Origin of the sequence: Pedobacter sp. GR22-6 (assembly GCF_037402555.1) — a bacterium.
GTDB lineage: Bacteria > Bacteroidota > Bacteroidia > Sphingobacteriales > Sphingobacteriaceae > Pedobacter.
This window is the reverse complement of sequence record NZ_JBBEUC010000002.1, coordinates 1,095,174-1,152,844: the sequence shown is the minus strand read 5'-3', so window position 1 is coordinate 1,152,844 and position 57,671 is coordinate 1,095,174. Positions and strand designations below refer to the sequence as shown.

The following is a 57,671-nucleotide window of genomic DNA, read 5'->3' as shown; positions in this document are numbered from 1 at the left end:
GTCCAATTGCAGAAACAAAAGTACAAACCTGCTAAACGGAGATTTCCGGGGTGGCACAACCCAGACAAGCTGGGAGATCATACATGAAGGCGCATGCCTGGAAATGTTGGCGCGTTTGGCCTCTTTAGAACGCGATCATTTGTAAAAAGATGATAGTGTGTGGAAGGGAAATATCTAATTTAATCCCTTCCACCACTCTTTAAAAGTTTGAGTATCTTCTTTCAAATCAACTGGCTGACCAATGATTGGTGTTACCAAAGGTAAACCTGCTGCTTCGCTAAATTCATTAATCTTGATTAAGGGTTCATCCCAGGCATGCATTCCCAGGCTGAATTTTGAAGAATGTACTGGAAATAATCTTTTCGCTCTAAGATCCTGAGCAGCTCTTAACACTTCATCTGGCAGCATGTGAATAGCATGCCATGCCACATTATACTGCCCATTTTCTAAGATCGCCAGATCAAAAGGACCAAATTGCGTTCCAATCTCAGCAAAATGTGTATCATAGCCGCTATCACCACCGATATATATTTTCATACTTGGGGTCTGCAATACATAGGACATCCAAAGTGTATTATTCCTACTAAACCCACGTCCAGAAAAGTGTCTTGCCGGAGTGGTATGTATTGTAAAACCTTCATCCAGATGTAAAGTTTCATTCCAGTTTTTTTCCACTATATGGTCAACAGAATAACCCCAGGATTCGAAATGAGCCCCGACACCGAGTCCACATACCACCATTTTCACTTTAGTTTTCAATTCCAATATAGTCTCATAGTCCAAGTGGTCATAATGATCATGGCTTATTATCAGGTAGTCGATATCAGGAAGATCATCTGCATGATAAATATCTGAACCTTTGTAAGCTTTTACCGTACCTGGCAATGGTGAAGCGTTACCACTAAATACAGGATCAACTAAAAAACGTTTGCCATCTAGCTGCATGAAATAAGACGAATGCCCAAACCAGATCAGAACATTATCCTCCATGGGAATATGTTTTAAATCGACCTTTATACTTGGAATAACAGAAGTTGGATTCCTCCTTGGATTCTTCTTGAAAAGCTGATCATATAAAATCCCCCCGATTGTGTACCCCTTTGTTAAATCTGGCGTAAAATGGACATTTTGAAATTTTCCATCTTTATAATTAGCTGCTTTGAGAATTAACTCTAGCCGCTTCTCCGTAGGTGCCTTCCCAAATTTTGCCTGACGCATGTAGAAAAACGTAGCTGCTGCCAAAACCAAGACTACACTCAATAGTATCACCATTGTTCTTTTGATAATTTTTAAAAACCTTTTCATTCCCTATTTCTAGTAGATGTTGCAAAGCTAACATTGTTACACCTACATTGGATTTATTGAAAGGCTCATTCTGATTTGCTGAATGGTTCATTCATGTAAATTCAATTTATTTCTCAGCATTTGGATCTCCTGTTTTGTCTTTTCCTATCGTCTTCACTAGCTTCGTTGATTTGCTGAAAAACTTTATTGGACTCGTGATCATTTGGATTGAGATCCGGGTGATATTTTCGGACAAGGCTGCGATATCCTTTTTTATCTATATCCAATATCTGGTAGTAATCTATAAGGGCTATAATTGAAATATATTTGTTTTATAATTTTTCCCAAAAGGGAATCTATTTTAAACTTCGTCCTCTATTACAAGACGAGTCAGAACCCATGTCAAGAGCATAAAAAATGAAAGTATAAAACCTACTCCGGCCATTGCGAAAATGAGAGAAGAGAAATCTCCATAAATATGATTAAATTTTAAAAAATAAGATAATATAAAAAACATGACCTCCATAGCGATGGTTTGAATCGTCAGATTAGTCAGGATTGATTTTTTCATAAAAGTTAAGTCTAGGGACAGGCACCTGTATCGCAATGAATTTTTCGACCAGGCTCTACCTGCAAAATAATTATTAAATGGATATTTCCAAAATATATCTAATACTCCTAATCTGATGATTAAAAATTTAAAAAGGCTGGCCTAAATTAAACCTCTACGCAATAGTTTTTTAAGTATAATTAGCTACATTCGCGGCCTCAAATAAATTATTCATAAATTATATAACCATCAAGATGGAACAATTTTCAAAACTAAAAGAGGTGATTGCAGGAGTAGAAGCTGACGCCGACAAATTTTATAATGCTGGAAACAGTGCGGCAGGAACCCGTGTTCGTAAAGCAATGTTGGAACTTAAAAATATTGCTCAGGAAATTCGCAACGAAGTAACTGCTAAAAAAAACGAAGTTAAATAACTTTACACATGTTTTTGGGGAAAAGGGGGATTTGTCATCAAAGTCCTCCTTTTTTATTTACAGAAGTCGAGCATTCTATAACAAATATTGTGAAAGAATGAAAAATTTTGAATACTAATATAATTAGCATAATTTTGATTCCCGCGAATATTCAGCGGGATAATGGAAAATACGACATCTTTAAACACCTTTGGCGAAACACCCTGGCATCGAGACTGGAAAATGGCTTTTCCAAAGAATTATAGGGAGATTTGCTTTTGGGATAAACTTTCAGGACACCAACATAGGGCTGACATACATACTCCTTGTGGTACGACTCTTGAATTTCAGAACTCACCAATCAGTTTAGAAGAAATGGAGAGCAGAGAAGCCTACTACCCTAAATTGATCTGGATACTCAACGCCAAAAAATTTAAAGGTTTTAGAATTCTAAAGCACTTGCCCGATATAAATAGCCCGCGTCTTTTGGACTACGAATTCTGTCAAAGCGATCATCTAACTATGATCCGAAAAAAAGATTTATCGCAAGCTATCCCTAAACGACTAAATTTCCATCATCCTGAGCTTCGCAACATTCCGTTAACCACCTGTTATTATTCTTTTTGCTGGAAATACCCTCATCGGGTATGGTACCGGGCAAACTGTCCAATCATCCTTGATTTAGGCGGGCACTTTCTATATCAACTGAAACAAAGACATCAAATGTCCGGGAACTACGCCTATTTGTATTTAATTCCACGAAAGGATTTTATAAATGGTTTCTGTCCTTAACAGAATTTTAAAAAAAAGAAAACAATTAAATCAAGCCGAGGTTAGCATAATACCCAAAATACATCAAAAACGTATTGAACAGATTATATGATGCGAAAAATTCTAAAAATAGTCTTGGTACTCTCTGTTTTACTGACCATTATTTTTGCAGTCAAGCTAATTAAAGGGACAGATCGGGGAAATCCCATTCCCAACAAAAAAGGCAGTCCCCTCGAACAAAAACCATAAACTGACAATTGTATACAAAAAGTCAAAAGTTAGCTTTATTTTCAAACACTTAAAACGTCTTTTTATTTTTACAGCAATCTATTTTTTGCCGTGATGATAAAAAAAGCTATTCGAATCCCATCCATTGCATTGCTGTATCTAATTTCTCTACTCCCGTTATGGATGTTATATTTTATTTCTGATGTCATTTTTTTTATTTTGTATCGGATAATTAGTTATCGTAAACATGTCATCGATGAAAATTTAAAGCATTCATTTCCAGAAAAAACTGAAGCCGAACGCATCAGGATCAGAAAAGAATTTGTAAGATATCTTGCCGATCTCGTGATGGAAACGGTCAAACTGTTAACGATCTCTCCTAATGAAGTTAAAAAAAGGGTCGAAGTGGTCAACACCAACTTTATCGAACAGAGTTTTAAAAATGGACAAAGTGTTATCGGGATATTGGGGCATTATGGAAACTGGGAACTTAACGCATTAAGATTTAGCCAACTTTTTTCCGAAAAGAGGATCATCGTATATAAACCTTTAAATAATAAGTTCTTCGATAATTTAATGATCAGTATGCGCTCACGTTTTGGAGCAACTTTGGTGGGCATGAAACAGACGATGCGAAAGCTAACACAATATAGACACGAGCGCACTATGACCGTATTGGTTGGGGACCAAACACCTGCCAGGGCTGAAGTAACCTACTTCACTGATTTCCTAAATCAACCAACAGCAGTATTTCTTGGGGTGGAAAAACTGGCCAAGCTTACGAATAGTGTGGTTGTATTCTGTGATATCCGGAGAATCAAAAGAGGCTACTATAGATGTTCTTTCATTCCCCTATTTAATAATCCAAAATCTACGGATGAGTATGAGATTACCAATAAACACGTCAAATATCTTGAAGAAGTGATCAGACAGCAACCGCAATATTGGTTATGGTCGCACCGTAGGTGGAAATATAAGCCTGAAGAGCTATCTGATCTCTTTCCTTCATCTGGTTATAATGGCACTCTAAGCCAACTTAGTTAAAATATATATTTCGTACTCAAAAAATTAGAATCATTAGAGTTCACGATATCATTGAGTAATTTCTTGTTTTTATCCGTTAATTTCGTTGCAACAAGCGACCGGATCGAGAAAGACCTCAATGCATCCACCACGGAAAGTGTCCCTTCTGCACTGTCTTTACGCCCCGTGAAAGGAAAAACATCTGGTCCGCGCTGACATTGTGCATTTATGTTTACGCGGCTCACTTGATTCACAATGGGATCTATTAAAGAAGAAATAACCGCTGCACTGTTGCTGAAAATACTTACCTGCTGCCCGTGTGTAGATTCGATCAGATATTCAATTGGCTCTTCAAGATCATCAAAAGGAACTACTGGCACTACTGGGCCAAATTGTTCTTCCCGATACAATTTCATATTGCTGTTAACAGGATATACCACTGCAGGGTACACGAAGGACGCCAAAGTCTTTCCTCCATTTTTATTCATGACTTTAGCTCCGTTAGCTATTGCATCATCTATGCAATCTTTCAAATATTCTGGTTTATTCAGTTCTGGAAGTGGTGTAAGCGAAACCCCTTTCTCCCAAGGCATTCCGAATTTCAATCCCTCCAGAGCCAGTGAAAAACGTTTCAAAAATTCCTGAGCCAAACTTCTGTGTACATAGACGATTTTAATTGCAGTACAACGCTGCCCATTGAATGATAAGGATCCCAATAACGTTTCAGAAACGGCCAGATCTAAATCTGCATCTTTTGTAATGATCGCGGCGTTCTTTGCATCGAGTCCTAAAATCGCCCTTAGCCGATTAACTTTAGGATGCAATTTTTTTAGTTCGTTAGCTACTTTACTTGAACCAATCAGTGTCAGCACATTGATTTTACCCGAACGCATTAAACTGGGTACAATAGTATTCCCGCGGCCATATATCGTATTTACAACACCTTTTGGAAAACTGGATCTGAAGGCTTCCAACAAGGGATAATGCAGTAGCGTACCGTGTTTTGGTGGTTTAAACAACATCGTATTTCCCATGATCAATGCGGGAATCAGTGTAGTAAATGTCTCATTTAAAGGGTAATTAAAGGGTCCCATACAAAGTACCACACCAAGAGGAGAGCGCCGAACCTGAGCAATAATTCCCTGTTCGATTTCGAAACGGGAAGAATGCCTGTCCAGATCTTTCAATGCATCGATCGTTGCGTATATATACTCCACTGTACGCTCAAATTCTTTTACCGAATCTGAGAATGACTTACCAATCTCCCACATGATCAATTTCACCACAATATCCTTTTGCTCCAGCATCTTCTTTGTAAAATCTTCTACACAGTCAATGCGCTGAGCTACGCTCATGGTCGGCCATTCACCCCGGCCATTATCATATGCCTTCATGGCGGCATCGAGCGCTTCCATCGACTCTTTTTCTGTACATACGGGAAAACTACCAATGTACTTGCGTTTTAAGCCTTCTGGTGTTTTGACACAAACCGGAGAGTATACCTCATTAAAAGGCCCCACCCAAGGCTTCATTTCTCCATCTGAAAGGTATTCCTTTTGCTCAATTTCTTTTTCTAATAAAAATTCTGCAGGAATCAATTCCTCTTCAATGAAAATGTTTTCTAAGTTTAGCTGCATGTTTACAATAATTGCTTTTGCGTTTAATTTTTCTTGATGTCTTAAAGTTATAGAATATAAGTTTGAATATTTGACAGTTATCAGGCAAATATTTACGCCATCGTTATCGTAGATTTTTTGTAATGATCAGAAATGCCTATCTGACATAAGCGTAAGGGGATCCGAAATGTACTAAATGAGCTTCTTTTTACGTTCTTTCGGGGCAATTAGCCGTAAATTCGTAAAACTATTTACAGATATATCATTTAAGATGCATTTCTTTTTAAGAACGTTATTATTCTTGATCCCTTTTTTGCCGTTCTCTACAGGTGCAAGAGAATTGCCTATTGAGGTAAATTATACTTATGAAAATATCGGAAAAAAAATCACCTGGTTTGAAGATAAATCAGCATCCCTTAATCTCTCACAAATTAAGGGTTTAGAGGAGTCTGGCCAGTTCACAGCAGGAAAGCAGGAAATTCTGAATTTTGGGAATACGAAGTCTGCTTTCTGGATAAAACTAAGATACAGAACTAAAGATCATACTCCTATCTATCTTATTGTAGATGCGCCAAATATTGAGCACATAGACCTGTATACATTTGATGAAAATGGTAGAACCCGCCATACAAAATCAGGTTGCCTTTCCTATGAAATGACAGATGTCGTCATTGAAAACAACTTTAGCTTTAAACTTCCTCAAGGTACACTTGGCAAAGAGCAAATCTTGTTCTTGAGAGTCCAAACCAATAATATCCTAATGGTCCCTCTGAAAATCTCAGATGCAGGGTTGATCATGAAAGGAAGGGCTTTTAAAGACAGAATAGAATACATTTATGTTGGAGTTCTTATGGCACTGCTAATTTTTAATTTATTCTTGTTTGTTAGCTTGAAGGATATTACCTATCTCTATTACACCTTATATGTCCTCACACTCTCCTGCTATCTGCTCATTTACATCAGAGGTTATGGCTTTCTTTTCGGAGAAGATTGGAGAATTTTGTTCAATCACCACCCTCATGTCTTCCTGAGTTTATCTGTGCTTACTTCTCTACTCTTTTGCAAGAAATTCCTGAACTTAAGTCAGACAGTCCCTTCGATGCTAAAATTTTATTATTTCCTTGCCTTTTGCGGGATTGTGCTATTTTTCTCCAGCATCCTGGGATATAAAAGTTTATCAGCTTCAATAGCACAGGTACTCACAATTTCTCTCTCTCTTATCGTATGGATTTCAGGCATCATTGCCTACCGAAGAGGTCATAAACCTGCCAAATACTATATCGTTGCCTGGTTTTTCATATGGGTAACGGTCGGCATTGTTACCTTAAGCCTCTCCGGACTCATAAACGCTACAGAATTCACCATACAGTTAGTGCCTATCGGATCCACCATTGAACTATTACTGCTTTCTTTTGCACTGGGAAATAGATATAAAATTATTATCCAGACAGAACAGGAACTCCGGGATGAAAACCTGATGCTGGTTAAGACACAGAATCAGCGTCTTGAGCAAAATGTAAAAGAACGTACCTTACAGTTGAGCAAAACAATAAAGGATCTGGAAGCCTCAGATGCTGTAAAGAACAAACTCTTCTCCATTATAGCGCACGACCTGAGAAGTCCGTTAAACAGTTTAATGAGTATTCTTGCTTTAAGCGAAATGAATGCCTTGAGCATTCAGGATTTTCAGTTCATGCTTAGTGAAAACAAAAAGAACATCGAAACCATCAACAACACATTGAATAACCTGCTCTATTGGGCAAAAGAGCAAATGGATGGAATTACCACCAAGCCAGAAAATTTTGACCTGAAACAACTGTTGGATGATCTGATGTTGGTTTATTCTCCGCTCATGTACAAAAAAAAAATCAGTGCATTAGTCCACAATGAAGGAGAAATCAGGACATACGCTGACCTGAATCAAACGAAACTGATCCTGCGCAATCTGATTGACAATGCCATTAAATTCACACCAGAGGGCGCAGAAATAATGCTAAAATTAGCTGATGAGGATGACGGAGTTCAAATTTTGATAAGCAACACCATTGCAGATTCCTCTAAGATCAACACAGATAATATAATGAACCTAAAAGTAACAGAAGCTACTTATGGAACAGCGAACGAAAAAGGTGTTGGCCTCGGCCTTCACCTCTGCCGCGAGTATGTACGCATCAATGGAGGCATATTGAAAAGCAAAATTGAAGGAGACAATATCATTTTCTATTTTACATTTCCGAAAAGCAAACTTCACCTGAAGTAATGTCTATTTTAAGATTTATCAAAATCAATTGATAGTTTCCATTTTATTTCTTAAATTTAGAACAGTAGTTTATTGTTTTACCCGTTCAAAATGAGGGATATGGAAACTGGAAAATTTAAACTCATCCTCTATTGGCTTATCAATGTTTTTGGATTTTATCTGTTATGGCTGTTGAGCTATTTTTTTTCTGCACGGCAAGCCTTATCAGAAATCAATGACGTGCTATCTTTTAAAGAAGGATTCTGGCAACAGCTTAGTGGCTCCAAGGTTTTCGCTTATTTTATATATGGCTCTTTGATCACACTCTTATCTTATGCCTTCTACTGGCTTGCGATAAAATCGCCCTTACCCAAGCTTGCTGCAATCATTTACATTATTCTCGTCGTTGGTACAACAGGCGTGATTATCACTGCACTTCTAGATAAAACTGATTTCTGGCACCTGCTACCACATTGGTCATTGAATATCGTTTTTCTCAGTCCTTTGGTGGTTCTGCTTTGGAGCAGGTACCAAGAAAATTGATTCCATTTCGAAACCTTTTATTCATAAAAAAAGCACTAATTTAGAATTACCATTTTTAGGCTATTCACTTCTTTAAGTAAAAGCGGGAAAGCTGGTAAAGCCATGCCGCCATGGTCAAATCCCTGTAGTTCAAATAGCCTGGTCGATTTATGACCATTGAGTTTCATCATTCTATTGAGGTAAGCATTTTCTTCGTACCTCCCCAATAACTCCATCTCCCGGTCGCCGGTTATGAGCAACATGGGTGGGGCATCACCTCTTACATGGTATAGCGGGGCGTATTTATCGATTATTGGCTGAGTATCTCTTATACCCTGCTCTTTTCGGATTGTAAAATGTGAAATCGCCTGGCCGCTGAAAGGAATCAAGCCCGCAATTTTATTGGCATCAATATTATATTTTGCTAAATAACTTTTGTCTAAAGTAATCATGGTGCCTAAATAGCCTCCAGCGGAATGTCCCGACACGAAGATCAGTTTCTTGTTTCCACCAAACCCTTCAATATGATTGAACGCCCACGCTACCGCAGCAGCGGCATCTTCGATATATGCAGGTGCTTTAGCTTTCGGTGACAAACGATAACCAACACCGATTACAGCCACACCTTTGTCCATCAATTCACGCGGGATTTCCTTCGCTCCACCAGTAATACCACCCCCATGAAACCACACAATAGTGGCAAAGTCCTTTACGTTTTTGGGAAAATAGATATCCAGCCGACATTGGGATTGGATATATGCGTCACTGACCTTAGTGGAATCCGGATAATAGAAAATATTGTTCTGACGCTGACCGGCCTGTTGGCTGTAGCCACCCCGGCATAACAATACAAAAGTCAGCATGAGAAAAAAGCAGCGACCTGTTTGATTGAATGAGTGCATAAGGATATTCAAATTAGGTTAAACTGCAAGATAAAAAAAAAGCGGTGAATCAGACTGATTCACCGCTAAAACTAAAATTAAGTACATTTAAGTCGCCGGACTTTTTATCCGCTGTTTTCGAACTTTCAGCGGATATATATTGAGTTAGAGAATCCAAAAGAGATTCATATCCCCCTCCTTTACTGATGGCTTCCAGTACCCTGTACCTAAGTTCATTATCAAGGTATTGATCCAGATCCTCTCTCTTCAATAATTTACGGTTATTTAACAAGTCTACAAAGATTTCCTGAACAACTTGACTTGCCTGAACTTTATTTTTCAGGATTTTGAATGCGGATATATATAAACTTTGCCAATGCTTGTCATAGATGGCTTCAAATGCCACCAGATCTACATTTTTATGCTTTCCCTTATTCATTTTTAAAAATTAGTATACCTTACCTATGATTGCTATGCTGCAAATATAAACAAAGTATACTAATTTAGTAGTATTTATTTTAATAACTCTTTTACCTGGGCAATCGTCACATTTTCGGCAACTACCACCCCCTTTTCATCCAGTAAAAACATTGCAGGAATGGCACGGATTTTCCAGGCCGCAGACGTTGCTCCCTTATCCAGGTAACTTGGCCATTGCAATTTTTCTTCCTGCTCTGCTTTCAACCAGTCTGCTTCCTTTTTGTCGATTGAAATACTCACGATTTGCAGGCCTTTCGGATTCAACTCTTCATATAATGCCTTTAGTGCTGGAATTGATTTACGGCAAGGCTGGCACCATGAAGCCCAAAAATCAACGAGCGTATACTTATGACCTTTGACCAATTGAATCAAAGAGGCATCTTTTTTATTATTTGTTGCAGCTTCAAAAGTTGGTGCTTTTTCATTCAGAAAGCCCTTAGGAAACAATTCTTCTTTGATTTTCTGTCCATAATAGCTTTCCTGTGCATTTTTAGATAAAGAAGTAAACAGCGGCTTCTGCTCTGGTGTGAAATAGGAATAAGCATTCAACATCAGGAATGCCCCCCACCAGTTGTCTTTGTTCGCCATAATCAGATCAGTTGAAGTCTTGGTTACATTGCTAAAAAATGCTCTTTCTTCTGCTTCAAATGTTTTGTATGCTTCTGTTTTATACAATGAATCCAGTTTTGCATTGTTCTTATCTCTTCTCGCATTACTCACCTGTTTTGCGATGGCTTCCCCCCTCTTGTTGTAGGCCATATGCTCCTGATTGAGCTGCTCGCGATAAGCCACTTTTTGCAAATACTCTTCATGAATCGGGCTTCCTGAAACTTTTAGGTCCTGGAGATCTAAAAATTTACTGCCATTGCGCTCTGATAAACTCGCTTTGGCATTGACTATAACGTTCGTGGCTTTCTGATTGATCATAATCTGGCAACCGCCGTAGTAACCTTTTGCGACTATTCTAAATAGCCGGGGTTCAGTTACCGATCCCGTAAATGTGAAACGTCCACCTTTAACCGTGGCATTGCCAATGGCTTTTTCATCGTCGTGTGAACCGGAAGGTACCAATTCCAGTACTGTACCGTCCGTCAATCCCATAAACGTGCCCGTGATGGTATACCCCGGAGCTCTGAATGCCAGCGTAACCATTGCACATAGCAATAATGCCAGCATTCCTGTAATTTTGATTGTTTTCATGCCTTGTTTTTATTTAAATACAGTAGCTAATTTTTTCTCCAACGCATCCCCGCGAAGGTCTTTCGCAATGATTTTCCCTGTCGCATCCACCAGGAAACTTGTCGGAATGGACTTGATCCCATACTCGGCAGCTAAGTCGCTCTTCCAGCCTTTGAGGTCAGATACATGCAACCAGTTGAGTTGATCTGCTTCAATGGCCTTTTCCCAGTTTGCTTTTTTATCATCCAGAGAAACACCGACAATTTCAAAACCTTTATCATGGTATTTTGCGTAAGCCTTTACCAGATTTGGATTTTCCTTTCTGCATGGCCCACACCAGCTGGCCCAAAAATCTACCAGTACCACTTTACCTTTTAAGGATGATAAGCTTAATGATTTCCCGTCACGATCCGGCAAAGTAAAATCCGGTTTTACTCCGATACCAGTCTTTGCAGCAATTCTCAGGGATTCTCCCAACTCTCTCCCATAGATGGTCGCTTTGCCTTTCGCCGACAGGCTGGCGTAAGTTAACTGGGCCTGTTCCGGATTCGGATAGTTGATAAACCTGTCGATGATTACATAAGGCGTTACCGCTGAAGATGGATACTTTTTCACAAGTACATGCACTGAATCGATCAGTCGCTTGTTTAACTTCTCAAATTCCGCATCTACATAAGAACGGTCGCCATCTTTACCGGAAGCTTTCTGGATGCTATCTGCCATTCGGTACAGCACGCCTGCACGCGCGGTGATACTGCCCCAGCCTTTTGTCCACTCATCCCATACTTTTTGTTCCTGAGCCCCAATGATGACTGCCTCATTCAGTTTAGACAAATCTCCTGAAATCTGAATATTTTCCTGGGGCTGTACCATGATCAATTTGTATTGGCGACCTGCGAAACGCAGTCCATAGGCAGCTGTACCCGGAGTATTTCCTCTGAAACTAAACGATCCGTTTTCCGCCATGGTGGAATCAGTTATAGCTTTACCAGCTAAGGTTGTATTCAGGTATACCTTCTGATTGCCAAGCCCTTCCAATTTCCCTTTAATGGTAAAATTCGGTTCGCTTTGTGCGTTTACAGAACCAATCATCACCAGGGGCAAAAATGCCCCCAGTAATGATTTACTGAATTGTTCTCTCAATTTTGAGTTCTTCATATTGTGCTTTTAATATTTATAGACCAGATCCACAATCTTCCCAAAGCCTTTTACCACGTTGGTATAGGTACCAATATTTCCTACTGTATTGATGCTGAAATAATATACTTTCCCTTCTGTTCCGTTCCAGGTAGCTACGGCCAGCTTTGAACCTGTTCGGTCAATGAAAGCCTTCGCATATTTAATTGCGGTAATGTTTTCGCCCGCCGGGAAATTATAAGTCTCTACAACGGCATTGGAACTTGTTTCATAACGCGACAATGCGTTTCCTACTCCATAATAAATATGCGGCGTACTGGTGGAACCAGATGCAGCGCTATAGTTGAGTATGCCCGGTGCATTCATTGCGGTTTTTGCAAGAGTAATGACTGGGGCACTCGTAGAATTCTTAGTTTTGTACCGCAACAGATAAGGCAGGTTATTGGCATCTTTCATGATTGCATTATAATCATTTACCACATCGGCCGAATCCTGAAAAAGCATAGTCATTCCCACGTTGTTCATATCGAAAACGCTGCTTACTCCTGTACTTGCTCCCGATGGGAAAGCCTCTAGCGTACCAGCAACCGGAGTTGGATTGTAACCCTGTACACGATAAAAGCGCTTATCGGTATTGTCATAGACAATTGCCGGAAACGTCTCACCTCCAACAGCATAAGGCGCCAGTGAGTAATTTTTATTACCCTGAGGATTTAATGCAACATCACCCCATTTTTTTACACCAGGGAAACCGCCAACAAGATTGGAATGTAGTTTTCCATCATTAATTGCAACACCTATCGCCGCTGACCTCACACCGCTATAGGTGTATTGGCTAGTCCAGGTCATCACCGTAGGTTTTTGAACAGCTGGTGCACTAAAGAAAAGGAAACTATAATCAAACTTTTTTACCATCGTCAGGTAGTTGTATTCCTGGCTGCCTTGATCCGAAAGGATATACATCCGTTTTCCTGTGGTAGAAATGTCATCTGTTACAGGAAATGTCGTGATCTCTAGTTTTTTAGGCCCCGTGATATCTGCTGTATTACGATCCCGGTAAATACCATGTTCGGCCGTATAATCTGTAAAAACAAAGGATAAATCTCCCTTACCACTTTTATCCTCAAGCAATAACCAACCAGTAGCATATTTATTGCCCACGAGAATACTGTAATTGATAAAAGAACTGACTTCCGTCTTTTTGTCTTTCACACGAAGCCTGAGTATAAATGGCTCTCCCAATGTAAAGGTTTCTGCTTTTACCTGTATTTTCAGTTCGTATGTTTTCGCCAGTTCTTCTCTCGGCGCAGCGAGACTAACCGCTCCGTTATTGTTGTACAGCAACCAGGTAAACTCCAGATTTTCCTGGTTCTGAGCCATACTCTGGCTCAACGTGGGCTTTAACTTTAGACTATCACCTTGAAAAACGATCATTTGACTAGCCGTTTTCGAATCAGTAAGGCCAATTTGATTGATTGGTTGAATTTCCTTATTGCTGTCGTCTTTATAGCAGCTGCTGAGGGTGATTATCCCAATAAAAAGCAAGCCTGAAATACTTTTATATGTTAAATTCATGATGTGTTGTATTAATCGTTAAACATTTTGATCCGGTTCTTTAGTCTAAGGAAAAAAGACCTGCTGATTGAACTCATCAATCAAGGCTCCAAACTGCTGGTTATATTCCAATAGTGCATTTCTCGCTTTCTGAGAGAGGTACCTTGAATCTTGTGGTAGCGGGCTGGAATTCCAGTTCGTTTTGCCGGTTACCGCAATCAGAAACCTGAACTTAACTTCAGAATAAGTACCAAAGTAAGCAGACCAGGTAGATTCCCAGTTACTTGGTTTAGTGAGGATATCTGTTAACGTAAACTTATAGCGCAACCGGTTCGGATAACCTGGTTTAAAATCAGTGTTTTCGTTGACCCTCAAGACAACTGTGAGCACACTGTCTTTCAGTCCGGGCTTACGATACACATAAATTGGTACCCTGGCACTGAATTCATTGGCCTTGATCACGGCTTTGCCCACTTTATAGTGGTAGCCCTGCTTGGCTGTACTTGCACTTGTCGGGATAAAATTAATTACACGGTCTTTATCGGACACCTTTCCTATGATCCGGAAGTTCACAAAAATGGAATCGCTGACAACGGTCTGTGGACTAGCCGCGAAAGTATAGTCGGTGCTGTCCGGAAAAGATTCCACATAAACTCTATCTGCGTCATTGAACAAAAGTTCTTCATTTTTTGCACAGGAAGTTAGGATCAATACTGGAATCACCAATATGAGCCAGTTTCTTAGTATATTTTTCATCGTTCTTCTCATGGTTATTTAGATTAATTGCCCGCTACACCGAATTCAAGCTCATCGTTCGGAATCGGGAATACGTATTTGGCCGTTGTCATTGGATTGGCAATGCCATCTGGAAGTGTAAGCACATTCATACGTTTGTAATAAAACCAAAGCTGACCCTCTGCATAAAAATCCTTTCTATATTCAAATTGAATTTCGGTATCAAATGCAGCCTGGGATGTTGGTGCAGATATTTCAGGGATCAGCCTGTTTGCACGAACTACATTTAGGAACTTAATGCCTTCGTCAATTGTTGGCGAAGCTTCTGCCGCGATGTAGTACATCTCGGAGAGTTTGATCAAGGGGATTAAACGCTGCTTTACATTGGTAGGTGCATCACTCCAATATTTTTTAGAGTAAACTGTAGTAGATGCGATTTCATTCCATAAACTCTTGGAAGCACCTGGCCGGCGTACGTCTGTACCGTATCCTACTAATGAAGCCTGGTAAGTAGCATCCAACTTAGCCCTGGTAGACCACAAATCAGTCACTTCACCTGTCGTGGTCGTATTCTTGAATAAATCATCGGCACCTGCCTTTAAACTGGAAACATAAATTGAAAAGATATGCTCAGTACTAAAAGTCAGATCTGAAGCGGTCGATCCCGCATCGACATTGATCTCCGCAGAGGTAATGAACCTGAATTTTGTACTTTCAATCACTTCTTTCGAGTATTTCAATGCATTTATTTTATCACCTTTATAAAGATACAAACGGGCAAGCAGTGCTTTTACTGCCCAATAGTTCATGTGGTTCTGACGATATTGTAAAAACAAATCTGAATTGGTACTGCCCTGATTGTCTTTGATCTGATCGATATTCTGGTTTACAGCAAGTAAGCTCTCGGCCTCTTTCAGATCGGCTTCACACTGGCTGAGTACTTCTCCGAGCGTTAGTCTGGTCTGTGGCACTACGGTAAAGGACTTTAGGTAGGCAACTGAAGACTTACCAGCATTTGCGCCGTTGTCATACCTTTCTGAAAATAACCTGGCCAGGTCGAAATGAACATAGGCACGCATGGCCAGCACTTCCCCTTTGATGATTTTCCTGGTAGTCTCGTCTAATATGCCCGCACTTTCGTCGATATTCTGAAGAATGAAATTGGCCTGTGCTACCGTACCGTATTGCGCCTTGAAAATCGAAGCAATAAGGGTTTGGATTTCGGTATCGGTATAGTTATAGCGAGCAATTTTCCCCATGGTGGTGATGGTAGACGATTTGTTCTCATAACGCTGTGCCAGTACATCCATCATGTTAAAGCTCAACTGTCCGCCATAAGCCTGGACAGCTGCAGCACTCTGATATACACCGAATAAGGCGTCTATATAGCCCTGTCGCGTACTGAATTGTTTGCTTTCCTTTACCTGAGTTTTAGGATTTACGTCCAGCCACTTTTTGCAGGACGAAAATGACAGTAATAAGCCCAAAAGGTAAACTGGCAATAATGTGGTTATATTTTTTAGCTTCATCGTATTTCAATTAAAAAGTGGTCTGTAATTGCAGGGTATAATTGTGTGCAAACGGATATTCTAAGCCCCTTTCTCTTTTGATGCTGGAAGCTCTGAATACGTCGGTACCAAATAGCGTAATCTTTGTATTCTGTAAACCAAAACGCTTATTCAGTTTGTCTGAAAAGCGATAATACACGGAAATACTTTCTCCGGATATAAAGTTGTTTTTCTGTACAAATCTAGAAGTAGCGTAAGTGATCGGAGCATTTACATTATTGGTGTAGTTAACAATTCCACGATAAAAAGACACATCTCCTGGTTTCTGCCATCTGGAATCATATACCCGTCGATCTACATTGTACAGTGCTACGTTGGCATTTTCAACTCTGTCTACCAAAGTTTGATTATAAGTATCTCCTCCAAAATCGAATCTGATGAATACATTTAGACCGATCCCTTTTACTTCCAGGTTTGTACCCATTGTTCCTGAAATATCAGAGGTCTTATCACCAGCAATAACCTGATCGGCAGGATTATAGGCATTCACAACCTCACCGTTCCTGCTTAGAAAAAGCTCATTGCCGGATGCAGGATCGATCCCCAGGGAAGGTACTGCCCAAATTACATTTACAGATTGTCCTTCTGCATATTTGGGGAGTGGCGATGTTGAACGCGTAGAGTTTGCCCTTTCGTTTAAGGCTTTGATGGTAGAAGAAATTTTCTCGATCTTATTCTTTACATGGAATGCATTTACAAAGACTGACCAATTGTTGCGGTTACTTTGATTCAAAATGTTGTATCGGCCATAAAGTTCATATCCCTTGTTCAGCACGTCACCCATGTTATCATAGTAGCCAGAAAAACCGCTGGAAGGTGCACTCGCGATAAAAGCAATACTACCTTTTGTGCGTTCTATAAAATAATTGGCATTTAGCGTGAACCTGTTGGCAATCGTCAGGTCGATACCGATGTTTTGTTTCAGTGTCTTTTGCCACGCGAGCATTTCATTACCATAGCCAAGCAGATAAGACGCAATCACTCCGCGATATTCACGATCGGTGTAATATCCGCTGGTCGAGATTCCTTTATAGCTTTCGAAGCTTTCTGAACCTGTTGTACCAATTGTATAACGGAGTCTCAAATCGTTTATAATTGCATTTTCTTTAAGGAAATTTTCATTCTTTACGTTCCAACCTGCACCAACAGACCAAAAAGGCGCATAGCGTTTGTCAGAGCCAAAAAGCGATGATCCGTCCAACCGGAAAGTCGCATCAAACAGGTAGCGATTGTCGTAGGAATACGCTGTACGTGCAAGTGTACCTATAGTACGTGTAAGACTCTCACTTCCTGATGGTTTTTGATTTGTTGGATATTGATTACCCAGAATAAACTGGTCAAGGTTAGGATTTGGGAAACCGATTACCCTGACAGATTGGTTACTCGAAGTAACTTCCTTTACGTTCATTGTCGCAGAAGCAGATAAAAGATGCTTGTCGAAATTCTTGTTGAACTCACCTGTGAAAAAACCTTCAAGGCGCTCCATTTGTCCAGTACCCTTAGTATAAGAACCTTTTTCAAAGGTGGTAACATTTGCAAAAGAACTATGCTGAGCTGGTAGAAAGATATCCGACTCGTCATTCTGTTTGCTGTAAGACAAGCGGGCAGTCAGGCGCAACCATTCTTTTGCCTGCCACCTGGTTTCGAAATTGTTGGTAATTCCTCTGTAGGCAGTTCTATCCGTGATGTTCAGGGAAGCATTATACAGCGGGTTTACAGGTCTTCCAGTATAGCCGTTAAGGTTGTTATAATAATCCTGATTGGTAACTCGAAGTCCGGTAGCCGGATCAATTACCTCTTCCAAATATACCTTCAGATTGCCGTCTGCATCGTATGGTGACCAATATGGATTCAATCGGGTATATTGCTCAAATGAACCATAAGGTGAATTGTTCGCTGCATTGAATAAAATGGTCAGGTCATTCCTGAATTGGAAGTTTTTCAATCGATAGGAGAAGAAAGAGTTCCCTGTAGTGGTTTTTCTGTCTGAGCCTTTCATCACACCGGTCTTTTGATCGTAAGTAAGGTTCAGTCCGTAAGTTACTGCTTCGGCACCACCTTCTACGTAGATGTTGTGCTTCTGTCCAATTCCTGTACGGAGGGGTTTAGAAATCCAATCCGTATTGATGCCTGATTGAACAGCAGCAAGGCGGTTTTCCCTAACCAAATCCAATGCGTTCTGGGTTGTGTTGAACGTATTTTTAAAGAATCCGGAACGATCTTCCAAATCAAATTTTTCCCGGGCATTGAGCAGGTCATAACCATTCAGATCAGGAGCCTCTATCTGAGTACTGGCATTGTAAGTAAACCTGAGCTTACCTTCCACAGGACGAGTTTGCTCAATGACGATTACGCCATTTGCCCCTCTTGAACCATATATAGCTGTAGCTCCCGCATCTTTCAGGATGGTAACACTGGCAATCCTGTTCATATCGAGGTCATTTACCCTTTGTAAGGTTGTCTCGAAGCCATCCAAAATAAACAGCGGAGCATTTGGAGAAGCTTGATAATTAAACGGATCCGGATTTCCTACCTGACGAATGTCTGTTAAGGTATTACCGCCTCTCAGGACTACATCAGGTAATACGTTTGGATTAGATCCGATATTCAGATTTTCGGGGATTTGGAAAGATGGATCGAGTGATTTTAACGCTGTAAGAACATTATTATTAGATACCTTACTCAATTCCTCTGAATTGAATGCCCTAGCGGCTCCGGTAAAGGTCGACTTTGACTGAGAAAAGATACCCGTAACGACTACTCCTTTCAGCGACTGTGCAGATTCGGCAAGTCTAATTTCCAGAACGGGCTTAGTAATTGTGATCTCCTGAGTGTCGTAGCCGACATAGCTCACCAAGATCACCGAGCCGATAGCTGCATTGACTTTGAAATTGCCATTCACATCCGTCATCACGGCAGTTGTTCTATTTTTTACGCGAATGTTGGCACCAATGATCTTGTCTTTCGATTTGCCATCATATACTGTCCCTTTGATCACGGTATCGGCTACCAAGATCAGTTTACGACTTTCAAGAGTTGTTTTCTTACTAATCACGATCATGTCCTCAACTTGTTTGAACGACAGATCTGAATTAGAAAGCAGTTGTTTCATCAGGTTTTCTACACTGATCGATTTTTCAGATAAAGTCAGGTCTTTGATGTTTTTTACATCTGAGGTACGGTACAAAAACCGAAAGTTGGTACTTTCTTCGATTTTCTTAATGGCACTGACCATGCTTTCGTTTTCTAATGAAATGCCTAGTGTGACAGCACCCATGGCCTGCCCTTTTGCATTTGAAGCAATGGCTTGCAATGAAATAGCTGCTACTATGCAAATAAGGGAGGTTATACGCATAAGCTGTATTAGTGGTTTGGGTAATTTCCGGAAAATAGAATCTCCGTTTCTTGCTGCTTCTGCAGAAAAATTCATATTTTTAGTTTTTATTGTGATTACTAAACTTAAGCTTGGAATTACATGAAAAAGGCTTCATTCTAAATGAATGCCCTTGGGGTAAGGCTAATTATTCAATACTCGCAATATCAAATAACTACCTTACCCTTTATTACGTTGAATTTTTCTGGATGGAGTAGAATTTCTTCATATTAATTTTGGTTTAAAGGTTTAATTGTCACTATCGTACTATCTTTACTGAAGCTGTGTTTAGCTCCGTTATATTTACAAATAAGGCCCAGGAAATGATCCAGACTCTCTTTAGCCCGCAATGAGGTGGTAAATTCCAACTCTTGTAACTGGTCATCTTCAAGATTGATCTTCACATGAAAACGATCTTCCAACAACTTTTTGGCATTCTTGAAGGTGATGTTGTTAAAAGCAAGGTTCTCCTGATTGTTCCAGGACAATTCCTTCTCGGCATCTATTTTATGCCTCAATGGAACTCGCGATTCTGAGTCAAATATCGCCTGATAATTCTTAGGTAAGATGGTCATCCAATTGGTAGCAGTATCCTTTACCTCCACCCTTCCACGGATCACATTGACCTTCACAGATTTGGAACCCGAAATAGCGGTAATATCGAAAGCAGTACCCAATACCCTGGTCCGAACCGTTCCCGTATGAATGACAAAAGGTTTCTTCGCATTATGGGCTATATCGAAGAACGCCTTACCTACAAGTTCCACTTCCCTGTTATGCAGATTGAAATTTGCCGAAACCGTCAGTTTACTGCCTTTTTCCAATACGACTAAACTTCCATCAGCCAATTTCATCATGGTATTTTCCGTTTCAGAGGCAGTCATTATTTCAGGCTTCGCCAAAACTTCTTCCTTCGAAACTAGGGTTCTGACCTCTTTAGTTTCTATTGGTTGTCCATTTGAATGCACGAACAGGTAAATAAATAATACTGCAACAAAAATGGCAGCAGCATAGCCGATCCATTTCAATGTAGGCTTGGCCGTTGATCTCGGATGTATACCTTCCCAAATCTCCTGTTGCAGCTTTGGCATGCGCTCGTTAGATGGTACAAAAGCACTACTTTTCAATTCGTGGAGGTACCAGCCCTCAATCATTGCCTTTTCCTCTTCCGTGCAAGTACCTGCTATGTATTTCTCAAAAAGATCCTTTGAAAAGTTATGTTTCATCTGATTTTAGCTATCAAAGCAATTTTGCTTTGATACATGTCGGCTAAATAATCGTTTAGTAGTAGATGAAAATGAAATATTTTTAAAAAAGTTAAAACAATTTAAAAAACAGCATCAGAACAATACTGTAATAGTTCGTAAACTTAGGCTTCAACAGCTTCAGTGCATTGCTGATCTGCTTTTTCACTGTTTTGTCGGAGATATTCAAAGCATCTGCAATTTCGCGGTGCGACAGTTCAGCTTTCCTGCTCAATTCAAACACCTCCTTCATTTTTTGCGGCAGGTTTTGAATTTCTTTTTCCATTTCCGCATTAATTTCTTTTTCAATCAGTGCACGATCCGTACTAAAATCACCAGCAGACATATAGTCTTCCAAAGAATCCAGGTGATTTTGTCGCACTTTCTTCCGACTGATGAAATCAAAAACTTTATACCGTACTGCGGAATACAAATAAGAAGAAACTGCTACACTGATGTCCACATCGCCACCTTTATTTAGAAAAGAAACAAAAACCTCCTGAACAATGTCCTTCGCTTCGTCTTCATCTTTCAGGATTTTACAGGCAGAAATGTACAACAATTGCCAGTAACGTTCATAAATCAGTTTGAACGCAGCATGATCACCTTCCTTAAATAAGGTAAGAAGATCATTATCAGACATGCCAATATTCCCTTTCATTAATGTGTCCCTTAAAAAGGATTTTCCCTTCTCCCTTCGAATTAAAAATATTAATGCATTTTAAATGCATTAATATCGTAAGCCTAAATTACAATATATAGGACATAAATTCAAATATTCGAATTGTTAAATACGAAAGATCAGTAGTTCCTAACGATCAACTGACAATCTAAAGCACATGGGGGTCTGGCATCACATACAAAGTTCGACCACTGATCTTAAAGTGGATGCATTTTGTCATTTCCATAATCCTCAAAATCTGGGAAAGGTTTTTATTTCTGGAGATGGAACCACTAAAATTCAGGTCATCGGGAATTTGTTCAGGATATACTGCATCAACATTGTACCACCGGCATATCTTCCGCATAATGGATTTGATGTGTTCATCATCAAAGATGAAACGTCCACGCTGCCAGGCAATTCTTTCATCTATCTCAGCAGGCAAAACATTTAGCTGATAGTCAGTCAGCGTGGACTCCTGCCCCGGTTTGAGAATCAGACTGCTCTTTCCGACAGCCTTAATGCCTGATAGCAGGGAGACCCGGACAATTCCTTCTATAAGTGTCGTTTTAGTTCCTGGTTCATTAGGGTAACTATTGATATTGAAATGTGTCCCCAGAACCTCTACCTGTTGCTGGTTGGTCAATACGACGAAGGGATGTTGCTTATCTTTAAAAATCTCGAAATAGGCTTCTCCCGACAATTGAACCTCTCTCCTGGTCATCGAATTGAAAGTCGGGGGAAATTTTAGTGAAGAAGCAGAGTTTAACCAAACTTTACTTCCGTCGGGCAATAAGATGCTGTAGATCCCACCCCTTGGGGTAATCAGCATGTGAAAACCTGCCTTCAAAAATGTAAGACTGCTCGGTATATATTGCAGTTCACCCGCACTGCGTTTGATGATCTTCAGTCCCATCTCATCTGCTATTACCCCAGGTTTTGCAAGTTCCAGGTCTATATTCTTTCCGTTGGCGAGGATCAGGGTTGCCTTATTCCCTCCAGGTTTTACATCATTTACGGAAGTGATTTCCTGAGGTACTGCACTGGGCCCTTTTGTGCTTTGACTACTTAATATAAAGTATACAGAAATAGATATCAAAAGTATAGCAGCAGCCGCAATTCTCATGTATAGCCTTCGTATCAATATAAACCTATGTTTATTGATCGCCCCATCAATCCGTCTGAAGAGCTCATTTTTTGTGTCGGCCACCTCACCCATCTCTTTGACATCCCAATCGTCGCCACTACCTTTTATCCCTTCTATGTAGTGATTATATTTCTGCAATTGCTGATCGGTGGCACTATGATCTGCAACCTGTTCTGCGAGTTGCTTAAGTTCTTGTTTGTTCATGCTTTATGCCTCTTAAAATGGTACTATATAGATATAGGCACTGGAAAGCACCGTTACACCTGCCTGTTACCAAATTAATTTTATTTCAGATCATCATTAATAAAACAGCCAACCTATTCAATGGTCCCCTGAGTTTTTTTAAGGCACGTGTGATATGATCATCCACCGTTTTCTCTGAAATACCCAGCTTTAGTGCAATTTGCCGATGGCTCAACTGTTCATCGCGACTGAGCTTAAAAACAGCTTTGCATTTTTCAGGTAATTGTTCAGTCAATTGTGCGATCAGCAACTTCAATTCTTTAATTTCAAGGTCTTTTTCCACAAAAACAGAAACATCCACCTTTTTCAATTCTTCAAAAAAGGATGCCTTCACCTTTCCATTTCTGATAAGATTGGCAATTTTATACTTTACGGCAGTCCATAAATAAGCCTGAACACTGGTTTTGATTTTCAAAGTTTTCCGGTGCTCCCAAAACCACAAAAAAACAACCTGACAGATATCGAGGCTATCTTCACGATCCTTCAAGGTACGGTATGCTGAATTGAAGAGCGACTTCCAATGCCTGTTGTATAACTCGTCAAAGGCCATGCGATCGTCGGCAGCCATCATCTCGAGAAGTTTATCATCTGTATAATCAGTGGCGGAATAGGTGAGCATATTACAATATCTAGATTATTTTTTACCTGTCTCATTTCTATTCCTCAAACTTCATTTTAATAAACCTGGGCCGATAGAACTGTTGGTCTTTTCCCAGATCCTGCATGAAGTCAAAAGAATTGACATTGTAACTGATCAGTAGTTCCCCTTTACCAGACAAGCTTGGATGTGCCTTGGCATTGTAAGTAAAATAACCTTTTTGTGTCAATGCTGGTTTGCAATCCCAAATGCGGATCACAGGTCCAAAAGGTCCGATCGGACTTTTCCCGATCCTCATTCCAACATACTGACCGATACCACTCTCCTGGAAAATAAGGGCATACCTTCCGTCCGGCAATTGCGAAAGACTCAATTCATTGGATACCCGATCTGTAAGCACAGCAGCATCCTCCATATGATTGGTCCACAGATTTCCATCCCAGAACTTCCATTTGTCAAAATGCTCAAAATCTTTTGGTAGTACCCTTGCGACCAACAACTTTTTGGACTGCCCTTTCACGCCATAGATATAAATATATCCGTCTGCATTTTTTGCGCCAGCCTTCACCGTGTTGACGTAAATACCCGCACCATAGGAGCCCGCATCATCGTTTTTAACAAAATGAAAAGGAGTATCTTTTTGTTCGTAGTTAAGTATGTTGGAAGCCTGATCATTAGCTATTTTGATCATTGTATTCCCCACCTCGGAGAAACCAAAAGCCCCGTCCCCTACTTGCTTGATCCTATAGCCAAATAGGAAAATAGCGTTGTCCAATTCCTGGTTTACAAATCCATCCCCAAGCCAATAATAATCTTTAGTCCCCGTATGCTGTGTTTTTGGAACGAAAACATGACCTCCAGCCGTTCCTGTATTCCAATAAAATGATATATTCCGCTCCAGCGGCTTATTTCCGGAAAGCAATGCTGTAGCGTTATGAATCATCTTCGATGCTCCGATCCTGCCATCTCCCGGCTGCTCCACCATACTGTCACTAAAGATAAACAAGGTTTTAGCCGATGATGTGCCTTTGTGCTCTACTCCGTTTAGCGGAATCGAATAGATGCCATCCCCACCAAACCAACCGTCGTTGCGTTTGAAAAGATTGGTCCAATCATGAGCTTCTTCTACTTTATACTTTAAATGCTCAAGATCGAACTCTTTTTGAGCATAGGCTTGTACAGCAGTACTCAACATCAACAAAGCAACTAGCGTTTTTTTCATATTAGTTTCCGATAAATCATTTAGAGTTTAATGGTCTCAGCTATAAAACTATCTAAAAAAAGCATATTTTTAAAATCAATAACCCAGCCATGCTCAAACGAATACTCATCTCTTTTTGCCTGATGCTTTTAGTTGTCAATATTCAAATAGCATTTGCCATCGCAAGTGACAAAAATATTGATTTCAATGAGCGAATAGCATTGGCCAGGGTCTACTGTAAAGCCAATAAAATGAATGTATCTTATTGTATTTTCGTAGACATGAACGAACATTCTGGAAAGAACCGGATGTATGTATACGATTTTAAAAACGACAAAATCATTATCTCCGGTCTCTGTGCGCATGGAAATGGCGGTGGGAGCAGTCCATATAAAGCAGTTTATAGCAATCGCATTGGCAGCAAGTGTACCTCCTTAGGTAAGTATAAGATAGGCAAACGTGCTTACAGCAACTGGGGTATAAATGTACATTATAAAATGCACGGTCTGGAAAAATCAAATGACAATGCCTACAAACGGATCATCGTTTTACATTCTTATACGCCAGTTCCCTCTTTTGAAACTGCTCCGATTCCATTATTTAATGTGAGTGAAGGATGCCCCGTAGTGGCCAATAAAACCATGAGGCAAATAGATCAGTTGATCCAGACCGGCCAAAAAAATATGCTGTTGTGGATCTACGAATAGTACCACAACAATAAGCATTATTCTTTTTTCTTAAAGAAACCTTTCAATTTATCAGCTACTGAATTCTTTACTTTCTCCGTTGCCTGAGCTTTTATCGTATCTACCTTTGCCTGAACCACAGCTTTGACTTCCTCTCTTTTCTCCGCCACTGCTTGGGTTACGACTGACTTAGCTTCTGCTTTTGCATCGCCTGCAGCGTATTTCAGCCCCAGGGTAGGCTTCAATATCGTTCCACCCAGTACCGCATTTACTTTGATATTTTCACTAAGGGCCGCGTTCGTTCCGGCTTTATTATTCAACTTAGCAATGAAAGCATTAGCCGTTTCATTTGCTTTCGCTCCCAATAATGCCCTTGGCACCTCTAATGCCAACTGGTAATCTATACTCTGATCCAATCCGTTCGAACCCTGCACATTCATGACGATGCCTTCCTTTTTGATATTGAATGGCGATACATTCAGTCTTCCCGCTCTGCTCTTAAATTTCGTGAGGACATTATTCAACTCTAGTTTCTTGAATTTATCGGCACTCAAAGCCGAAGCCAGCTTGTTCAAAGGCTCAAAACCATCCAGGACTGCTTGGACAATATTCGTTAGGCCTTCTGCATTGATCGATGAGTACACAGGCATCATATGTTCGTCGAGATCAGAGTTGAACTTTAGATGGGTAGAGAAAGTACCTTTTGTAAATTTAGCTACCGGAGCCAGGAGCTTTACTGTACTAAAGGCCATAAAGGCTTTCTGAATATCCATTTTTTCTACACCAAAATCGATATCTACTTTAGGCTTTTTAGGATCCACAGTTGCATAAGAGCCATTCATATTCAATCCGCCGTCCAGCATGTTCATACCCATATCCTTAAAGAATATCGTTTTATCTTTCAGCACTAACGTACCTTTTGCGTTACTGATGTCGTAGGTATCATAAAGAATTCTTCCCGCGCTGGCTGTCAGGTTAAAGTCTATATTTTCCGGAACTTCGAATACTGTAAGTTTAGTATCACTTTTTGCAGCAGCATCCTCCTTTGCTGGCGGACCAAGCAGTTCATTGATGTCAATCATCCCCGAGGACACATTGAAATTTCCTTTTAACGCCTCATTTTTTTTGAAGAAATAGCTCAGGTAATTGTTCACAGTTCCATTGGCCTTGAAATCACTTCTTCCGACTTTAGCTGTTAATCCGTTTAACGTGATGTTCTTAGGGCTGAATATCATCTTTGCACTGGGCACGCTTACAGGCATAGGCACATTTTTACCCGTATAGCTAAAGTTACTGGCTGTCATCTGTCCGCTGGCTTTAAACGCTTCATACTGGCCTTTATCAATCATGGATTTTCTTCCTGCTGCCTGTACATCTGCATCCAGAACACCACTTAATTTCATGTCTTTCATCGGAAAGATAGTGGTCAGTTGTTTCAGGTCCAGTTTTCCCTTCAAAGCCATATCCAGAAAAGGATCTGTTATTGGGTTCCTGAGCAAAAGACGGCCATCTATCGGGGCCTGACCAAATTCCAGATGAAATGCAGGAACATCGACTATAGTATGATCCATCACACCATCTGGGTTGCTGATCTTTGTCTTCACCTGAATGTCATTGATCGAAGAGGGCAAAGCGGGATATTTGATCTTGCCGTTTTCAATCGCAAGATTGACATCAAATGCAGGCAGCGACTTTTCATTGTATACACCCTTAGCGCTTCCGTTCATGGCAAATTTGCCACTGGCTTCAAGATCTTTAAAATTGCTCGCGTAGATTGCCGGAATCAGCGAGAGGAAATGCTTCAGTTCAGATTGTTTGGCATCAAACTTAAAATCGACCAGCATATCGCTTGCGTTTGGCATCACCAATGAACCTACGGCAGACAAGATGAGCTCATTCAAATGGATCTGGTTTTCTGCTAAGCTGAACTTCATTTTCGACAGGTCGATATCAATGGGCAGATCTGCACTCAGTTTTACTTTGTTCAGGTAAGGGATACCTCCATATTTAACTGTCAGTTCTTCAATGTCCGACTTGGTTTTCAGTTGGAACAAGTCTTGGGTAAAATCCCCGCTTCCGGTATGGTTTAGGTTTTCCATTTCCATAAACAGACCCATTGAAGCATCTTCATAGCTTACCTTTCCTTTTTCAATCGCATATTTCTGAAGCGCAACTTTGAAACTGGTTTTTGTCGTATCCGTTATTGCTGTTGCAGAGGAATCTGCCTTCATGATGTCCCAATTTGCCCTTCCGCTTTTCAATACCTTCGCACAAATTGTTGGCTCATTCAAATCAACGGAATTAATCTGATACGTTTCTCCTTTCAGGACTGTCATCAGATTTAAATTCACCTGTAGTTTTTTAATATTCGCAAGAGTATCTTTAGCAAAGCTGTCGATACCCAATACCCTAAGTCCGTTGATCTCAATTCCCAAATCGGGAAAAGAACTGATCAAACTTACCTCCAGATCTGTGAAATCTACTTTTGCGTTGATCTTCTCATTAATGGTCGATTTGACCTTTGCTTCGATTTCTTTCTTAAAAAACAAGGGAATAGCTGCCGCAGCGATGAGTACAATAGCAAATAGAGAGGCGAGAATGATGGCTATTTTCTTAAACATGGTGGTTTGTGCTGAAAAAATATGTTTTTTATTCTTTAATAAGGGCAATTAAGATTCCAAAACTAAGGTTTAGTAAAACGGTCGATCACTCGCATCGTCAAAATGGCTTCTTCTGAGGAACACGGGTTTTCTCTTTCGTCCAGAAAATAGCAGCAGACTTGCTCAATCATCGGCTGCTCTACATGCAGAATGGGATCAAATACAAATTCGCTCAGTCCTTCCTCTCTTTCCAGAACCACTTTACTCCCAAAAATCTGGAAACTGATCTTTCCATGCTCCCCGACAATTTCGCAACGGTCGGTTTTGCTGAGCGGGTTTACTGAAAAGCACCAGGTCCCGTTGAATACCACTCCATTGTTGAACACCACATGGCCTACCACCAAGTCATCTGCCTGGTTCAAGCCTTGTTGATTCAAAGCGCGTCCGGAAGAAGATAATGGAGGGCCAAAGAAATAGATCATCAGGTCCAGTTGATGCGGCGCGAGGTCGTGGAAAAGACCGCCACCAGATATTGCAGGGTCCAAACGCCAATTGCTTTCTGAATCTGCAATCAGGTCCGACTGCGGAGGCTGCAGCATCTGAAGTTGTGCAAAACGGGCTTTTCCTATAGCCCCTGTCTCAATCAGTTCTTTGATCTTTAAAAACATCGGTTGGGCTCGACGGTAATGAGCAATGCTCAATTTAACACCATATGCTGCTGATGCTTCGCGCATCCTTTCGGCCGCTGCTGCGTTGATAGCCATCGGCTTTTCTACATAGACAGGTTTTCCGGCTGCCAGGGCTTTAAGCGTATAAATTTCATGCTGGAGTGGTGGGGTTGCAATATAAATGGCATTAACGTCTGGATCATTGATCAAGTCATCTGCATCATCATACCATTTTGGTACGCCATGTCGAGCTGCATAATCTGCTGCCTTTACACCATCCCTCCTCATCACTGCGACCAGTGAGGAATTGCTTATTTTATTGAAAGCAGGTCCGCTTTTTACTTCCGTAACGTCACCGCAGCCGATGATGCCCCATCTGATTTGCTCCATATTGTTCTTCAATTGCGCTCAAACTGAAATCTAAACACACAAAACTACTGAATTAAATCATACAGCCGCAGCACTGCAAATATTTGTTCGCGGAACGCCTGCGATTTTATATCTTAGGGAAATCAACCAATATAAACTCAACAATCCACAAATGAAACTATTCTTCCGCATTGCTTTTGCCCTTTTCTTATGTAGTCATACCTCTATCTCGCTTGCGCAGACCAAAAGTTTATTCAATGGTAAAGACTTAACAGGCTGGCACATCGATGTACCGGAAATGGATAAAAATCCTAAAGCCATAAATCCTTTCATTATACGTAATGGACTATTGGTAAGTTTAGGCACTCCAGGTGGGCACCTCATCACCGATGCAACCTATAAAAACTACCGCATAGAAGTACAGTACCGCTTTGCCGCCAAGCCAGGCAACTGCGGAGTATTGGTTCACGCTTCTAAACCCCGTGCATTATACGGAATGTTCCCACAATCCATAGAAGTACAAATGGAAAACACCATGGCGGGAGATTTTTGGTGTATAGAAGAGGACATTATCGTTCCGGACATGGAAAAACGCAGAGGACCTATGGAAAACTGGGGCATCAATGGCGACAAACTCAGGAGGATCCGCAGAACAGAACCTAATGTAGAAAAGCCTGTGGGCGAATGGAATAAGATGGTCATAGAATGCCTGGGCGACCAGGTAAAGGTCTGGGTAAACGACATCTTTGTGAACCATGGCAGCAATTGTACGGCACAAAGTGGTCAGATTGCTTTGCAGGCTGAAGGCTCCGAGGTGGAGTTCCGCAAAGTAGCACTTACGCCAATCCGTAAACTGAGTAAGGACAGCAAATAAGGCCTCTTATCGAATGAGCCTCAGCGTTTCCTTAATCATCAGATTGGGCAGAACTGGCGCCGTATTTATTTCCAACTTTTGGGTATACCCGATTCTTTGTACCGTTTTTCCAGAAGCCAGGGCTATTGTATTGGCCAATATTGCTTCTGCGCCTGTTCCAAGGGATGCATCATCAGCCGCGATATCTACCGGCATGCCATCAAAATAGTCTCCCTTTCCTCTGGAATTTTTGATCAGGAAATTACTAACATATAAGGTATACTGGTCTATTTTGATCCCAAAAGAACCTACCGGTTTTCCGTAAGTTTTGGAGCCAATGAGTTTCACATTAAAGTAGGGTTTCAATGCGTTTATCAGCAATTCACTGGCAGATGCAGTACTGCCATTTACTAAGAAATAGATGGACGACAACTGGTTGAGCCCAACTCCTTTTTCAAATGTATAGGTATTGCCGGAAACCGAAAAATCAACATCTGCATAAGTTGCCAACCGTCCGTTCAGGTATACCGGTTGGTTATTCCCATCCAGGTAAATTTGCTTTTTTAGGATGCTGGCTTTTCCTTGTTGCATTTCGCTATTGAAATGTTCGCTGTACATTACCTGCCCATTCATCGCGGGCTTGGCCATCAGATTGGCTAGGTACTTGGCTGTTTCGACATAACCACCGCTGTTATTCCGCAGGTCAACTACCAATGTTGTTACTCCCGCATCGGCAAAGCCCACAAAAGCCTGATCTAAAATCGGCTTCAAGGTATTTAAATGAGCAAACTCTGTCAGGGCCAGATAAGCGGCATGTCCCGAAATCCGGGTATCGGTTAGGGCAGCAGCAAGCTGCTGATCTGCAATCCGCGGATAAACAGCGGCCACATTTCCGCTAGTCCCCGTTCCAGCTGCGATATAGGAATATTTTGCAATACCTGGAAAATCGGTTTTTTCATAGGGCTGCAGGTTGAGTGGGTTGATGGCCGGCCGGCTCAAGTCATACACTAATTCTTTAAAATTGAGCAGATCCGATGAAGCACTGGTGTATTTTCTGGGATTAAAGGTATAGTAATCAGTCAAGGCATCTTTCCATAAGTACGTATGCTTCGCATACAGAAAAATAGAATCCAGGGTAAACTGCATCCGGCTACCGCTGGTCGGCGACTCCGGCTGATCTTCCAAAACGCCCTTCTTTTTACAACTGAGCAGTCCCATCAGACAAACCAACAGGATAACAGCAAGCTCCGCAACATGCCTTTTACATTGCGAAGCTTGGTTATTGATCAAATCACGTGTAAGCACTGTGCTTAGTTTAGAGGGGTAAACTTAAACCAGTAGTAAGGGAAATTGGTGGCAGGGATCAGATTTGGATTAGATGTTACAGTAGGGGTAGCATTTGAATACATGCTGATCATTTTGATTTTCACAATTTTATCGGCCGAAGTTTTAAGAAGCAATGTCAAATCATCGATTGCATATGGCCTGTGGATGTTATATCCAGCAGGGAAATTCATATAAAAGTGGTAACGGTACCAACCAGCTGCAGTAGTTCCCGGGGCAATGTTCAATGGACTTGGGATTGTTGGGCCAGCAGTGTAAGAAGCATGGTTACCAAAGTTTGCAGGAACCGTAGTGGCCGAAGCAGTATCAGCCAATACCACACTTGCATAGTCTTTTACAATGTATTTAAACCATTTTGTATCAGGACCTTTGGAAAGATCTCCATTTGAAGTACCGGTAAACCGGATATCATATGAATCAAAGTTATCTACATCTGCCGCATCATTATTTAAGAAACTGTAATAGTAAGATGAGTTTGTGGTATGCGGATCAGATGGATCAGCGGCAGGTGCACTACCCTGGAAAAAGTTCTGTATCCTATACTCATTGCTGCCAATTTTTTTCAGCCAGCCTGAACCGTAGGTGTTACCAACGCCACCTAGTCTAACAGAATCTCCTACTGACAGAGGTAATGCCTGTGCTTTAGAATTTTGTAATTTTAAGCCTGAAGGTCCTGCATCCTCAGATTCTTTTTTGCAGGACGAGAGTATTGCCGAAGCACCTATAGCCAGAGAAAGTGTAACTAAACCAATTTTTTTTGTAAATTTGCTCCCAGCTTTTAGGGATTGAATACTTGTGTTCATAAATTGTTTTTTAGAGTTAAAAATGATTGTTTGTAAAGGCATTGGGCTGTGCAATGCGAATGCACAGCCTTTTTATTTGCACGCAATTTGATATATTTTTATCCGCTATTTAACGGTGTTGATATCAGTAGTACCAGCAGGAAAAACTGCGTATTTGAAGGTCAGGAAGCCTGATGTAGAAGTTGCACTTGCTTCATAAGGTTTACTCACATCATTTACCTTATACATGTTTTGCATGCACAATTTCACAATCTTTCCATCATTCAACTTGATGATATAAGTGATGTTCTTTATCGGTGAATAATAAGAAAAGATCCCAGTCTCTGTATTCATTGTCTTCCCCCATTCGCTTACCCTAAGTGTACCGGTGGACTGAACTCCAATTGCTTTTAAAGTAAAATTCAAATCTGAAGGTATGTTTTTTACATTATCAAAATCTTCGGTCACGTATGTGGCGATGTTTGTAGAGCCATTTTGCGACCATGGGCGGTTATTGATCGTACCGTTGTTCAATAAGCCTGCGGCATTAAAATATGTGTTCGCATCCATTAATACCATATCCCAGGTCAATCCAGCCGCTTTGTCTTCTGTAACCATCTGTGCGGTACTAAAATTGAAATAAAATGGCTTGTTCATGGCATGTTGCGTCACTCCATCCTGTACATATTTTGCTCCGGTTGGTATCATCGGTAAATTCGTAACTTGATATACACCAGTTTTTACATCCTGTTTGATGTATTCAGAAATCACTTTTGGCGGGGTCACTACCTCTTCCGGGGTACTTTGGTTGTCGTCTTTGCTACAAGAGGAGAACATCACTGCTGCTGATAATACTACTGCACTAAAAAGTACTTTTGTTTTCATTTTAATCGTTTGTTTGTTAATTAAATACTTATTTTATTCTTATTAATGTGCTTACCTGGTCTTTAAAGTCCGGTTATTGGCACTGGGTTGGATATAATACCTGAAGCTGTAAAATGGCGCTTCAAACTCATATTTATCTACCACTACTTGAGGGTTTGTCCGATAGAGGTTCATCAATTGATATTTCACATAACGGCCATCTTTCAATTGAAAGACCATCGTGCGGTCTTTGTAGGGGCGGACAATATGGTCACTCAACCGGTAGGTAGCCCAACCGTCGATGGTCGCATTGCCGTCCATTTCTATTTCTACACCATTCCTCACCATTGCGGCAGCCGGCGCCTCATCCAATTCATCGAAAGGGGTACGTACAATACGCATCTTTCCTAAACCGGCTTCGTTATTTGCTGTGGTCGCATCACTTGCGATATAGGCGGTATAAATGTCGTAATGCTTGACATGCCATGGCGCAGTTCCTGCTGCTGCTGCATCTCTGTTGACTTCATTCCGGGTATCGAAATTGAAATAAAATGGCTTGAATCCGAACGCCCCTGAAGCAGCATCTCCCTGTTCACCAGGCCAGTTGACCACATACACTACCTGAAATTTCTCGTCATAATAGACATAGCCTTTTCCCTGTCGGATTTCTGAATTGGCTTTGTCCCAAATAGTTTTACCACTGCCATCCTTATAAGGAACTACAGCACTATACTGGTAGCTCACTTCCCTGATTTTGACCGCGCGGGCCGGCACAAAATTCGTACCCGCAACTTTTGCTGTGTCAACAGCCGGCTCTTCAGGTTTTTCTGTATCCTTTGAACAAGACAACATGGTCATGCCAAAAGCAACAAAAAGTGTTAATATTCTAAGTGTTCTCATAAATCTTTATTTATTTATTTTCGTAAAATCTTTAGATCCGTCTTTCAGGATCGTATATTTAAAAGTGATGTAGGGTGCTTCTGACTGTAATGTCGGGCTCGGCGGACTGTCTTTATAGAAGCTATAGATGATCAGCTTTGCATAATTGCCTTTGGCTGTTTTGATGATGATCGGTCTTGGCAGGTTGTACACGATGTGCGCCCTTTCTTTATCGCCAGGAAACATCGCTCCATAAAAATCGTAAAAGGCATAACCAGCACTACTGCCCAGGAAATAATCAAGTGTAAGAAAACCCCTCGACAAAAGCTGATTGTCATTGATTGTCACCGTTTTCAGATTATCATAAGCCTCGTCCAGCAATGCTTTGGCAATGGGCACCTGCTTCGGTTGCTGTTTACTGTCATCATAATATTTAGCCTCTACGCCGGCATCTTTAACGAGGTAAAGACCTCCTCTGGCCGGGCTCCCGTACCCAGGACCTTTATTGCCATTTTCAAAGACCACTTCTCCATGATTGGCCCAGACACTGCTGTTATAGATACCAGTAAAGGCAATGTCCCATTTGTCTGTATTGGCATATTCCTGAGGTATAACACGACCATCTTCCAGACTGTAAAACACCTGCTTAAAATTGCCATCACCACTGCCCATTTTGGCTTCGGTATCCCCTTTCAGAGTCAAGATATATTCTCCGCTAGTAGTCACCGTAACCGCGGGTAATGCCGGCAGTTCTTTTTCCGGGAGCTCATCATTTTTGCTGCAGCTGAGCAGGCCAGCTGCCAGCAAAATGATAAGGAGAGACGAGTACTTTTTCATAGATTTTATTTAGAATGATTTTAAATAATAGCAAATATGGGCAAAATCTTCTCCTGTAAGCTATAAAATCGCTTACCATTTCGGGATAAAAACTAACGATATCGGGATTAGTTCGTGCTCAGATTCCCTGAGCCATCTTCCTGGAAGTAATAACGGAAAGTAAAGTATGGTGCTGGCCAGTTCAGGTCACTCACCGTAGCGGGAGCCCCTTTATACATACTCACCATTTCCAGTTTGGCGTATTTGCCATCTGCGGTTTTTATAATGAAAGTCCTGTTCTTTACGGGTACCGCAATATGTGTCTTCAGGTCGTAAAAAAACCAGCCGACTCCATTTCCTGCATCCCAGCCAAAACTGGGGATTTGATTGGCCTCAAACTCTGATACGGATGGCGCTTGTGTCACTTGACTATAGGCTTTCTCTACGATTACAACGCTTCCCTTCCCGGGACCACCAAATCCAGGTGTTCCCTGTACTGTGCCGCTATTGGCCACAATGAGTGAATTGTATTCCTTAGTAAAGGCAATGTCCCAGTCTGCAGTCAACTTCCTGGAGGCATCTATCTTCGTCCCGGTTTTCAGGTTAAAATAAAAGGTCTCAAATTCTTTCCCGCTACCTACGGTATTACCCACATCTCCTGGCAGGTCCCTTACCACTTTGCTCTTCGTATCCTCCAGTTCGGGTTTTATTTCAGCTTTGGTGCAGGAAACAAGTATAACAGCTGAGAACAGCAGGATTAATGATTTATTTACTATTTTTTTCATGACTTATAATGTTATTTAAGCGCTACCGGCTGCTCTTCGTCTGATTTGATTTCACTTGGCAAAATGCCAAAATATCGTTTAAATGCATCGCTGAAATGACTCTGATGGTTGAAACCCACTGCAGCTGAAACCTGGCCTATGGTCTTCTTTTCTTCTATTATGAGCCTGCGTGCTTCTTCCATCCTCAATCTGGTCACATAACCATAGATCGTGGTACCAAAGTATTCCTTAAAACCTCTTTTCAGCTTAAACTCGTTAAGGGTCGTTTGCTTGGCGAGTTCAATGATTGTGGGTGGACAAGTATAATTGCCATGCAATATATCTCTCGCATGCTCCAGTTTTTTTAGATCGTCCTGTTTAATAAGGTATTTATCTACCTCTGCAATGCCCGCCTGCATCTGTTCCAATTGCAGCATCAGCAACTCCAATATCTTCGACTCTGTATGGAGCCGCTTCAATTCACCAGATCTTCTACATTCGCAGATATCATTGATCACCCGCTTCATTTCTGTAGTCACCGAGAGGTCTTTCGCTGCATAAGAGGTATATCTTCCTTTCAGGATTTCCCTTACAAAATCGCTGTGTAGCAGCGAATGCTGGTCTATAAGATGAAAATAATACTGTTTGGAAAGAACCAGCAGGAAATACTTATACTCTACGTCTGGAATCATAGGATATTTTCCTTTAATGGAAGGAATATAGCGGATGTTGTGTCTGCTGCCCATCCTACGACTGCCTTTATCAGCAGATTTGTCTGAACCTGATTTTTCAGTTGAGGAATTGGTACCATAGAAAATGAACTGCGAAGTAATCGCCTCACCTTCTATTTCCGAGAGCACTTTAACATTTTCCGAAAATTGCATCGTAGAATGAACCAGGAAAAGTCCCCCCGCACTCAACTGGTAATTGACCAGTTTTTGTGCAGGCAGACTTTTGATGTTGATGTTCTTCTCAGAAAGCGGGGTATTGGGCGAATAATGTTCAGAGATTTCTTCAATGAACAGCCAGTCGTCCGACCCTTCTATTTTTGATTTAATCTTCATCAGCGTTTATTTAATAATTTCATAAGGATGAGGATACGCAAGTATTTAAGAAGCCACCGGAACTTCACCGAACACATCTCCAAACCTGGAGAAGGTCTCATCAGCTACCCGTATTGCCTGCGCCTGTTGTTCTTCTGTCTCTGCTTCTGCATTCATAACGCCAACAAACTTGCCCCACATCTGTCCGGTAGACTCGCCATATCCGGAAAAGAAGGAAACACCTTTGTCTACGCCATACTTGGCCAGCATCTGTACGATGATCGGTCCGCCCATAATCGAGCCTTCCATTACATATAATGCACCTAATGCTTCAACAGTATTGTTGATCCCTGGTGCTACTGCTTCAGGTAATTCATCCACACTGGAGCCTAATTCTTCGATATCCGCCTTTAGGTAAGACGAATTTCTGCGTTTCGCACAGTCCGGCAAAACATCAGCAGTTATAAAAGGCTTAATCGCCTTTTCCAATTCGCTGAAATAGGCATAAAAATGTTTCAGTACATCTGCGTAATCTGCATTGCTACGGATGCCCTTCATTTTTAAAACCACTTTTCTCTCTAACTGTTGGTGCGCTTCTTTAGTCGCTTCTTTGATTTTGTTGCTTAACATATTTTGAATGATTTAAATGATTATTTCACTTCGAATTTGGTGCTGCCTTTGGGTACTACGACATATTCGAAAGTGTAGAACATAAATGGTACATCTGAGAACCATTTGTCGGCTGTGAGCGCATCTTTGTAGCAGCTGATCATCTTAATTTTTGCATAGTTACCCTTCGCAGTACGAATGATTACGGTACGTTTTTCTGGCATGGCATAAACCACGTGTTTCTTCCTTGCACTGCCATCGCCCCGCACTAATCCGGTAAAGTCATACAGATACCAGCCAATTGCAGTTGAGAATGCCCCCTCTTTATCCATTCCAACTACATCTTTAGCTGTTTTGAATTCCGCATCAGCAGGCACATCTGTTACTTCATCGAAAGATTTCTCAATTACCAAAACACCACCCGTGGTAGCATTTCCAGCACCATAGTTCGTGGCATCCGCGCCGTTATTACCACTCATAAAACTCACACTAGTTCCACCAAATGCTAAATCCCAATCGGCAGTTTTTTCAGATCCTGCGGCCACTTCTGCCTTAGTTTCGAAACTGAAATAAGCCGTCTTTGCACCCGCCACGGCCGGTGCAAAGTTTTCCACCCTCCTCAGTTTGTAATAATTACTGGGAACTTCTTCAAGCACTTCACGGTCCTTCCTGCAAGAGGATAGAACGATCACCGACATCAGAAACAGACTGCTAATTTTTAGTTTTTTTGAATAATTCATCTTGATGTATATAATTGATAATTGTTTGCATATTTATAATTCTGCTACTTCTCTCTAAAAAACCGCCAGCTTAGTCCGGCCAGCACCGCCCTCCCGGCCTGTCCCGGGATCAGTTGGTCACGGTAATTCATGATGTTGTCTACGGTCAATTGCAATTGCAGGTGTTTATTTCTCAAACTCTTTTGCACTGAAGCATTTAGCAGAAAAAAACTGCTCACATAGGTATCCCATGGATCAAGAAAATTATTCGAGGTATTAGCTTCCATGAAACCATACTTACTCCGGTAGTTTAGCCTAAAGGATCCTGAAAAGCCGGAAGGCTCATGTGCGTAGCTAATTTTAACATTGGCCATATGCCGGGATCGGTTATTCAGACCTACATAGTCATTCGTAGTCGAGCGCCTTTGCTTATTCAGCCCGAGGTCATACACGCTTTCGTACAGGCCAGTACCGTTTTTTATAGAATCGGCTACGCCTTTATCGAATGCGTACAGCAATTGGTAGCCAGCAGAGAGGTTCAGCGATTGACTGACTTTACAACTCAAGCCGATTTCCGCTCCGGTAGTATAGGCTTTAGCGATGTTCATATAAGCGTAGATCTGATGATCATTGGTCTTAATAGCCACCTGCTCTGAATTGATGAAATCTTTTAAATCATTATAAAAAACATTGAGGTCCAGATTTACCTTCGCTATCGGTTGATAAGCAACACCAGCACTATAGGAAACCGACCTTTCCGGTCTTAATGTGGCCACCTTCTGAGCCGATGGAAAAATGCTCATAATCTGTCCCGCATCCTGTAGGGATTTGATTTCCCGCCAGAACTCCTCTGCTCCAAATACCGAATAGCCTGTTTGTACATTCGTAAAGATCATGTACAACTGCTGGAAATTAGGGGTTTTAAAGCCCGAAGCTACCGCGGCTCTCAACTTGAAATTGGAAGCAAGGTCATAGCGTAAACCCAAACTGGGATTGAAACGTGAACCATATTTATCATGGTAATCAAAACGGCCGCCACCGGTCAGCTCAAGCTTTTCCATAACTTGCCAGTTTAACTGTCCAAATACAAAGTAATTAGACATCTGCTTGTTCCCTCTGTAAAAATTATTCAACAATAATTCATATGCCCCACCAAGTCCCGTTGTCAATTCCAACTGCGTAGCAAGCTGCTTGGAGGCCTGCCACTCTATTCGGTGCAGGTATTGTTGAAAGTCGCTGCCGGAGGCAATAGCTCCAGTTTTCAGGTCTTCGATTGTTTGTTCAGTCTGGTAGCGCGTCAGATAATACTGGAATTTGAGCTTCCAGCCATTCCTGAAATTATTGTTGAGTGACACCGAGCCATTTAAATCATATTCGTTTTGAACATCTTCAGTGGGGCTCAAATCCTGGTAAGCTAGGTTATTCTTTGAGTATCGGTTCATGAACCGAAGGTTGAAATTCAGTGTACTGACCTCATTCAACAAATACCTCCCCCTTCCTTGCAGGGAATAAGTGTCGGAAGGTGGCGCAGTCTTTCCTCGGCTCAAATACGGATTGGCATTAAAGCCATCTGTACGGTAATAGTTACCCGAGAAGAATACAGAACCTTTTTTCCCCGAAAAAGGACTTTCCCCCTCCAGTGTTGCATCTATCATATTGAAACTACCGTAGCGCAACGAGGCCATTCCTTGTGGCTGCGTGATGTTCTTACGGGTGACTATATTGACCACTCCCGCCAATGCATCACTACCAAACGAGCAGGAGGATGCACCTTTGATGATTTCTATACGTTCGATATTGGATACAGTGATCCTCGACAAATCCAGGTTCCCATTATTGCGTCCTATCATGGACTGACCATCTATCATGACCATGGTATAACCGCTATCAAAACCCTGCATCTGCAAGCCAATCGCGCGTCCGCCAGAAGCGACATCATTTACCATCGCCATCCCGGTTTGTTCTTTCAGTACCTCGTCCAGCCGTCTGCTGCCCATCATTTCTATCTCTTGTCTGGAGATGACCTTGCTGGGCATAGCGGTCCGGGTCATGTCGATGAAGTTGTCGGGATTACTATGAAAACCCCCAACATTCACTTCTTTCAGTTCCTCCTCTCCAGCTTGAAGTTGAATACTGACACTGGTGTTTGTACCAGTCTTAACTTCCACTTCCTCTGTGTATTTCTGGTAACCAATAGCCTGTATAGAGAGTAAATAAGTACCTTCGTATAAACCTTTAAAACTGAATCTCCCCTGCGCATTGCTAACTGATTTTTGCCGATCAGGTTGCAGGTCTATTGTGATACCAGAAAGCGCCTTACCCTCTATATTACGGACCTGGCCGATCAAAACAGCCTTGGTCTGGGCTTTTACGACATAAGCGTAAACCAACAAAAAAGATACTGAGATGATGACTTTGAACGAGGGTTTTGGATGCATCGAAATTAATTGGTCTATTTTTAATCAGTCTAAATAAGATTGCAAATATGATTACATTTGCTTAGAAAAAAGCAACGCGAGGGGGATTATTTTTAACCATTTCGGGATGATATTAACGGAAACAGGATAAAATTAAGAGAAAATATAGTGCTCATTGAACTTGATCAAACACCTAAATTGACATGCAACATACTAAATAACAATAACTTAAATAAAAATCACGAGAACTTTTAAAAGATCAATAATTTCCAAGAACAAAACATACCGATAGCGTTAATGCCTATTGAATTATTTGGAATGATTTTAATTAAGTCGTCCTTTGCAAAATATTATGAAGAAGAATATCCACTCAAAAAGACAGTTTCTCATCAGTTTAATGGTACTGATGAGCTTGACATTTTCAGCCTTTGCTGCTGCGCCAAAAAGAATCATTACGCTGAGCGGGCCGCTCACTGAAACTGTGGATGCCCTGGGATCCGGTGCTCAGATCGTAGCTGTCGACGTGACCAGCACATACCCTGCCTATATCAACAAAATTCCTAAAGTCAGCAAGGACAGGGCCATATCCGCAGAAGGGATCATCTCTTTCTCTCCTGATCTCGTCCTTGCTCCGGAGAACATGATCTCTAAAGCGATTCAGTACCAACTGAGCTCAGCAGGGATCAAAGTAGTGGTCATTAAACAAGAATACAGTCCAAAGGGCGCCTTGGCCTTTATACGTCAGGTCGCCGCAGCGCTTGGCAATACTGCAAAAGGGGAAGAGCTGGTAAAACAAACTTCTGCCTCAGTAGAGCAGGCTTTAGTATCGGTAAAAAAGAATCCTAAATCTCCTAAAGTGCTGTTCCTTTACGCACGTGGTACAGGTGTGATGATGGTGGCCGGCAAAGACACCAGTCTGGATGCCGTCATTAGGCTTTCTGGCGCTAAAAATGCCGCACAGGGCTTTTCAAAATTCAAACCCTACACGACGGAAGCACTCGTCAACGCCAATCCGGATGTGATCCTGATGTTCGACTTCGGTTATAAAAGTCTGGGTGGCATCAACAGTATCCTGAAGATGCCTGGAGTATCGCTCAGCAATGCGGGAAAAAATAAGAGGATCATTGAAATGGATGGGGAACTGCTGACGAACTTCTCGGTACGCCTGGGTCAGGCCATCAGTCAGCTAAATGCCAAATGGTAAATAAAAAAACAGTTTTATACCTTGGACTGGCCTTGGGGCTTTTTCTTGCAGCAGCTTTTTCCATGAGTCTCGGCGCTGTTAAAATTCCTGTCTCTGATGTGATGCTGATCATTCTCAAAAAACTAGGTTTCTTTTCTGAAAAAGAGGTTTCTATGCAGCATGAAGGGGTCTTAAACATTGTCCGCATTCCCCGGGTGCTGCTTGGTCTGCTGGTCGGCGCCGCCCTTGGCATCTCGGGCACAGCCATCCAGGGCATCTTCCGCAATCCATTGGCAGAGCCTGGCCTCATCGGCATATCGGCCGGCGCATCGCTTATGGCGGTTATTATCATTGTTTTGGAGATCAGTTTGCTGACAAGCCTGAGCAACCTGCTGGGCTATTACCTCCTGGCTTTCGGCGCTTTTGCGGGAGCCGGTATCGCTGCACTAATCGTGTACCAGATCTCGCGTAATGAGGGCAAATCCAACGTCGCCACCATGCTATTGGCAGGTATAGCCATCAATGCCCTGGCGGGAGCACTCACTGGACTCATCACCTTTGCTGCAGACGACCAACAACTGCGCAACATTACCTTTTGGATGCTCGGCAGTCTGGGTGGGGCTACCTGGGAAACAGTTATCGCTGTCGCTCCTTTTATCCTGATCCCGGTATTGCTTCTGCCCCGAATGGGCAAGGCTTTAAATGCCTTTGCTCTGGGTGAAGTTCAAGCAGCACAACTTGGACTAAAAGTGTCGCTCATCAAAAGAAACATCGTCATCCTGGCTACTATGGCTGTAGGCGCCGCCGTGGCGGTCTCCGGGATTATCGGCTTCGTAGGATTACTGGTACCTCATACCATCAGGCTGCTCATTGGTGTAGACAATAAACACGTGCTACCCGCTTCTGCATTGTTAGGTGCATTGATGCTCACACTGGCTGATATGCTCTGCCGCACCATTATTGCGCCCATCGAATTGCCGATCGGGGTGATTACCGCACTGCTGGGTACTCCCCTGTTTCTGTATATTTTAATTAAGGATAAAAAGAAACTTGTTTTATAAAGATGCTGATCGCAGAGTCACTCACATTTGAAATTGCCAAAAGGCCACTTGTTAGAGAAGTTTCATTTAGTCTCCGCTCTGGTGAACTACTTGTAATCCTGGGTGCCAACGGCGCAGGTAAATCTACGCTTTTCCGCATGTTGAGTGGAGAAAAGCAGCCGACAAAAGGCAGGATAACTTTATCTGGTAAAGACCTAAACAATTACACTCTGGCCGAACTAGCCATAAAACGCGGGGTCCTGAACCAGCAAAACGTCATCAACATGGCCTTTGATGTCATAGAGATCGTAATGATGGGAAGGTATCCGCATTATAAAAACAATCCTGCAACACAGGATCATCAGGTGGTCACGCAGGTGATGGAGTTATGCGGCATTACCGCTTTTGCAGATCGTTCCTACCTGAGTTTATCAGGAGGCGAACAGCAGCGCGTACAGCTGGCCCGTGTGCTGGCACAAATCTGGGATATCCCCAATGCACTCTTGCTCATGGATGAGCCTGTGGCGAGCCTCGACCTGCAATACCAGCAGCAAACCCTGGCCATCGCCAAAATGCTCACAAAACGCGGATTTATGGTGGTTAGCATCTTGCACGATATCAACCTGGCCGGCCAGTATGCTGACCGTATATTGATGTTAAAAAACGGAAGAAAGTGGTATGACGGTAGTGCTGCAGAAGTATTGAGTGGAAAAAACATATACGAAGTATTTGAAATCAATTCAGATGTCTATACCAATCCCCGTACACTCAAACACTTTTTTATCCCACGAAACGTTGTAATTGATGAAATTTCCTCCTAGTTTTAGTTGTAAATCCTTTAATTTTGTTCCCTATGGAAACCAAGCCCACATCTGACAGAAAAGCTGCCATACTAAAATGGCTGAAACGAGTCGGCGTCTGGGGATTTCTCTTTTTCCTCATCAAGGGTCTTGTCTGGCTTGCCGTGTTTTACTGGGGCAGTAAAATGTTTTAACGCCCTCCGCTACTACAAATAAAAGAAAAGCGCCAGTAGAATTACCGGCGCTTCTGATATTAAGATCATCAACCTGTTTTTACACGATCAATGCTTCTGCTTTTTCCAGTACAGTTTTCAGTCCATCCTTATTCTTACCACCTGCAGTCGCATAAAAAGGTTGTCCACCACCCCCACCTTGGATACTTTTTCCCAGTTCCCTTACTATATTTGAAGCATTTAAGCCCTTATCTTTAACCAAATTCTCCGACAACATTACGGTAATACCAGGCTTATCGTCTATCAATGTAGTGAACACTAAAAACAAATCATCTACAAGATCCTTCACCGCAAAAGCCAGGTTCTTTACCGCCTCGGCATTAGGTAACTCCACATGCGTGGCGATCAAATTGATACCGTTAATGGTCTTCATGTGATGAACCACCTCATGTTTCAAATTCGCACTCTGTTCCAGCACTGCCTTTTCTGCATCTTTCTTCAGTTTGTTATTCTCCTCAATCAAGGTAGAAACCGCAGCTTTCAGATCCTTATTACCCCTCAGCAATTCACGCAGTTCATTCAGTTCCCTGTTTTGATCCAGTATAAAAGCCTCCGCTTTATCAGCTGTAATGGCTTCGATACGTCTTACACCAGCTGCTACGGCACTCTCTGACGTGATCTTAAAATAGCCAATCTGTCCCGTTGCCTGCACGTGGGTGCCACCACACAGCTCCTTCGAATAATGATCATCAAAAGTGATTACCCTAACCAAATCACCATACTTCTCACCAAATAAGGCAGTTACCCCGCTAGAGATCGCCTGCTCATAGGGCACATACCTTTGCTCTTTCAAAGGTATATTTTCCCTAACTTTTTGATTCACCAAATGCTCAATCTGAGCCAGCTCTTCCTCTGTCACCTTTGCAAAATGCGAAAAGTCGAAACGCAGATAATCCGAATTCACCAATGAGCCTTTTTGGTTCACATGTGCACCCAATACCTTTTTAAGCGCCGCATGCAGCAAATGCGTAGCAGTATGATTGTCCTGCGAAAGCAGTCTTTTATCTTCATCTATTACCGCCCAGAAATGGCCTTCCAAATCTTCAGGCATGGTGTCTGAATAATGCACGATAACACCGTTCTCCTTTTTTGTATCCGTAATCTCTACAAAAAATAGGCGACTATGGTCTTCCAACCGGCCAGTATCTCCAACCTGACCTCCACTTTCTGCGTAGAATGGTGTTTTGCTCAATACGATCTGGTACTGTTCTTTACCTTTTGCAATTACCTTACGGTATTTAACGATCTGAGTCTCCGATTCAAAATCGTCGTAACCCACGAACTCCACTTCCAGTTCAGGGTTCACAAGGATCCAGTCGCCAGTATCAACAGCTGTTGCTGCTCTTGAACGCTCCTTCTGTTCCAGTAAAGCTATTTTATAACCCTCCATGTCCACTAACCAGCGCTTTTCACGCGCCATCAGTTCAGTCAGATCTATAGGAAAGCCATAGGTATCCTGCAGTTCAAAAGCAAAAGCTCCCGAGATCACCATCTGGTCCTTCAAAATGCTGTACACCCATTGGTCCTCGAAAGATTTTTCCGGTTCTATCGCATTTTCCGACATCAGAAATTCCGACTGTTTTTTCGTATAGTTTTCAAAACGTTGGATACCTGTAGCTAAAGTTCTAAGGAAGGAAATTTCCTCTTCGAGTACCACCTTTTGAACAAAGTCCTGTTGCAGCACCAATTCTTCAAAAACACCTTTAAACTGTTCAGCAAGCACCGGCACCAATTGGTTTAGGAACGGCTCCTTTAAATTCAGGAAAGTATAGGCATAGCGGACGGCACGGCGTAGGATCCTACGGATTACATAACCTGCTTTGTTATTTGAAGGTAACTGCCCGTCCGCGATCACGAAGGCAATTGCACGGATATGATCTGCCATTACCCGCATCGCGATGTCTGTTTTTTCGTCTGCACCGTAATCAACACCTGCGTGTGTTGCAATGAATTGGATCAATGGCTGAAATACATCGGTGTCGTAATTAGATGATTTTTCCTGCAATACCCTTACCAAGCGTTCGAAACCCATTCCTGTATCTACATGCTGCGCAGGTAATGGCTGTAATGAACCGTCTTTCAACCTGTTAAACTGCATGAATACGTTATTCCATATCTCGATCACCTGAGGATGGTCTGCATTGACCAGATCCTTTCCGCTAACCGCTGCGCGTTCTTCATCAGGCCGGCAGTCTACATGGATTTCAGAGCAGGGTCCGCATGGTCCCATATCACCCATCTCCCAGAAATTATCTTTTTTGTTGCCCAAAATAATGCGGTCTTCAGGAACATACTGCTTCCAAAGTTCATAAGCTTCTGTATCTTTTGGAAGACCTTCCTTTTCATCTCCTTCAAAAATAGACACGTATAATTTATCTTTTGGTATTTTGTATACTTCTGTCAGCAATTCCCAGCTCCAGGCAATGGCTTCTTTCTTAAAATAATCGCCAAAACTCCAGTTACCCAGCATTTCGAACATGGTATGGTGATAGGTATCAATCCCAACTTCCTCGAGGTCATTGTGTTTACCAGAAACACGTAAACAACGTTGTGTATCGGTTACGCGAGAGTATTTTATAGCTGCCTCACCCAGGAATAAATCCTTAAACTGGTTCATACCAGCATTGGTAAACATGAGGGTCGGATCGTTTTTAACTACAATAGGTGCAGAAGAAACAATATGATGTTGTTTGGATTCGAAAAATTTTAAGTATGCCTGTCTGATTTCCTTAGCTGTCATCCTTCTCTTGATTAATGGAGAACAAAATTAGATAAAATTATTCTTTTTTATTCATGGATACTTCGGTACTTTTATCTAAGTTTGGACACTTTAAATGAAAGCTGTAAACCACTAACAATCAACATCAAGTATGCCTTATAAAGAGCGGGAAATCAATAAAATGTATTATACAATGGGTGAGGTAACCGAAATGTTTGGAGTGAATGCTTCGCAGATCAGATTCTATGAAAAGGAATTTGAAGTACTTCAACCCAAAAAAAACAAAAAGGGAAACCGCCTCTTTACCCCCGAAGACATTGAGAACTTAAAGATCATTTTTCACCTCGTGGACGACAAGGGTTTCACACTCAAAGGTGCGAAAGAACACTTGAAAAATAACAGTTCCGAAGTAAAGGAAAATCAAAAGATCATTGCTTCACTTGAAAAATTAAAGGACTTTTTGCTCAAACTCAACGAAGAAATCTAGAACGCGTCTGCACAGGCTTTAATACAAGAAAATAAGATATGAGAATCCGTAGTTACAGAACTTTTACGGAGCTCTTTAAAAACATCATGAGGCTGTGGCGCTAGCACTAATAAGGCGTTAAAAAAACGTAATATCTAATTTTAAGTACCATACCCCATTTGCCTTCGTCTGGAAATGTCTTTCTAGATGCAGTGTTCTAGATTACTAAGAAAAAAATAGCAGATCATTTAGTCAAATTGAATAGATATGGCATTATTCGCTATGCTATGTCAATTATTACAAAAATATCTATAGGGCTACTCTTCCTGGTTGGAACAGTAGCCCATGCACAAGAAAGCCTGCCAATACAAAGTCTCATTGAGAATTTAGCTGAAAGTCTACCTGAAGACTACGATTTATCCGAACTCACTGAACGATTCAATGACTACCAAAAGCATCCCATAGATCTGAATAAGGTCAATTCAGAACAACTGAAGTCATTATTGATTTTATCGCCAGTCCAGATCAGTAAACTTCTGGAGCACATTCGGAAAAACGGCAAACTCCTGGACCTGCTGGAACTGCAGGGCATTGAAGGTTTCGACCTGACTACGATTAACCGCTTATTGCCTTTTGTAAGGCTAAGCTCTCCTGATCCGCTTTCCAACATCGAGCCCAACGACCTGATAAATAAAAGTAAAAACGACCTGGTCCTGAGATATGGACGGCTGCTGCAAACCCAAAAAGGTTTCCGGGACCTCACTGGAAGCCGCTATCTCGGCACGCCGGATAAACTGATGCTTCGCTACCGTTACAACTATTCCGATCAACTCAGTGCTGCTCTCGTAGCTGAAAAAGATGCAGGAGAACCGTTCTTTAACGGTAAAAACGGCTTGGATCATCTTTCAGGAAACATCAATATCTCGGATTTAAAATGTTTTAAAAAAATAATAATCGGAGATTACAGCCTCCAATTTGGACAGGGACTATCCATGTCTTCCGGATTTGCGTTGGGTAAGGGCGCTGATGTCACGAGCGTAACAGCAAAAGACATGGGGCTCAGTCCTTACGCAGCCTCCAATGAGTCCTCATTTTTCAGAGGAATCGCAAGCATAACCAACGTGAATAAATACCTAGATCTGACAAGCTTTGTGTCCTTCAGAAAATTGGATGCCAGCCTGAAACTCCAGGAAGAAAAAAATTACACCCTTCAAAATATCAATACCAGTGGACTACATCGGACGGTAACGGAACTTAAAAACAAGAAGAGCCTGGAACAACAAATGTATGGAGCCGCATTACAATACATAAAAAAAGACTTTAGGTTGGGCACCCTGACTTACTATACGCATTATGACCGTAATTTTATCACAGGAGAACAAAGGTACAATGAGTTTGGTTTCGTAGGTAAAAATCTAGTTAACAGCTCCATATATTATAGCTTCACCTGGAACAACTTTTTTGTCTTTGGAGAGGTTGCACATAGTGCCGGCAGTGGATGGGCATTTATTAATGGCATTATGGGAACCGTTTCTGCTCAGGTTTCCTGCGTATTGGTACACCGAAGCTATCAAAAGAACTACCACAGTTTCTATGGAAATGGATTAAGCGAAGGGTCGGAAATTAATAATGAAAAGGGCTGGTATGCCGGATTAAATTATACGCCAAATAAACATTGGCTTTTATCCGTCTATGGAGACCGCTTTAGTTTTCCCTGGGCGCGCTACCGAATAGATACTGCATCATCGGGTTATGAAGGGCTAGCTCAAATTTGCTTCACACCCGATAAGAAAAACAGGTTTTCACTTAGGTACAAAAGAGAGCTAAAAGCCCAGAATCCGGATGCAGGTACTGAGTCACTTGATCTCCAAAATGTAGTTAAAGAAAGTTTCCGGGCAGATGCAAATTGGCCATTAAATAAAAAGTTAAACTTTCAACAGCGTTTGGAGATTTCTCATTATCAAAAGGATGCCAAAAAAGACTGGGGTTACCTGATCTATTCCGACCTGAATTACAAACCGACTTCTAGTAAAATCAGCGGCAATATGAGAGTGGCATGCTTCTATACCCCCTCTTACAATAGTCGCATCTACGCTTATGAAGACGATGTACTATATGCCTCAGGGTTTGGGATTTATTACGGCCAAGGAATACGCAGTTTTCTGAACCTCAGGTATCGTTTGATGCCCGCATTAGATTTCTTTTTCCGGTATGCCATCTCCTTTTATCCCGGACAAGAGAGAATGGGTTCCGGTCTGGAAGAAATAGAAGGAAATAGGAAATCAGATATAAAAGTACAACTCAAGTATCAATTCTAAGTTAGGTATGAACGATTCCGCAAGAGAAACCCACCGCAGGGCCGCTCCAATTGTTTTCACACAACTATTAATCTGTTATATTTCAGGGATTTTACTTGCTTATCCTTATCGCGATCTATGCAATTGCAAATTTCTGACCATCACCTTTTTCTGTCTGTTCCAACTGTTGATCTTAATAAATCTGGTATACAAAAAGCGATTTATTTTGCTCCTTAAAGGTTTCATTAAACCCTTATTTTTCCTGCTCAGTATTTTGGGTGGTATTTTATGTTGTGTATTACATGACGAGCGCCTTGCCTCTGATTATTACTTACTTAAACCCTCTACATACCTAAAAGTACGTGTGACCGAAGAGCCTCGACTTAAAAACGGAATATTGAACTTTAAGGCAGCAGTCGTACATAGTTATTTCTTAAATTCGGAAGCAGCAGTTTCCGGACAGTTATTTGTGTCAGTAAAGCGATCACAGCAAAATCCGATTGAGCTAGAATACGGACAGGAGCTCTTCCTTCCTGCCAAAAGCAATTCGATCAGTCCAACCCTAAATCCAGCAGAATTTGACTACAGAAGTTGGCTTGCAGCACAGAACATTTATCAACAGACATTTGTAAAACAAAATGAGATTCTAAAACTAAATTACCTCAGTGGCAACAAGCTAATAGCCGCTGCTTTAGCACTACGCTTGGCACAAATCAACTATTTACGTAAACTCATGAAAGATTCTACTACTTTTTCTGTAGCAAGCACCCTAATTCTTGGTTACCGTATAGATCTCGATGCAGAAGTCCTCTCTACCTACTCCAAAACAGGAACTATACATGCCCTGTCAGTATCCGGCATGCATGTTGGACTTATTTACCTGGTAATCAATTGGCTGTTACGTTTCATGGAAAGGAAAAAATGGCTGCGTTTTTTGAAATTTGCCATTATTATTTTACTTATTTGGGGCTACGCTTTGCTCAGTGGTCTATCTCCTTCTGTTATGCGCGCTGTCATTATGCTCTCTACAGTTGTACTTTCGAATGCTTTTTCCAAGAACAACAATGGCTACAACGGCCTTGCATTTGCCGCCTTTTGCTTGCTACTCTACGATCCCTATATGATTTGGGATGTAGGATTTCAACTTTCATTTACGGCTGTTATAGGGTTAATCTGGCTACAACCAAAGATACAAAATTGTTGGCAACCTAAACATAAAGGACTTTTAAAGCTTTGGGAAAGTCTGGCCATGTCACTTGCTGCCCAACTGAGCACCTTTCCCCTGAGTACATATTACTTCCATCAATTTCCTACGTATTTTCTATTTAGTAACCTATTTATTCTGCTTCCCTCGGCATTGATCATGTATCTGGGAATGATCATACTTCTTTTTCGGCTCGACTTTTTGATTCCTATTTTTGAAAATCTAATCCAATTTATGAATATGGGCTTGAGCTGGATTTCCAGGTTACCAGCGGCAAGCCTTTCTGGTATCTGGATCAATAAATCCGAACTCATTTTACTTTCATTTACTATCGCTATTTTTGTATTCGCGTTCCGAAAAAACGGCAAATTATATCTTTTTCTCGGCCTGACCTGTGCAATTTTATTGCAACTGTCCTTTTGCAGGACTGAATTTCAAAGAAAACATCAAAAGAAAATCATTGCATTCTCATTGAGCAGACATTACGCGACGGCATTCATTTCAGGTGGAGAGGCCATCGTACTCACTGATGTGGACGCGAGGCACTCACACTTTATCCGTCATGTAAAGCCGACGCTAGACAGTCTTCAGGTCAACAAGTTTTATTTCTTAAATAGAGAAAAGAACTTCAGCAGAGCTAATTTCTCTATGCAGGACCAGAAAATTATATTTTTCCAATATTGTTTGAATAGCGCTGAATTCTGCAGTCCCCTTAACCCTAATTCCAAAGCCGTTGAAATTGACTTAGGCTAGGACAATTAAAACACCGGCAACAAAATGATTAAAAACTTATCTTTACATCACTAAAATAACAGATAATGCTATTAAATCTGGAATGGCTTAGAACCTTCAAGGCAATATATGAGCAGGGTACACTGACTGGAGCAGCTCAAGCACTGTACATTTCACAGCCTGGGGTCAGTCTGCATTTGAATTCACTTGAGGCTTATACCGGCTATAAGTTATTTGACCGGGCTCCCAAAAAAATGGTTCCTACAGAACGTGGAAAGGTTTTATATAATTTTATACTAGAACCGATCAGCAAATTGGAAAGCGCGGAACAGCTCTTTCATAAAAGTAGCAAGACAGACCGTGCGACAATCAGCATAGGCATGTGCTTCGAAACCTTCCAATTTACACTTGAAAAATACATCTCCTCTCTCCCGTTTAATGTGATCATAAAGTTTGGCGATTACGTCCAAATGCTTCACGATCTCGATAAAGGTTTGCTTGACCTGATCATCACCCCGCATAGAGGCGAGCAAAAAAATTTGGAGTATCAGGCATTCTCAAAGGAAAGGATTGTGATGATATGCGGAGCAAAAACAGATCTGAATGGTATGAAGCCGTTGTTAAAAGATAAAAATATGAACACGCTGGAAAGTTGGCTGAAACTGCAGACTTGGTACAGCACTGCGGCGGATATGGACCATTTGAAAAACTTCTGGCAGCAAAACTTTAAGAAAACCATAGATTTCAAGCCAAATTATATTGTACCAAATATCAGTTCTATAGTACGCTGTCTGAGCAGCGCTGAGGGTTTTTCTATCATTCCTGACTTTCTGTGCCGGGAAGAAATTGCTTCCGGCACAGTGAAACTGATATGGGAAGGCAACACCATCATTGAAAACACTTTGTACTTTGGCACCAGAAAAAAAACAATGTATGACAAGGAGATCAATATGGTGAAGGATATTTTTGAAACCAAAGTTGATTTGTAACTATATTTGGCAGTCAACAAATACCAGAAACTATGACCGAAGATCTGATCCTTTATTCAGTGGAGGCAAGAATAGCCAGTATCACAATCAACAGACCTGACAAACGCAATGCATTGAATCCCGAGCTGGTTAGTTTATTGACAGATGCCCTCCTCAGGGCTTCAGAAGATGAGGACGTAAAAGTTATCATACTGAAAGCAAATGGTACTACTTTTAGTGCAGGAGCAGATCTGGCTTATCTATTACAGTTGCAAAAGAACAGTTATGAGGAGAACCTGGCCGATTCAGAAAACCTAAAGCGCTTATTTACGACCATCTACTACCTACCTAAAATTGTTATTGCGCAAGTAGAGGGGCATGCCATCGCGGGCGGTTGCGGATTAGCTACAGTTTGCGATATCATTTTTGCTGTACCTGAAGCGAATTTTGCCTATACGGAAGTCAAACTCGGCTTTGTACCGGCTATCGTTTCATGTTTTCTTTTGCGCAAAACCAGTGAAACCATTGCTAAGAAAATCTTATTGACCGGAAATTTATTTTCAGCAGAGCAGGCACTGGATTATGGTCTGATCTCCTATGTAACAAAGCGCGATGATATCGGTCAAAAAGTAAAAGAATTTGCGTTAAATTTGTGTACTGAAACCTCAGCTAATTCGTTAATGATCACGAAGCAGCTGATTGGACAGACCAACAATCTTTTATTGGAAAAAAGTTTGGCTTTTGCAGTACAGATCAATGCAAGGGTACGCGACAGTGAAGATTTTAAAAAAGGAGTGGCTTCCTTCATCAACAAAGAAAAAATAAATTGGTAATCAAATCGGATAAATCATCATGTTTAAATCAATCAAAACCAGTGTAGTTGCGCTTATCCTTATAAGCACTGCACTCATCGTAAAAGCACAAAAAATAGTAAATCAGGGCACCTTGATTTATGGAATTGAGTACGCGCTTACCGACGAACAGAAGAAGACAATTGACGTATCTATGTTACCCTCGGAAAGCAAAGTGCAGTTTAACGGCAATATTTCTAAAGTTGAAGTAGACATGGGGATGGCTATGCTAAAAATACTGAGTGATGGCGCTAGTCGGAATGGCCTTATATTGGTAGATATTCCAATTGCACAAAAACAATACGCAGCTAAAATGAGTAAAGCAGATGTGGAAAAGCAGATGGGTAACAGAGTTTTCAGCGATTTTATCGCTACAGGTGATAAACAAACCGTCGGTGGATACAATGCCGAAAAATACAGCTATAAAGATAATAATGGTGCTAGTTATGAGGTTTGGGTTAGCAATGAAATTAAATTTTCACCTGGCGCTGTACCTCCAGGATTCGATTCAATCAAAGGAACTCCGGTAAAGTTCACCAACATTCAGGACGGTTACAAATCAGTTCTCACCTTGAAAAGCTTCAAAGAAGACAAGGTAGGTCCTTTTTCCCTGGAGGTTCCAAAAGGATATGAAGAAAAGACAATGGCTGAACTACAGGCCATGAGGGGCGCGCAATAACTGTAATGGTGAAAAGCTTGCTCTTCTTTGTCAGGTTCTTCCTGTTTTGGCTGCTGTTCTTTTTTTTGGACCGACTTACTTTTTTAATCATCAACTTTAAAAAGATCTCCGTGTATCCAGCAACGGAAATCATGTCTACCTTTTATCATGGTTTGGCTCTGGATTTTTCCATGTCCGCTTATTTATTGTTACTACCACTCATCAGCTATATCTTTTGGTTGTTCAGCGGCAAGAAGATCGTAGAGTTAAAGTGGTTAACAATTTATAATAAAGTGCTGATTATCATTTTTAGCATTCTTTCGGTAGTTAACTTTAACATCTACAGGGAATGGGGTACTAAAGTTAATGCTAAAGCGATCGGCTTTGCTATTTCTACTCCTAATGAGGCGATGGCTTCGAGTGCTTCTTCCCCTGTTGCATTGTCAATCTCTCTTTTGGCATTGCTAATCATCATCAGCCTTTTCTTACAAAAAAAGGTGATCTTAAGAACCCTTGAGTTTAACAGAACTCCTATGTGGCTACGTGTTATTGCAGTAATTTTTATGGTTTTCATCAACTTCCTGATCATCAGAGGCGGTTTGAAGGGTTCTCCCATTACGCAGAGCATGGCATATTTTTCTAAGGAACAGGTTTTGAACAACGCAGCTGTGAACACTGAGTGGAACCTATTGAGGAGTGTGCTTTCCTCTCGGATGACCAAATCAAATCCTTATCACTACATGTCGAAGGCTGATGCAGAACGTTTGGTGAAGCATTTGTATACATCATCAAAAGATACCACAATCAACATCTTAAAAATCAAACGTCCTAATGTGGTTATTGTGATCATCGAAAGCTTTACTGCCAACCTGACGCAAACTTTGGGGGCTGAAAAAGACATTACACCTAATTTTGATAGCTTGATGCATCAGGGGGTATTATTCAGCCGTATTTATTCTACTGGCGACCGAACTGATAAAGGTCTAGTGGGCACATTGGCGGGTTTCCCTACGCTAGCATCCGGCAGCATAGTCAAGTGGCCCGAAAAAATGGAACGCATCCCAATGATTGCACAGCCGCTCGCACATGCTGGTTACAGCACCTCTTTTTATTATGGCGGGGAATCTGAGTTCGATAACTATAAAGCCTTTATTTTAAGTCATAAAGTGGCACGACTGGTAGATAGAAATGACATTAAGACCGGGAAAGAAACCAGCTGGGGACATTTTGATGAGGACGTATTTGCCAAACAAAACCATGACCTGACCCGAGAAAAACAGCCCTTCTTTTCAGCATTACTGACCTTAACTAACCATGAACCTTACGGCCTTCCAGGCGGTTATTACTTTGGTAAATCTGATAATGTGGCCAAATTTAAAAGTACAGCACATTACACCGATTCCTGCATTAACGTATACCTTAACAATGCTAAAAAGCAATCCTGGTATAAAAACACCCTTTTTGTATTTATCGCTGATCATGGACATAAAATGCCAAAAAACATACATGAAATCTATGTTCCGGAAAGGTATCACATCCCATTGCTATTATATGGTGATGTCATCAAAAAAGAATTCAGAGGCAGGCGGTTTAACAACGTAGGCAGTCAGGTTGATGTAGTAGCCACAATACTAGGCCAGCTTAATATTGACGCCAAGGCCTTCCGCTGGAGTAAGAATCTTTTTAACCCATCCTTACCATCTTTTGCGTTTTTTAGCTGGGACAATGGAATGGGCTTTATAGATAACCAACAATGTGTTACTTTTGACAATGTAGGAAAGACGAACCTTTATAATAGCGATGAAAAAAACCAACAGGGCACCCAAACGCGTCTGGCTAATGCAAAAGCTTACCTGCAAACGATTTATCAGCAATTTATTGAACTTTAAGATATGACCTTCAGAAATTCTTTTTTTAAACTAGCCCTGATCCTACTGACCGGATTACACCTGGAAACTACTGCCCAGGAAATAAAATGGACCAGAGATGGAAATGCTTACTATCAGGTAATAGATGGTGAGATCACAACCGTCAATCTGCAGGACAATTCCCGTAAGGCTGTGGTCGGCAGAGAACTCCTATATGCTTCCGGACGTGGCATCAACGGCATCAAGAGCTTTGAGCTTTCTGAAGATGGCACCAAGGTCCTGATTTACACCAATAGTAAAAAAGTATGGCGTTATGAAACTCGTGGTGACTACTATGTGGCAGATCTGAAAAGCAATCAGGTTGTACAGGTCGGCAAAGACAAACCAGCTTCTTCGCTGATGTTTGCTAAGTTTTCTCCCGACGGCAACAAAGTAGCTTACGTGAGTCAGCACAACATATATGTGGATGACCTGAATACTAAAGTTAGTAAAGCTTTAACGAGTGATGGAACCAATAGAATTATCAACGGTACTTTTGACTGGGTTTATGAAGAAGAATTCGATTGCAGAGATGGTTTCAGATGGAGTCCGGACGGGAAGTCTATTGCTTACTGGCAAATAGATGCCCGTAAAATCAGGAACTTTTTGATGATCAACAACACAGACTCTATTTATTCTTATACGATACCGGTAGAGTACCCTAAAGTAGGTCAGGATCCCTCAGCCTGCAAGATTGGTATAGTAAGCATAGCCACAGCTAAAACAGAGTGGTTAAAAGTACCAGGTGATCAGGTACAAAATTACATCCCGAGAATGGACTGGATCCCTAACAGTAATGAGGTCATTTTACAGCAACTGAACAGAGAACAAAATGTGAGCAAATTATTCGTAGCGAATGCGTCTACGGGAATGCTGAGTAACATCTATACAGATACGGACAAAGCATGGATAGATGCCGGAAAAGGATGGGATTGGATAGCTGAAGGAAAAGAATTTTTATGGACTAGTGAAAAAGATGGTTGGAGGCATATCTATCGAATCAGTAAAGATGGAAAGAAACAAACGCTAATCACCAAAGGAGATTACGATGTAATCAGTCAGGAACTGGTAGATGAACAGAACGGTTGGGTATATTTTATGGCTTCACCCACAAATGCGACTCAAAGGTACTTATTCAAGACAAAACTTGCTGGTGGCGCAAAACCAGAACAGGTTACCCCCTCCATTCTTCCAGGAACACATACATACGCTATTTCACCGAATGGTGTATACGCACGTCATACATATCAGAGCGCTACTGTACCACCGATCACGGAATGGATGAAACTGACCACAATGAACCCATTGACAATGCAAGGTAGCATCACCAGTCAACTCGGAAGGGTTAAAGCAGAAAAAAATCCAGTTGAGTTTTTTAAAGTAACCACTGAGGACGGTATCATAATGGATGGATGGATGAAGAAGCCAGACAATTTTATCCCTACAAAGAAATATCCAGTGGTATTTTATGTCTATGGTGAACCAGCGTCGCAGACCGTAACAGATACTTACGGAGCTGGGCGCAATTTCTTATACGCCGGTGACATGCCTAAAGACGGCTATATCTATATCTCAGTAGAAAACCGCGGAGCCCCTGCCCCTAAAGGAAGGGACTGGAGAAAAAGTATTTTTCAAAACATCGGCATTCTAAACATTCGTGATCAGGCAATGGCTGCAAAAAAGATCATGGAATGGCCTTTTGTAGACAAAGACAGGATTGCAGTTTGGGGATGGAGCGGTGGGGGATCATCGACTCTAAACCTAATGTTTCAATATCCGGAAATCTACAAGACAGGCATTGCCATTGCAGCGGTTGGCAACCAACTGACCTATGACAACATCTATCAGGAACGGTATATGGGCTCTCCTTTAAAGACGAAAGATGCCTATATCAAAGGTTCTCCTATTACTTACGCAAAAAATTTAAAAGGCAAGCTTTTGTATATTCACGGCACAGGTGATGATAATGTGCACTATCAAAATGCCGAGATGCTGATTAACGACCTCATCCGTAACAGGAAAGTGTTTCAGTTGATGGCGTATCCGAACCGTACGCATAGTATTAATGAGGGAACAGGAACCTCCGAACACCTCGCACTGACATATACAGAATTTTTACAAAGAAATTGTCCTCCAGGAGGAAAATAAGCCTACTTTAATGATTTTTGGCGCATAGTTTGTTAGTTAGTGTACACCGCACATTTTAGGCGGGGATAACTTTGCAAAGAGAATTACATGACATTAAGGCGTATACATGGAGCATAGTAAAGCAGGCCAGGAAATTTTAGAAGAAGTCAAATCTCCGGGAAGATTGTCCAGAACATTTATTACGCTCTATGATGTATTTCAGTTCATGGGACGCTTTTTCAAGGAAGGCTTTCTGCCTCCCTACGAAGGTCGCGAACTGATGAAGCAATGCTATGACATTGGTTATAAATCCCTGGCATTGATTTCCCTTACCGGTTTCATTACGGGTATTGTATTCACCAAACAGTCGCGACCATCGCTGGCTGAATTTGGCGCCACATCTTGGCTTCCTTCACTTGTCGGTAT

General features: G+C 41.4%; 49 protein-coding genes (2 of these 49 cut by a window edge). 20 read left to right on the top strand and 29 right to left on the bottom strand.

Going from position 1 to position 57,671, the window contains the following annotated elements:
- A protein-coding gene (locus tag WAE59_RS12505) for a glycoside hydrolase family 76 protein (protein ID WP_337856300.1) crosses the window boundary here: on the top strand, window positions 1-145 show its 3' portion. It extends 1,403 nt beyond the left edge of the window; the window shows 145 of its 1,548 coding nt (coding positions 1,404-1,548); its start codon lies off the left edge, out of view; the stop codon is at window positions 143-145.
- 29 nt (window positions 146-174) lie between these two features.
- Here WAE59_RS12505 and WAE59_RS12500 read toward each other — a convergent pair whose 3' ends face one another.
- The gene (locus WAE59_RS12500; RefSeq protein ID WP_337856299.1) at window positions 175-1,305 is read right to left on the bottom strand and encodes an MBL fold metallo-hydrolase; all 1,131 of its coding nucleotides are present in this window, start codon (window positions 1,303-1,305) and stop codon (window positions 175-177) included.
- A gap of 113 nt (window positions 1,306-1,418) precedes the next feature.
- Entirely contained in the window at window positions 1,419-1,571 is a 153-nt protein-coding gene (locus WAE59_RS12495) for a DnaJ domain-containing protein (protein WP_337856298.1), read from the bottom strand.
- Between the two features lie 517 nt (window positions 1,572-2,088).
- Between WAE59_RS12495 and WAE59_RS12490 the strand changes: the two genes are divergently transcribed.
- The 3 genes from WAE59_RS12490 (at window position 2,089) to WAE59_RS12480 (ending at window position 4,290) form a co-directional block, all read left to right on the top strand.
- The gene (locus WAE59_RS12490) at window positions 2,089-2,268 is read left to right on the top strand and encodes a histone H1 (protein WP_337856297.1); all 180 of its coding nucleotides are present in this window, start codon (window positions 2,089-2,091) and stop codon (window positions 2,266-2,268) included.
- Between the two features lie 162 nt (window positions 2,269-2,430).
- Entirely contained in the window at window positions 2,431-3,039 is a 609-nt protein-coding gene (locus WAE59_RS12485) for a competence protein CoiA family protein (RefSeq protein ID WP_337856296.1), read from the top strand.
- Window positions 3,040-3,360: 321 nt separating this feature from the next.
- The gene (locus tag WAE59_RS12480; RefSeq protein ID WP_337856555.1) at window positions 3,361-4,290 is read left to right on the top strand and encodes a lysophospholipid acyltransferase family protein; all 930 of its coding nucleotides are present in this window, start codon (window positions 3,361-3,363) and stop codon (window positions 4,288-4,290) included.
- Here the strand turns inward: WAE59_RS12480 and WAE59_RS12475 are convergent.
- On the bottom strand, window positions 4,287-5,906 hold the full coding sequence (locus tag WAE59_RS12475; protein WP_337856295.1) for an NADP-dependent glyceraldehyde-3-phosphate dehydrogenase: 1,620 nt from the start codon (window positions 5,904-5,906) through the stop codon (window positions 4,287-4,289). The genes WAE59_RS12480 and WAE59_RS12475 overlap by 4 nt on opposite strands.
- Window positions 5,907-6,156: 250 nt before the next feature.
- On the opposite strand from WAE59_RS12475, the gene WAE59_RS12470 reads away from it, so the two are divergent.
- Both WAE59_RS12470 and WAE59_RS12465 read left to right on the top strand, forming a co-directional pair.
- Complete coding sequence (locus tag WAE59_RS12470; protein ID WP_337856294.1) at window positions 6,157-8,145, top strand: sensor histidine kinase; 1,989 nt, start codon at window positions 6,157-6,159, stop codon at window positions 8,143-8,145.
- A 99-nt stretch (window positions 8,146-8,244) separates the two neighbouring features.
- The gene (locus WAE59_RS12465) at window positions 8,245-8,667 is read left to right on the top strand and encodes a hypothetical protein (protein ID WP_337856293.1); all 423 of its coding nucleotides are present in this window, start codon (window positions 8,245-8,247) and stop codon (window positions 8,665-8,667) included.
- A 35-nt stretch (window positions 8,668-8,702) separates the two neighbouring features.
- Here WAE59_RS12465 and WAE59_RS12460 read toward each other — a convergent pair whose 3' ends face one another.
- The 13 genes from WAE59_RS12460 to WAE59_RS12400 all read right to left on the bottom strand — a co-directional run bounded on the left by WAE59_RS12460 (window position 8,703) and on the right by WAE59_RS12400 (window position 24,668).
- Window positions 8,703-9,548, bottom strand: coding sequence for an alpha/beta hydrolase (locus WAE59_RS12460; RefSeq protein WP_443147258.1), 846 nt, complete (start codon window positions 9,546-9,548; stop codon window positions 8,703-8,705).
- Between the two features lie 49 nt (window positions 9,549-9,597).
- Window positions 9,598-9,966, bottom strand: a complete 369-nt coding sequence (locus tag WAE59_RS12455; RefSeq protein WP_337856292.1) for an RNA polymerase sigma factor — start codon at window positions 9,964-9,966, stop codon at window positions 9,598-9,600.
- Between the two features lie 74 nt (window positions 9,967-10,040).
- Entirely contained in the window at window positions 10,041-11,207 is a 1,167-nt protein-coding gene (locus WAE59_RS12450) for a TlpA disulfide reductase family protein (protein WP_337856291.1), read from the bottom strand.
- Window positions 11,208-11,216: 9 nt separating this feature from the next.
- Window positions 11,217-12,344: a TlpA disulfide reductase family protein gene (locus WAE59_RS12445; protein WP_337856290.1), complete on the bottom strand. Its 1,128-nt coding sequence runs from the start codon at window positions 12,342-12,344 to the stop codon at window positions 11,217-11,219.
- A 9-nt stretch (window positions 12,345-12,353) separates the two neighbouring features.
- On the bottom strand, window positions 12,354-13,898 hold the full coding sequence (locus WAE59_RS12440) for a PKD-like family lipoprotein (RefSeq protein ID WP_337856289.1): 1,545 nt from the start codon (window positions 13,896-13,898) through the stop codon (window positions 12,354-12,356).
- Between the two features lie 45 nt (window positions 13,899-13,943).
- Window positions 13,944-14,633, bottom strand: a complete 690-nt coding sequence (locus tag WAE59_RS12435; RefSeq protein WP_337856288.1) for a DUF4843 domain-containing protein — start codon at window positions 14,631-14,633, stop codon at window positions 13,944-13,946.
- Window positions 14,634-14,656: 23 nt separating this feature from the next.
- Window positions 14,657-16,141: a RagB/SusD family nutrient uptake outer membrane protein gene (locus WAE59_RS12430; RefSeq protein ID WP_337856287.1), complete on the bottom strand. Its 1,485-nt coding sequence runs from the start codon at window positions 16,139-16,141 to the stop codon at window positions 14,657-14,659.
- A 10-nt stretch (window positions 16,142-16,151) separates the two neighbouring features.
- Window positions 16,152-19,610, bottom strand: a complete 3,459-nt coding sequence (locus WAE59_RS12425) for a SusC/RagA family TonB-linked outer membrane protein (RefSeq protein ID WP_337856286.1) — start codon at window positions 19,608-19,610, stop codon at window positions 16,152-16,154.
- 173 nt (window positions 19,611-19,783) lie between these two features.
- Window positions 19,784-20,779, bottom strand: coding sequence for a FecR family protein (locus WAE59_RS12420; protein WP_337856285.1), 996 nt, complete (start codon window positions 20,777-20,779; stop codon window positions 19,784-19,786).
- Window positions 20,780-20,870: 91 nt separating this feature from the next.
- Entirely contained in the window at window positions 20,871-21,458 is a 588-nt protein-coding gene (locus WAE59_RS12415; protein WP_337856284.1) for an RNA polymerase sigma factor, read from the bottom strand.
- A 169-nt stretch (window positions 21,459-21,627) separates the two neighbouring features.
- Window positions 21,628-22,809, bottom strand: coding sequence for a FecR family protein (locus WAE59_RS12410; protein ID WP_337856283.1), 1,182 nt, complete (start codon window positions 22,807-22,809; stop codon window positions 21,628-21,630).
- An 85-nt stretch (window positions 22,810-22,894) separates the two neighbouring features.
- Window positions 22,895-23,467 carry an RNA polymerase sigma-70 factor gene (locus tag WAE59_RS12405; RefSeq protein WP_337856282.1) on the bottom strand — a complete coding sequence of 191 codons (573 nt, stop codon included), beginning with the start codon at window positions 23,465-23,467 and terminating at the stop codon, window positions 22,895-22,897.
- 37 nt (window positions 23,468-23,504) lie between these two features.
- A complete protein-coding gene (locus tag WAE59_RS12400) occupies window positions 23,505-24,668 on the bottom strand; it encodes a DUF4185 domain-containing protein (protein WP_337856281.1) in 1,164 nt (387 codons plus the stop codon).
- Window positions 24,669-24,757: 89 nt separating this feature from the next.
- Here WAE59_RS12400 and WAE59_RS12395 point away from each other — a divergent pair, with 89 nt between their 5' ends.
- Window positions 24,758-25,354 carry a murein L,D-transpeptidase catalytic domain-containing protein gene (locus WAE59_RS12395; protein ID WP_337856280.1) on the top strand — a complete coding sequence of 199 codons (597 nt, stop codon included), beginning with the start codon at window positions 24,758-24,760 and terminating at the stop codon, window positions 25,352-25,354.
- A 17-nt stretch (window positions 25,355-25,371) separates the two neighbouring features.
- Here the strand turns inward: WAE59_RS12395 and WAE59_RS12390 are convergent, their stop codons facing one another.
- The gene (locus WAE59_RS12390) at window positions 25,372-27,954 is read right to left on the bottom strand and encodes an AsmA-like C-terminal region-containing protein (RefSeq protein WP_337856279.1); all 2,583 of its coding nucleotides are present in this window, start codon (window positions 27,952-27,954) and stop codon (window positions 25,372-25,374) included.
- Between the two features lie 62 nt (window positions 27,955-28,016).
- The gene (locus tag WAE59_RS12385) at window positions 28,017-28,991 is read right to left on the bottom strand and encodes a Gfo/Idh/MocA family protein (protein ID WP_337856278.1); all 975 of its coding nucleotides are present in this window, start codon (window positions 28,989-28,991) and stop codon (window positions 28,017-28,019) included.
- A gap of 151 nt (window positions 28,992-29,142) precedes the next feature.
- Between WAE59_RS12385 and WAE59_RS12380 the strand changes: the two genes are divergently transcribed.
- Window positions 29,143-29,844 (top strand): 3-keto-disaccharide hydrolase, encoded by a 702-nt coding sequence (locus WAE59_RS12380; RefSeq protein WP_337856277.1) that lies wholly within the window; start codon window positions 29,143-29,145, stop codon window positions 29,842-29,844.
- Between the two features lie 6 nt (window positions 29,845-29,850).
- Here WAE59_RS12380 and WAE59_RS12375 read toward each other — a convergent pair whose 3' ends face one another.
- From WAE59_RS12375 to WAE59_RS12330, 10 genes are all read right to left on the bottom strand, one after another.
- On the bottom strand, window positions 29,851-31,128 hold the full coding sequence (locus WAE59_RS12375; protein ID WP_337856276.1) for a S41 family peptidase: 1,278 nt from the start codon (window positions 31,126-31,128) through the stop codon (window positions 29,851-29,853).
- A 5-nt stretch (window positions 31,129-31,133) separates the two neighbouring features.
- Window positions 31,134-31,970: a hypothetical protein gene (locus WAE59_RS12370; protein ID WP_337856275.1), complete on the bottom strand. Its 837-nt coding sequence runs from the start codon at window positions 31,968-31,970 to the stop codon at window positions 31,134-31,136.
- Between the two features lie 105 nt (window positions 31,971-32,075).
- The gene (locus tag WAE59_RS12365; RefSeq protein WP_337856274.1) at window positions 32,076-32,834 is read right to left on the bottom strand and encodes an HmuY family protein; all 759 of its coding nucleotides are present in this window, start codon (window positions 32,832-32,834) and stop codon (window positions 32,076-32,078) included.
- 51 nt (window positions 32,835-32,885) lie between these two features.
- Window positions 32,886-33,713 (bottom strand): hypothetical protein, encoded by an 828-nt coding sequence (locus tag WAE59_RS12360; RefSeq protein ID WP_337856273.1) that lies wholly within the window; start codon window positions 33,711-33,713, stop codon window positions 32,886-32,888.
- 6 nt (window positions 33,714-33,719) lie between these two features.
- Window positions 33,720-34,529 (bottom strand): HmuY family protein, encoded by an 810-nt coding sequence (locus WAE59_RS12355; RefSeq protein ID WP_337856272.1) that lies wholly within the window; start codon window positions 34,527-34,529, stop codon window positions 33,720-33,722.
- Between the two features lie 107 nt (window positions 34,530-34,636).
- Window positions 34,637-35,293, bottom strand: coding sequence for an HmuY family protein (locus WAE59_RS12350; RefSeq protein ID WP_337856271.1), 657 nt, complete (start codon window positions 35,291-35,293; stop codon window positions 34,637-34,639).
- Between the two features lie 11 nt (window positions 35,294-35,304).
- Window positions 35,305-36,336, bottom strand: a complete 1,032-nt coding sequence (locus WAE59_RS12345) for a helix-turn-helix transcriptional regulator (protein WP_337856270.1) — start codon at window positions 36,334-36,336, stop codon at window positions 35,305-35,307.
- Window positions 36,337-36,381: 45 nt separating this feature from the next.
- Complete coding sequence (locus WAE59_RS12340; protein WP_337856269.1) at window positions 36,382-36,945, bottom strand: biliverdin-producing heme oxygenase; 564 nt, start codon at window positions 36,943-36,945, stop codon at window positions 36,382-36,384.
- 20 nt (window positions 36,946-36,965) lie between these two features.
- Window positions 36,966-37,664, bottom strand: a complete 699-nt coding sequence (locus WAE59_RS12335) for an HmuY family protein (protein WP_337856268.1) — start codon at window positions 37,662-37,664, stop codon at window positions 36,966-36,968.
- 44 nt (window positions 37,665-37,708) lie between these two features.
- Complete coding sequence (locus WAE59_RS12330; protein ID WP_337856267.1) at window positions 37,709-40,081, bottom strand: TonB-dependent receptor; 2,373 nt, start codon at window positions 40,079-40,081, stop codon at window positions 37,709-37,711.
- A 331-nt stretch (window positions 40,082-40,412) separates the two neighbouring features.
- On the opposite strand from WAE59_RS12330, the gene WAE59_RS12325 reads away from it, so the two are divergent.
- The 3 genes from WAE59_RS12325 to WAE59_RS12315 are packed head-to-tail and all read left to right on the top strand — an operon-like array spanning window position 40,413 to window position 43,104.
- Window positions 40,413-41,264, top strand: a complete 852-nt coding sequence (locus WAE59_RS12325; RefSeq protein WP_337856266.1) for a heme/hemin ABC transporter substrate-binding protein — start codon at window positions 40,413-40,415, stop codon at window positions 41,262-41,264.
- Window positions 41,258-42,304, top strand: coding sequence for a FecCD family ABC transporter permease (locus tag WAE59_RS12320; protein ID WP_337856265.1), 1,047 nt, complete (start codon window positions 41,258-41,260; stop codon window positions 42,302-42,304). The genes WAE59_RS12325 and WAE59_RS12320 overlap by 7 nt, the downstream gene beginning before the upstream one ends.
- Before the next feature lie 2 nt (window positions 42,305-42,306).
- Entirely contained in the window at window positions 42,307-43,104 is a 798-nt protein-coding gene (locus WAE59_RS12315; RefSeq protein ID WP_337856264.1) for a heme ABC transporter ATP-binding protein, read from the top strand.
- A gap of 252 nt (window positions 43,105-43,356) precedes the next feature.
- Here WAE59_RS12315 and alaS read toward each other — a convergent pair whose 3' ends face one another.
- Window positions 43,357-46,056 (bottom strand): alanine--tRNA ligase, encoded by a 2,700-nt coding sequence (gene alaS, locus WAE59_RS12310; protein WP_337856263.1) that lies wholly within the window; start codon window positions 46,054-46,056, stop codon window positions 43,357-43,359.
- A gap of 130 nt (window positions 46,057-46,186) precedes the next feature.
- On the opposite strand from alaS, the gene WAE59_RS12305 reads away from it, so the two are divergent.
- From WAE59_RS12305 to WAE59_RS12265, 9 genes are all read left to right on the top strand, one after another.
- Window positions 46,187-46,522, top strand: coding sequence for a MerR family transcriptional regulator (locus WAE59_RS12305; protein WP_337856262.1), 336 nt, complete (start codon window positions 46,187-46,189; stop codon window positions 46,520-46,522).
- 266 nt (window positions 46,523-46,788) lie between these two features.
- Window positions 46,789-48,819 carry a ComEA family DNA-binding protein gene (locus tag WAE59_RS12300; protein ID WP_337856261.1) on the top strand — a complete coding sequence of 677 codons (2,031 nt, stop codon included), beginning with the start codon at window positions 46,789-46,791 and terminating at the stop codon, window positions 48,817-48,819.
- 7 nt (window positions 48,820-48,826) lie between these two features.
- Window positions 48,827-50,755, top strand: coding sequence for a ComEC/Rec2 family competence protein (locus WAE59_RS12295; protein ID WP_337856260.1), 1,929 nt, complete (start codon window positions 48,827-48,829; stop codon window positions 50,753-50,755).
- Window positions 50,756-50,820: 65 nt separating this feature from the next.
- Window positions 50,821-51,723: a LysR family transcriptional regulator gene (locus WAE59_RS12290; RefSeq protein WP_337856259.1), complete on the top strand. Its 903-nt coding sequence runs from the start codon at window positions 50,821-50,823 to the stop codon at window positions 51,721-51,723.
- A gap of 32 nt (window positions 51,724-51,755) precedes the next feature.
- Window positions 51,756-52,535, top strand: a complete 780-nt coding sequence (locus WAE59_RS12285) for an enoyl-CoA hydratase/isomerase family protein (protein WP_337856258.1) — start codon at window positions 51,756-51,758, stop codon at window positions 52,533-52,535.
- 19 nt (window positions 52,536-52,554) lie between these two features.
- The gene (locus tag WAE59_RS12280) at window positions 52,555-53,232 is read left to right on the top strand and encodes a hypothetical protein (protein WP_337856257.1); all 678 of its coding nucleotides are present in this window, start codon (window positions 52,555-52,557) and stop codon (window positions 53,230-53,232) included.
- Between the two features lie 131 nt (window positions 53,233-53,363).
- The gene (locus WAE59_RS12275; protein ID WP_337856256.1) at window positions 53,364-55,100 is read left to right on the top strand and encodes an LTA synthase family protein; all 1,737 of its coding nucleotides are present in this window, start codon (window positions 53,364-53,366) and stop codon (window positions 55,098-55,100) included.
- A 3-nt stretch (window positions 55,101-55,103) separates the two neighbouring features.
- Window positions 55,104-57,266: a S9 family peptidase gene (locus WAE59_RS12270; protein ID WP_337856255.1), complete on the top strand. Its 2,163-nt coding sequence runs from the start codon at window positions 55,104-55,106 to the stop codon at window positions 57,264-57,266.
- A gap of 106 nt (window positions 57,267-57,372) precedes the next feature.
- Window positions 57,373-57,671 carry the 5' portion of an MlaE family ABC transporter permease gene (locus WAE59_RS12265; protein WP_337856254.1) on the top strand. The gene runs 508 nt beyond the window's last position, so the window shows 299 of its 807 coding nt (coding positions 1-299); its start codon is at window positions 57,373-57,375; its stop codon lies beyond the right edge, outside the window.

Coding starts and splice junctions, on each gene's coding strand:
- WAE59_RS12500 (WP_337856299.1), bottom strand. CDS start 1,305: ATGAAAAGGTTTTTAAAAATTATCAAAAGAACAATGGTGATACTATTG.
- WAE59_RS12490 (WP_337856297.1), top strand. CDS start 2,089: ATGGAACAATTTTCAAAACTAAAAGAGGTGATTGCAGGAGTAGAAGCT.
- WAE59_RS12485 (WP_337856296.1), top strand. CDS start 2,431: ATGGAAAATACGACATCTTTAAACACCTTTGGCGAAACACCCTGGCAT.
- WAE59_RS12480 (WP_337856555.1), top strand. CDS start 3,361: ATGATAAAAAAAGCTATTCGAATCCCATCCATTGCATTGCTGTATCTA.
- WAE59_RS12475 (WP_337856295.1), bottom strand. CDS start 5,906: ATGCAGCTAAACTTAGAAAACATTTTCATTGAAGAGGAATTGATTCCT.
- WAE59_RS12470 (WP_337856294.1), top strand. CDS start 6,157: ATGCATTTCTTTTTAAGAACGTTATTATTCTTGATCCCTTTTTTGCCG.
- WAE59_RS12465 (WP_337856293.1), top strand. CDS start 8,245: ATGGAAACTGGAAAATTTAAACTCATCCTCTATTGGCTTATCAATGTT.
- WAE59_RS12460 (WP_443147258.1), bottom strand. CDS start 9,548: ATGCACTCATTCAATCAAACAGGTCGCTGCTTTTTTCTCATGCTGACT.
- WAE59_RS12455 (WP_337856292.1), bottom strand. CDS start 9,966: ATGAATAAGGGAAAGCATAAAAATGTAGATCTGGTGGCATTTGAAGCC.
- WAE59_RS12450 (WP_337856291.1), bottom strand. CDS start 11,207: ATGAAAACAATCAAAATTACAGGAATGCTGGCATTATTGCTATGTGCA.
- WAE59_RS12445 (WP_337856290.1), bottom strand. CDS start 12,344: ATGAAGAACTCAAAATTGAGAGAACAATTCAGTAAATCATTACTGGGG.
- WAE59_RS12440 (WP_337856289.1), bottom strand. CDS start 13,898: ATGAATTTAACATATAAAAGTATTTCAGGCTTGCTTTTTATTGGGATA.
- WAE59_RS12435 (WP_337856288.1), bottom strand. CDS start 14,633: ATGAAAAATATACTAAGAAACTGGCTCATATTGGTGATTCCAGTATTG.
- WAE59_RS12430 (WP_337856287.1), bottom strand. CDS start 16,141: ATGAAGCTAAAAAATATAACCACATTATTGCCAGTTTACCTTTTGGGC.
- WAE59_RS12425 (WP_337856286.1), bottom strand. CDS start 19,610: ATGAATTTTTCTGCAGAAGCAGCAAGAAACGGAGATTCTATTTTCCGG.
- WAE59_RS12420 (WP_337856285.1), bottom strand. CDS start 20,779: ATGAAACATAACTTTTCAAAGGATCTTTTTGAGAAATACATAGCAGGT.
- WAE59_RS12415 (WP_337856284.1), bottom strand. CDS start 21,458: ATGAAAGGGAATATTGGCATGTCTGATAATGATCTTCTTACCTTATTT.
- WAE59_RS12410 (WP_337856283.1), bottom strand. CDS start 22,809: ATGAACAAACAAGAACTTAAGCAACTCGCAGAACAGGTTGCAGATCAT.
- WAE59_RS12405 (WP_337856282.1), bottom strand. CDS start 23,467: ATGCTCACCTATTCCGCCACTGATTATACAGATGATAAACTTCTCGAG.
- WAE59_RS12400 (WP_337856281.1), bottom strand. CDS start 24,668: ATGAAAAAAACGCTAGTTGCTTTGTTGATGTTGAGTACTGCTGTACAA.
- WAE59_RS12395 (WP_337856280.1), top strand. CDS start 24,758: ATGCTCAAACGAATACTCATCTCTTTTTGCCTGATGCTTTTAGTTGTC.
- WAE59_RS12390 (WP_337856279.1), bottom strand. CDS start 27,954: ATGTTTAAGAAAATAGCCATCATTCTCGCCTCTCTATTTGCTATTGTA.
- WAE59_RS12385 (WP_337856278.1), bottom strand. CDS start 28,991: ATGGAGCAAATCAGATGGGGCATCATCGGCTGCGGTGACGTTACGGAA.
- WAE59_RS12380 (WP_337856277.1), top strand. CDS start 29,143: ATGAAACTATTCTTCCGCATTGCTTTTGCCCTTTTCTTATGTAGTCAT.
- WAE59_RS12370 (WP_337856275.1), bottom strand. CDS start 31,970: ATGAACACAAGTATTCAATCCCTAAAAGCTGGGAGCAAATTTACAAAA.
- WAE59_RS12365 (WP_337856274.1), bottom strand. CDS start 32,834: ATGAAAACAAAAGTACTTTTTAGTGCAGTAGTATTATCAGCAGCAGTG.
- WAE59_RS12360 (WP_337856273.1), bottom strand. CDS start 33,713: ATGAGAACACTTAGAATATTAACACTTTTTGTTGCTTTTGGCATGACC.
- WAE59_RS12355 (WP_337856272.1), bottom strand. CDS start 34,529: ATGAAAAAGTACTCGTCTCTCCTTATCATTTTGCTGGCAGCTGGCCTG.
- WAE59_RS12350 (WP_337856271.1), bottom strand. CDS start 35,293: ATGAAAAAAATAGTAAATAAATCATTAATCCTGCTGTTCTCAGCTGTT.
- WAE59_RS12345 (WP_337856270.1), bottom strand. CDS start 36,336: ATGAAGATTAAATCAAAAATAGAAGGGTCGGACGACTGGCTGTTCATT.
- WAE59_RS12340 (WP_337856269.1), bottom strand. CDS start 36,945: ATGTTAAGCAACAAAATCAAAGAAGCGACTAAAGAAGCGCACCAACAG.
- WAE59_RS12335 (WP_337856268.1), bottom strand. CDS start 37,664: ATGAATTATTCAAAAAAACTAAAAATTAGCAGTCTGTTTCTGATGTCG.
- WAE59_RS12330 (WP_337856267.1), bottom strand. CDS start 40,081: ATGCATCCAAAACCCTCGTTCAAAGTCATCATCTCAGTATCTTTTTTG.
- WAE59_RS12325 (WP_337856266.1), top strand. CDS start 40,413: ATGAAGAAGAATATCCACTCAAAAAGACAGTTTCTCATCAGTTTAATG.
- WAE59_RS12320 (WP_337856265.1), top strand. CDS start 41,258: ATGGTAAATAAAAAAACAGTTTTATACCTTGGACTGGCCTTGGGGCTT.
- WAE59_RS12315 (WP_337856264.1), top strand. CDS start 42,307: ATGCTGATCGCAGAGTCACTCACATTTGAAATTGCCAAAAGGCCACTT.
- alaS (WP_337856263.1), bottom strand. CDS start 46,056: ATGACAGCTAAGGAAATCAGACAGGCATACTTAAAATTTTTCGAATCC.
- WAE59_RS12305 (WP_337856262.1), top strand. CDS start 46,187: ATGCCTTATAAAGAGCGGGAAATCAATAAAATGTATTATACAATGGGT.
- WAE59_RS12300 (WP_337856261.1), top strand. CDS start 46,789: ATGTCAATTATTACAAAAATATCTATAGGGCTACTCTTCCTGGTTGGA.
- WAE59_RS12295 (WP_337856260.1), top strand. CDS start 48,827: ATGAACGATTCCGCAAGAGAAACCCACCGCAGGGCCGCTCCAATTGTT.
- WAE59_RS12290 (WP_337856259.1), top strand. CDS start 50,821: ATGCTATTAAATCTGGAATGGCTTAGAACCTTCAAGGCAATATATGAG.
- WAE59_RS12285 (WP_337856258.1), top strand. CDS start 51,756: ATGACCGAAGATCTGATCCTTTATTCAGTGGAGGCAAGAATAGCCAGT.
- WAE59_RS12280 (WP_337856257.1), top strand. CDS start 52,555: ATGTTTAAATCAATCAAAACCAGTGTAGTTGCGCTTATCCTTATAAGC.
- WAE59_RS12275 (WP_337856256.1), top strand. CDS start 53,364: ATGTCTACCTTTTATCATGGTTTGGCTCTGGATTTTTCCATGTCCGCT.
- WAE59_RS12270 (WP_337856255.1), top strand. CDS start 55,104: ATGACCTTCAGAAATTCTTTTTTTAAACTAGCCCTGATCCTACTGACC.